Source organism: Haemophilus sp. HMSC061E01 (assembly GCF_001810345.1).
In the GTDB taxonomy this organism is placed as follows: Bacteria; Pseudomonadota; Gammaproteobacteria; order Enterobacterales; family Pasteurellaceae; genus Haemophilus_D.
The window spans coordinates 205134-257289 of the sequence record NZ_KV801005.1; the positions used below are offsets into that span (position 1 = coordinate 205134).

The 52156-nt window shown below is 39.6% G+C and carries 54 protein-coding genes, 2 tRNA genes and 1 other annotated feature; of the genes, 24 read left to right on the forward strand and 32 right to left on the reverse strand.

The genetic code is table 11. The features are described 5' to 3' along the window. Nucleotides 1-210 precede the first annotated feature (210 nt). The 10 genes from pal to HMPREF2732_RS04495 form a co-directional block, all read right to left on the reverse strand. Nucleotides 211-681: a peptidoglycan-associated lipoprotein Pal gene (gene pal / locus HMPREF2732_RS04455; protein ID WP_049384292.1), complete on the reverse strand. Its 471-nt coding sequence runs from the start codon at nt 679-681 to the stop codon at nt 211-213. 24 nt (nt 682-705) lie between these two features. Further along, nucleotides 706-1989: a Tol-Pal system beta propeller repeat protein TolB gene (gene tolB / locus HMPREF2732_RS04460; RefSeq protein WP_049366381.1), complete on the reverse strand. Its 1284-nt coding sequence runs from the start codon at nt 1987-1989 to the stop codon at nt 706-708. 41 nt (nt 1990-2030) lie between these two features. Next, nucleotides 2031-3284 carry a cell envelope integrity protein TolA gene (gene tolA / locus HMPREF2732_RS04465; protein WP_070591484.1) on the reverse strand — a complete coding sequence of 418 codons (1254 nt, stop codon included), beginning with the start codon at nt 3282-3284 and terminating at the stop codon, nt 2031-2033. Nucleotides 3285-3302: 18 nt separating this feature from the next. After that, nucleotides 3303-3722 carry a colicin uptake protein TolR gene (gene tolR / locus HMPREF2732_RS04470; protein ID WP_032803822.1) on the reverse strand — a complete coding sequence of 140 codons (420 nt, stop codon included), beginning with the start codon at nt 3720-3722 and terminating at the stop codon, nt 3303-3305. Between the two features lie 78 nt (nt 3723-3800). Continuing rightward, nucleotides 3801-4487: a protein TolQ gene (gene tolQ, locus HMPREF2732_RS04475; protein WP_005696675.1), complete on the reverse strand. Its 687-nt coding sequence runs from the start codon at nt 4485-4487 to the stop codon at nt 3801-3803. 20 nt (nt 4488-4507) lie between these two features. Next, nucleotides 4508-4936, reverse strand: coding sequence for a tol-pal system-associated acyl-CoA thioesterase (gene ybgC / locus HMPREF2732_RS04480; RefSeq protein ID WP_178162665.1), 429 nt, complete (start codon nt 4934-4936; stop codon nt 4508-4510). Nucleotides 4937-5007: 71 nt separating this feature from the next. Beyond that, complete coding sequence (gene ybgE, locus HMPREF2732_RS04485) at nt 5008-5295, reverse strand: cyd operon protein YbgE (protein WP_049369237.1); 288 nt, start codon at nt 5293-5295, stop codon at nt 5008-5010. Nucleotides 5296-5297: 2 nt separating this feature from the next. Then, nucleotides 5298-5396, reverse strand: coding sequence for a cytochrome bd oxidase small subunit, CydX/CbdX family (locus tag HMPREF2732_RS09770; RefSeq protein ID WP_101494276.1), 99 nt, complete (start codon nt 5394-5396; stop codon nt 5298-5300). An 11-nt stretch (nt 5397-5407) separates the two neighbouring features. Further along, the gene (gene cydB / locus HMPREF2732_RS04490; protein ID WP_070591486.1) at nt 5408-6547 is read right to left on the reverse strand and encodes a cytochrome d ubiquinol oxidase subunit II; all 1140 of its coding nucleotides are present in this window, start codon (nt 6545-6547) and stop codon (nt 5408-5410) included. A gap of 14 nt (nt 6548-6561) precedes the next feature. Then, nucleotides 6562-8127 (reverse strand): cytochrome ubiquinol oxidase subunit I, encoded by a 1566-nt coding sequence (locus HMPREF2732_RS04495; RefSeq protein WP_049370505.1) that lies wholly within the window; start codon nt 8125-8127, stop codon nt 6562-6564. A 458-nt stretch (nt 8128-8585) separates the two neighbouring features. On the opposite strand from HMPREF2732_RS04495, the gene HMPREF2732_RS04500 reads away from it, so the two are divergent. Next, a complete protein-coding gene (locus HMPREF2732_RS04500; RefSeq protein ID WP_049364495.1) occupies nt 8586-8906 on the forward strand; it encodes a DUF5339 domain-containing protein in 321 nt (106 codons plus the stop codon). Nucleotides 8907-8961: 55 nt separating this feature from the next. On the opposite strand, the gene ruvB is transcribed toward HMPREF2732_RS04500, so the two are convergent. From ruvB to aspS, 8 genes are all read right to left on the reverse strand, one after another. Continuing rightward, nucleotides 8962-9969, reverse strand: coding sequence for a Holliday junction branch migration DNA helicase RuvB (ruvB, locus tag HMPREF2732_RS04505; protein ID WP_041918230.1), 1008 nt, complete (start codon nt 9967-9969; stop codon nt 8962-8964). Between the two features lie 13 nt (nt 9970-9982). Continuing rightward, the gene (ruvA, locus tag HMPREF2732_RS04510; RefSeq protein ID WP_070591489.1) at nt 9983-10594 is read right to left on the reverse strand and encodes a Holliday junction branch migration protein RuvA; all 612 of its coding nucleotides are present in this window, start codon (nt 10592-10594) and stop codon (nt 9983-9985) included. Between the two features lie 58 nt (nt 10595-10652). After that, on the reverse strand, nt 10653-11225 hold the full coding sequence (ruvC, locus tag HMPREF2732_RS04515; protein ID WP_070591491.1) for a crossover junction endodeoxyribonuclease RuvC: 573 nt from the start codon (nt 11223-11225) through the stop codon (nt 10653-10655). A 50-nt stretch (nt 11226-11275) separates the two neighbouring features. Beyond that, complete coding sequence (locus tag HMPREF2732_RS04520; protein WP_049366389.1) at nt 11276-11710, reverse strand: hypothetical protein; 435 nt, start codon at nt 11708-11710, stop codon at nt 11276-11278. 17 nt (nt 11711-11727) lie between these two features. Beyond that, a complete protein-coding gene (locus HMPREF2732_RS04525; protein WP_005697071.1) occupies nt 11728-12468 on the reverse strand; it encodes a YebC/PmpR family DNA-binding transcriptional regulator in 741 nt (246 codons plus the stop codon). Nucleotides 12469-12515: 47 nt separating this feature from the next. After that, the gene (gene nudB / locus HMPREF2732_RS04530) at nt 12516-12974 is read right to left on the reverse strand and encodes a dihydroneopterin triphosphate diphosphatase (RefSeq protein WP_070591493.1); all 459 of its coding nucleotides are present in this window, start codon (nt 12972-12974) and stop codon (nt 12516-12518) included. Nucleotides 12975-13075: 101 nt separating this feature from the next. Further along, a complete protein-coding gene (locus HMPREF2732_RS04535) occupies nt 13076-14344 on the reverse strand; it encodes an NRAMP family divalent metal transporter (protein ID WP_070591496.1) in 1269 nt (422 codons plus the stop codon). Nucleotides 14345-14613: 269 nt separating this feature from the next. Then, on the reverse strand, nt 14614-16380 hold the full coding sequence (gene aspS, locus HMPREF2732_RS04540) for an aspartate--tRNA ligase (RefSeq protein ID WP_070591499.1): 1767 nt from the start codon (nt 16378-16380) through the stop codon (nt 14614-14616). A gap of 184 nt (nt 16381-16564) precedes the next feature. On the opposite strand from aspS, the gene cmoA reads away from it, so the two are divergent. After that, nucleotides 16565-17290, forward strand: coding sequence for a carboxy-S-adenosyl-L-methionine synthase CmoA (gene cmoA, locus HMPREF2732_RS04545; RefSeq protein ID WP_070591502.1), 726 nt, complete (start codon nt 16565-16567; stop codon nt 17288-17290). Nucleotides 17291-17363: 73 nt separating this feature from the next. Here cmoA and pgtP read toward each other — a convergent pair whose 3' ends face one another. Next, nucleotides 17364-18692, reverse strand: coding sequence for a phosphoglycerate transporter protein PgtP (pgtP, locus tag HMPREF2732_RS04550; RefSeq protein ID WP_005634143.1), 1329 nt, complete (start codon nt 18690-18692; stop codon nt 17364-17366). Between the two features lie 234 nt (nt 18693-18926). Between pgtP and gloA the strand changes: the two genes are divergently transcribed. The 4 genes from gloA to priC all read left to right on the forward strand — a co-directional run bounded on the left by gloA (nt 18927) and on the right by priC (nt 22355). Then, entirely contained in the window at nt 18927-19334 is a 408-nt protein-coding gene (gene gloA, locus HMPREF2732_RS04555) for a lactoylglutathione lyase (RefSeq protein WP_070591505.1), read from the forward strand. 10 nt (nt 19335-19344) lie between these two features. Then, the gene (rnt, locus tag HMPREF2732_RS04560) at nt 19345-20034 is read left to right on the forward strand and encodes a ribonuclease T (RefSeq protein ID WP_070591510.1); all 690 of its coding nucleotides are present in this window, start codon (nt 19345-19347) and stop codon (nt 20032-20034) included. Nucleotides 20035-20150: 116 nt separating this feature from the next. Then, nucleotides 20151-20278 (forward strand) — a sequence feature (His leader region). 103 nt (nt 20279-20381) lie between these two features. Further along, complete coding sequence (locus HMPREF2732_RS04565) at nt 20382-21734, forward strand: Na+/H+ antiporter family protein (protein ID WP_070591512.1); 1353 nt, start codon at nt 20382-20384, stop codon at nt 21732-21734. Nucleotides 21735-21773: 39 nt separating this feature from the next. Next, the gene (priC, locus tag HMPREF2732_RS04570; RefSeq protein ID WP_049369170.1) at nt 21774-22355 is read left to right on the forward strand and encodes a primosomal replication protein PriC; all 582 of its coding nucleotides are present in this window, start codon (nt 21774-21776) and stop codon (nt 22353-22355) included. Nucleotides 22356-22423: 68 nt separating this feature from the next. Here priC and HMPREF2732_RS04575 read toward each other — a convergent pair. Both HMPREF2732_RS04575 and rne read right to left on the reverse strand, forming a co-directional pair. After that, nucleotides 22424-22513, reverse strand: a tRNA-Ser gene (locus tag HMPREF2732_RS04575). Nucleotides 22514-22668: 155 nt separating this feature from the next. Next, the gene (gene rne, locus HMPREF2732_RS04580; RefSeq protein ID WP_070591514.1) at nt 22669-25482 is read right to left on the reverse strand and encodes a ribonuclease E; all 2814 of its coding nucleotides are present in this window, start codon (nt 25480-25482) and stop codon (nt 22669-22671) included. A 427-nt stretch (nt 25483-25909) separates the two neighbouring features. Between rne and rluC the strand changes: the two genes are divergently transcribed. From rluC to hflX, 3 genes are all read left to right on the forward strand, one after another. Continuing rightward, entirely contained in the window at nt 25910-26890 is a 981-nt protein-coding gene (gene rluC / locus HMPREF2732_RS04585) for a 23S rRNA pseudouridine(955/2504/2580) synthase RluC (protein ID WP_070591517.1), read from the forward strand. 86 nt (nt 26891-26976) lie between these two features. Beyond that, on the forward strand, nt 26977-27261 hold the full coding sequence (gene hfq, locus HMPREF2732_RS04590) for an RNA chaperone Hfq (protein WP_049364479.1): 285 nt from the start codon (nt 26977-26979) through the stop codon (nt 27259-27261). 9 nt (nt 27262-27270) lie between these two features. Beyond that, nucleotides 27271-28626: a ribosome rescue GTPase HflX gene (gene hflX, locus HMPREF2732_RS04595; protein ID WP_070591520.1), complete on the forward strand. Its 1356-nt coding sequence runs from the start codon at nt 27271-27273 to the stop codon at nt 28624-28626. On the opposite strand, the gene HMPREF2732_RS04600 is transcribed toward hflX, so the two are convergent. The 6 genes from HMPREF2732_RS04600 to mepM form a co-directional block, all read right to left on the reverse strand. Then, a complete protein-coding gene (locus HMPREF2732_RS04600) occupies nt 28616-29566 on the reverse strand; it encodes a sigma 54-interacting transcriptional regulator (RefSeq protein WP_070591524.1) in 951 nt (316 codons plus the stop codon). The genes hflX and HMPREF2732_RS04600 overlap by 11 nt on opposite strands. Before the next feature lie 120 nt (nt 29567-29686). Beyond that, nucleotides 29687-30595: a siderophore ABC transporter substrate-binding protein gene (locus tag HMPREF2732_RS04605; RefSeq protein WP_070583059.1), complete on the reverse strand. Its 909-nt coding sequence runs from the start codon at nt 30593-30595 to the stop codon at nt 29687-29689. Between the two features lie 14 nt (nt 30596-30609). Continuing rightward, nucleotides 30610-31371: an iron ABC transporter ATP-binding protein gene (locus HMPREF2732_RS04610; protein WP_070591526.1), complete on the reverse strand. Its 762-nt coding sequence runs from the start codon at nt 31369-31371 to the stop codon at nt 30610-30612. Beyond that, nucleotides 31362-32321 (reverse strand): iron chelate uptake ABC transporter family permease subunit, encoded by a 960-nt coding sequence (locus HMPREF2732_RS04615; RefSeq protein ID WP_070591528.1) that lies wholly within the window; start codon nt 32319-32321, stop codon nt 31362-31364. Before HMPREF2732_RS04615 ends, HMPREF2732_RS04610 begins: the two co-directional genes overlap by 10 nt. After that, a complete protein-coding gene (locus tag HMPREF2732_RS04620) occupies nt 32314-33267 on the reverse strand; it encodes an ABC transporter permease (RefSeq protein ID WP_070591532.1) in 954 nt (317 codons plus the stop codon). Before HMPREF2732_RS04620 ends, HMPREF2732_RS04615 begins: the two co-directional genes overlap by 8 nt. A gap of 133 nt (nt 33268-33400) precedes the next feature. Further along, on the reverse strand, nt 33401-34876 hold the full coding sequence (mepM, locus tag HMPREF2732_RS04625; RefSeq protein WP_070591538.1) for a murein DD-endopeptidase MepM: 1476 nt from the start codon (nt 34874-34876) through the stop codon (nt 33401-33403). A gap of 179 nt (nt 34877-35055) precedes the next feature. Here mepM and znuC point away from each other — a divergent pair, with 179 nt between their 5' ends. From znuC to tilS, 5 genes are all read left to right on the forward strand, one after another. After that, on the forward strand, nt 35056-35850 hold the full coding sequence (gene znuC / locus HMPREF2732_RS04630; protein WP_070591540.1) for a zinc ABC transporter ATP-binding protein ZnuC: 795 nt from the start codon (nt 35056-35058) through the stop codon (nt 35848-35850). Nucleotides 35851-35859: 9 nt separating this feature from the next. Continuing rightward, nucleotides 35860-36645 (forward strand): zinc ABC transporter permease subunit ZnuB, encoded by a 786-nt coding sequence (gene znuB / locus HMPREF2732_RS04635; RefSeq protein WP_054418308.1) that lies wholly within the window; start codon nt 35860-35862, stop codon nt 36643-36645. A gap of 87 nt (nt 36646-36732) precedes the next feature. Beyond that, nucleotides 36733-37680, forward strand: a complete 948-nt coding sequence (accA, locus tag HMPREF2732_RS04640) for an acetyl-CoA carboxylase carboxyl transferase subunit alpha (RefSeq protein ID WP_049368033.1) — start codon at nt 36733-36735, stop codon at nt 37678-37680. Nucleotides 37681-37795: 115 nt separating this feature from the next. Next, nucleotides 37796-38662: a pyridoxal kinase gene (gene pdxY / locus HMPREF2732_RS04645; protein ID WP_049369150.1), complete on the forward strand. Its 867-nt coding sequence runs from the start codon at nt 37796-37798 to the stop codon at nt 38660-38662. Further along, on the forward strand, nt 38662-39954 hold the full coding sequence (tilS, locus tag HMPREF2732_RS04650) for a tRNA lysidine(34) synthetase TilS (RefSeq protein WP_070591543.1): 1293 nt from the start codon (nt 38662-38664) through the stop codon (nt 39952-39954). Before pdxY ends, tilS begins: the two co-directional genes overlap by 1 nt. A gap of 16 nt (nt 39955-39970) precedes the next feature. On the opposite strand, the gene mutH is transcribed toward tilS, so the two are convergent. The 3 genes from mutH to HMPREF2732_RS04665 form a co-directional block, all read right to left on the reverse strand. Continuing rightward, nucleotides 39971-40642, reverse strand: coding sequence for a DNA mismatch repair endonuclease MutH (gene mutH / locus HMPREF2732_RS04655; protein ID WP_070591546.1), 672 nt, complete (start codon nt 40640-40642; stop codon nt 39971-39973). Continuing rightward, entirely contained in the window at nt 40639-41178 is a 540-nt protein-coding gene (locus HMPREF2732_RS04660; protein WP_070591550.1) for a methylated-DNA--[protein]-cysteine S-methyltransferase, read from the reverse strand. The genes mutH and HMPREF2732_RS04660 overlap by 4 nt, the downstream gene beginning before the upstream one ends. Before the next feature lie 90 nt (nt 41179-41268). Further along, nucleotides 41269-42639 (reverse strand): porin, encoded by a 1371-nt coding sequence (locus tag HMPREF2732_RS04665; RefSeq protein WP_070591553.1) that lies wholly within the window; start codon nt 42637-42639, stop codon nt 41269-41271. A 209-nt stretch (nt 42640-42848) separates the two neighbouring features. Here HMPREF2732_RS04665 and HMPREF2732_RS04670 point away from each other — a divergent pair, with 209 nt between their 5' ends. From HMPREF2732_RS04670 to mtgA, 10 genes are all read left to right on the forward strand, one after another. Next, complete coding sequence (locus HMPREF2732_RS04670) at nt 42849-43136, forward strand: YfcZ/YiiS family protein (protein ID WP_005697117.1); 288 nt, start codon at nt 42849-42851, stop codon at nt 43134-43136. A gap of 153 nt (nt 43137-43289) precedes the next feature. Beyond that, nucleotides 43290-44327: a phosphoribosylformylglycinamidine cyclo-ligase gene (gene purM, locus HMPREF2732_RS04675; RefSeq protein WP_049370533.1), complete on the forward strand. Its 1038-nt coding sequence runs from the start codon at nt 43290-43292 to the stop codon at nt 44325-44327. Nucleotides 44328-44395: 68 nt separating this feature from the next. Then, nucleotides 44396-45034 carry a phosphoribosylglycinamide formyltransferase gene (gene purN, locus HMPREF2732_RS04680; RefSeq protein WP_070591556.1) on the forward strand — a complete coding sequence of 213 codons (639 nt, stop codon included), beginning with the start codon at nt 44396-44398 and terminating at the stop codon, nt 45032-45034. Between the two features lie 111 nt (nt 45035-45145). Continuing rightward, a complete protein-coding gene (locus HMPREF2732_RS04685; RefSeq protein ID WP_070591558.1) occupies nt 45146-45901 on the forward strand; it encodes a beta-methylgalactoside transporter in 756 nt (251 codons plus the stop codon). Between the two features lies 1 nt (nt 45902). Continuing rightward, nucleotides 45903-46457, forward strand: coding sequence for a septation protein A (locus HMPREF2732_RS04690; protein WP_014064871.1), 555 nt, complete (start codon nt 45903-45905; stop codon nt 46455-46457). After that, on the forward strand, nt 46457-46921 hold the full coding sequence (gene yciA, locus HMPREF2732_RS04695) for an acyl-CoA thioester hydrolase YciA (protein ID WP_070591561.1): 465 nt from the start codon (nt 46457-46459) through the stop codon (nt 46919-46921). Before HMPREF2732_RS04690 ends, yciA begins: the two co-directional genes overlap by 1 nt. Nucleotides 46922-46932: 11 nt before the next feature. Then, nucleotides 46933-47229 (forward strand): YciI family protein, encoded by a 297-nt coding sequence (locus HMPREF2732_RS04700; RefSeq protein ID WP_070591563.1) that lies wholly within the window; start codon nt 46933-46935, stop codon nt 47227-47229. Between the two features lie 66 nt (nt 47230-47295). Beyond that, a complete protein-coding gene (locus HMPREF2732_RS04705) occupies nt 47296-49491 on the forward strand; it encodes a transglycosylase SLT domain-containing protein (protein WP_070591564.1) in 2196 nt (731 codons plus the stop codon). A gap of 32 nt (nt 49492-49523) precedes the next feature. Beyond that, the gene (gene trpR / locus HMPREF2732_RS04710) at nt 49524-49832 is read left to right on the forward strand and encodes a trp operon repressor (RefSeq protein WP_049366422.1); all 309 of its coding nucleotides are present in this window, start codon (nt 49524-49526) and stop codon (nt 49830-49832) included. Beyond that, the gene (gene mtgA, locus HMPREF2732_RS04715) at nt 49810-50556 is read left to right on the forward strand and encodes a monofunctional biosynthetic peptidoglycan transglycosylase (protein ID WP_070591567.1); all 747 of its coding nucleotides are present in this window, start codon (nt 49810-49812) and stop codon (nt 50554-50556) included. Before trpR ends, mtgA begins: the two co-directional genes overlap by 23 nt. A 55-nt stretch (nt 50557-50611) precedes the next feature. Here mtgA and HMPREF2732_RS04720 read toward each other — a convergent pair. After that, nucleotides 50612-50687 (reverse strand) — tRNA-Ala (locus tag HMPREF2732_RS04720). A gap of 80 nt (nt 50688-50767) precedes the next feature. Then, nucleotides 50768-52156, reverse strand: a 1389-nt coding sequence (gene gltX, locus HMPREF2732_RS04725) for a glutamate--tRNA ligase (RefSeq protein ID WP_070591569.1), incomplete at its 5' end; no start/stop codon positions are given.

Consider the following 52156-nt stretch of genomic DNA (forward strand, 5'->3'; position numbering starts at 1 on the left):
GTCCGCTGCTCTACCGACTGAGCTAACGACCCACATTGTTTCGTAACAGGTGCGTATATTACCGATTTTATTTTCTGACGCAAGAAAAATCTGAAGAAATTGTGCTAATTGCGTGAATACTCGTCAATTTGTGCCAATATCTTAGAACAAATAAAAAAAAGGAGAGTATTTCTACTCTCCCTTTTTCTAAGAATCAAAATTCTCTAAAAATTAGTATGCTAACACTGCACGACGGTTTTTAGAGTATGCTGCTTCATCGTGACCTAACACTGCAGGTTTTTCTTCACCGTAAGAAACAGTTGATACTTTACCAGCGTCAACACCTTTACCAGCTAAGAAACCTTTAACTGCATCAGCACGACGTTGACCTAAAGCGATGTTGTACTCTGGAGTACCACGTTCGTCAGTGTTACCTTCAACAACCACTTTAGAAGCTGCAGTTGCATTTAAGTATGCAGCGTGAGCATCTAAGATTTGAACGTATTCACCTTCGATGTTGAATTTGTCGAAACCGAAGTAAACGGTGTTGTAACGTTGTTGAAGATCTTCAACAGAGTAACCACCGAAAGTTTGGCCGTTGTTGTTAGCACCGTTGCCTGCTGCATCGTTGTTTGATGAGCTACATGCTGCTAATGCAGCTACTGAACCAGCAACTAATAATGATTTAACAAATTTGTTCATTAGATTTCTCCTCAATGAGTTTTTTTATTTAGTCAAGTATGGAGACCAAGCTGGAAATTTCACTTGGCCATTACTTCCTGGAAGACTCGCTTTAAAGCGACCATCTGCAGAAACTAATTGTAACACCTTTCCTAACCCTTGTGTAGAGCTGTAAATAATCATGATACCGTTAGGAGAAATACTTGGGCTTTCACCTAAGAAAGATGTACTTAATACTTCAGAGCTACCGCTGGTGAGATCTTGTTTTACCACGTTATTATTACCGTTGATCATCACAAGTGTTTTACCATCACTACTGATTTGCGCACTACCGCGACCGCCAACTGGTGATGCACCACCACCGCTTGCACTCATTCGATAAACTTGTGGTGAACCACCTCTATCTGAAGTAAAGAGAATTGAGCTACCATCTGGAGACCATGATGGTTCCGTATTATTACCCGCACCGCGAGTTAATTGAGTAGGGGTACCTCCATTTGAGCTCATTACATAGATGTTTAATAAACCATCTTGTGAAGAAGCAAACGCAAGTTTAGAGCCGTCTGGAGAGAACGCTGGCGCACCGTTATGGCCAGGGAAAGAAGCAACCACTTTACGAGAACCTGAACCTAAATCTTGTACAACAAGTTGAGATTTTTTATTCTCAAAAGATACGTAAGCTAAACGTTTACCATCTGGAGACCATGCTGGAGACATAATTGGTTGTGAGCTACGATTTACGATGAATTGATTGTAACCATCATAATCTGCTACACGAACTTCATAAGGTTGCGAACCACCATTTTTTTGCACTACATAAGCAATACGAGTTCTGAATGCACCACGAATACCAGTTAATTTTTCAAATACTTCATCACTCACAGTGTGCGCACCGTAACGTAACCATTTATTAGTCACGGTATAGCTATTTTGTGCAAGCACTGCACCTGGCGTACCTGATGCGCCCACAGTATCAACTAACTGATAAGAAATGTTATAACCACTACCAGTTGAAGTCACTTGACCTACAACAACAGCATCAATACCTAAAGCAGTCCAAGCCTCTGGTTTCACTTCTGCTGCGGTTGTTGGTTGTTGTGGCATTTGGCTTACTGGAATTGGATTAAATTTACCACTATTACGTAAGTCATCCGCAACAATTTGACCAATATTTTCAGGTGCAGAACCTGCGAAAGGAACAACTGCGATAGGACGAGCCCCATCAACCCCTTCATCAATCACAATTCTAACTTCATCTTCTGCCATTGCTGTGCTTGCAAATGCAAACATCACCACAAATAGCCCCATAACACGTTTGATCAATTTCATTTAATCACCTTATTTTAACGTTGTTATTTTCCTAAAACCGATTATCGAGCATTGATATCAAAATCGATAGTCGGCGCTTTATATTTCTCATACACTGCATCAGATGGTGCCGCTGGAACTTTTTTCGTTCTTGCTACCGCACTCATTGCCGCAGTACAGATGTCATCAGGTCCAGAAACTCGTTGGTAAGCTAAAATAGTACCATCTCGACCGAGTTGAATTTTAATGCGGCAAACTTTACCGGCAAAACTTGGATCTTTTAAGAAGCGGCGTTGAATTTCACGCTTAATCACACCTGCATATTGGTCACCGACTTTGCCACCGTCTCCGGCCCCTAGTCCAGCACCACTACCTTGTGTACCGCCTTTATTCGCATTGCCACCTTTAGATGCGCTACCACCACCGATGTCACCACCATTCATGAAATCATCTAAAGCTGCTTGATCCGCTTTACGTTTTGCTGCATCAGCTTTCGCTTTTGCATCAGCCTTCGCTTTAGCTTCTGCATCCGCTTTAGCTTTTGCTTCTGCCTTCGCTTTTGCTTCAGCCTCTGCTTTCGCTTTTGCATCGGCCTCAGCTTTCGCTTTCGCCTTAGCATCTGCTTCTGCTTTAGCCTTGGCGTCTGCCTCAGCTTTTGCCTTCGCTTTTGCTTCAACCTCTGCTTTCGCTTTCGCCTCAGCCTTGGCTTTAGCATCTGCTTCTGCTTTTTCTTTCGCTTTTTGAGCTTCAGCTTGTGCCTTCGCTTTCGCCTCTTCTTCAGCCTGTTTAGCGGCTGCCGCTAAACGTTTTGCCTCAGCTTCAGCTTTCAACTTCGCTGCCTCTGCAGCTTGTTTTGCTTTTGCTTCTTCAGCTTGTTTCTGTTTTTCTAACGCCTCTTGACGAGCAAGCTCTTGCTGCTGTTTTTGCTTTTGCTTTTCAATTTCTTGCTGCTTTTGTTTTTCAAGTTCTTTTTGACGTTGAATTTCCTGCTGACGCTTAATCTCTTCTTGTTTCGCAATTTCTTGCTGATTTGGTTCAGGTTCAGGCTCTGGTTTTTTCTCTTCAACTACAGGCTCAGGTTTCTTCTGTTTATCAGTTTGACCTTTTTTCTGTTGTTGAATACGTCCCCACTCCTGTGCTGCGCTGCCAGTATCGACCATCACAGCTCCCATGGCATCACCTTCACCTTCTCCACCACCCATTATTTCAACGGTTTGATAAAGAGAGCTCCAAATCAACAAACCAAACAATGCAAGGTGCATCGCAATAGAGATGACAAACTCATTTGCACGTTTTTTTCGTCGATTATTCTGCACGGTTTTACCTACTTATTCTTAAATTGGGTTAGTCATTAAACCCACAGACTTAATGCCGGCAAGATGTAGTAAATTCAGTGCTTTAATCACTTCTTCATAAGGTACATCTTTTGCTCCACCCACTAAGAACATTGTGTTATTGTCTTTATCAAATTCTTGTTTTGATAATTGGGTTACCATTTCTTCGTTAAGGCCTTCTTGGCGTTGACCACCAATCGAAATCGAATACTGCCCAACACCTGCTACTTCTAAAATAACCGGTGTTTTATCTTCATTTGATACATTTTGACTTTGCACCGAATCAGGGAGTTCCACTTGAACGCTCTGACTGATAATCGGCGCGGTTGCCATAAAAATTAACACTAAAACTAAAAGAACATCGAGAAATGGCACGATGTTAATTTCAGATTTAATGTCTTTACGCTGACGACGAGCCATAATTTCCTCTAAAACTTCGCTAAAATCCACCGCACTTTTCGTTTTATTTATTAAGTGCGGTCAATTTTTCATTTATTTTTAATGGGGCGCTTTACCAAAAGCTTGACGATGTAAAATTGTGGTGAATTCATCAATGAAGTTACCATAATTTTGTTCAATCGCATTTACACGTAAGCTTAAACGGTTATACGCCATTACAGCTGGAATCGCCGCAAACAAACCGATTGCTGTTGCGATCAAGGCTTCTGCAATACCTGGAGCAACCATTTGTAATGTTGCTTGTTTCGCACCACTTAATGCCATAAATGCGTGCATGATCCCCCAAACGGTACCAAATAAACCAATATATGGACTTACAGAAGCCACTGTCGCTAAGAAAGGTACACGACTTTCAAGCGCTTCTACTTCACGATTCATCGCAAGGTTCATCGCACGAGTGGTACCTTTAATGATTGCTTCTGGCGCATCTGCGTTCACTTGTTTTAAGCGAGAGAATTCTTTAAAACCAACAAAGAAAATTTGTTCGCTACCAGTTAATACTTCACGACGATTAGATAAACCATCATAAAGTTTATTTAAATCTTCACCAGACCAGAAACGATCTTCAAAAGTGTTCGCTTCTTTTAACGCACTCGTCAAAATACGGCTACGTTGAATGATGATTGCCCAAGAAATAATTGAGAACGAAATCAAGATCACAATTACAAGTTGAACAACGATACTCGCTTTTAGAAAAAGATCTAAAAAGTTCAATTCTGCAGTCATTGCATACTCCGAAAAGTTATTTACTTTAAAAATGCCGCTTTTAATTCTTCAGGAATTGCGACAGGTTTCATTTTGCCTAGATCAACACAGGCTACCTTAACAGTAGCCTTTGATAACACCACTGCCTCACGAACTAACCGCTGTTCAAAGAGAATTGTTGCTCCTTTCACTGCCGTTATTTCCGTTTCGACAATAAGATAATCATCCAATTTTGCCGGAATACAATAGTCAATAGACATGGTTTTGACCACAAAAGCTAATTGTTGTTCCTGCAATAATGATTGTTGGGAAAAATTAAGCGTTCTTAAATATTCAGTTCGCGCACGCTCAAAGAAATGTAAGTAACGTGCGTGATACACTACTCCGCCAGCATCCGTGTCCTCATAATAAACACGAACCGGAAAGGTAAAACATTGGTTATTCAAAATAATGCTCAAATTATCAGCCATAACAAGCCGCTTATTTTAGAACCTGTTCATTAGATGTGCAAGCTCCAAATAATAATATTTGTCTATCGTTCTTATAAAAACCAATGCTGAACAATGGCAATTATTGTGGTGAAATAACCAATAAATGGCAAGAAAACGAGCTGCCATATTGCTCGGCGAATATCGAATCCGATACCGTGGATCCACAAATTAATCAATCCCCAAAAAATCGCAAGAATCCAAGCTGGATGTGCAGTACGAAGTGCGGTCGAAAATTGATTTAAATTAAAAAAGAAAGCCGCGGTTAAAAATAACGCTAAAATAAACGAAAGGGTTCGCAAGGAACCCTTATTACTTAATTGATAGAGTGAATTAATCATCATTACTCGTCAAATTTGCCTGACTTTTCTTTACCAATGGTCAATTTAGCACTCACCATAACTGCAGCCAACACACCCACTACCCAAATTACATATAACATATTGTTTCTCCTTAGTATAATGAGTTTTTGTTGTCTTCAACAAAGCTTTCATCCAAGCGACCAAACATTTTGTAGTATGACCAAGTGGTGTAAAGCAATGAGATGGTAACGAATACTAATACCAAGTAGAACATTAAGTTTAATGTTAATTGACTTGATGTTGCATCCCACATTAACAAGCTTTGTTCTGGATGAGTACTTGAAGGCATTACAAATGGGAACATTGATACTGCCGCAGTGATAATCACACCAGCCATTGTTAATACTGAGAATAAGAACGCGAAACCGCAACGATTTGCTTTAGATGCAACCACATTCAATAATGCACCAACTACTACTAATGCTGGGAATGCCCATAAAGCTGGATTTTCATTGAAGTTTTTGAACCATGCACCTGCTTCAACTGCCACTTGTTTACCTGAAGCTGGCGCTGATGCTGCAAAGTGATCAATCACGCTAGTCACCACATAACCGTCTTTGAAAGAAAGCCATACACCTGCAAGTACAAAAGTAATTAATGTCACTAATGCACCAATTTGTGTAATTGCTCTTGCGCGATCACGCAATGCTGCAGTGGTTTTCATTTGTAACCAGTTCGCACCGTGAGTCACTAACATTGCAAGGCTTAACACACCGCAAAGTAATGCGAATGGGTTTAATAATGCAAAGAACGAACCTGTGTAAGTTGCTTGTGAAAGCTCATTTAATTCAAATGGTACACCTTGTAATAAATTACCAAATGCTACACCGAATACTAATGCAGGTACAAAACCACCCGCAAACAAGCCCCAATCCCACATAGCACGCCATGTTGGGTTATCAATTTTCGCACGATATTCAAAACCAATTGGACGGAAGAATAACGCAGCTAACACGAGGAATAAGGCAATATAGAAGCCTGAAAACGCTACAGAATAAACAATCGGCCATGCCGCGAAGATTGCACCACCAGCACTTAATAACCAAACTTGGTTACCATCCCAGTGTGGAGCAATAGAGTTAATCATAATACGTCTTTCTACTTCTTTCTTACCTGCTACGGGTAAAAGTGCGGTCACGCCCATATCGAATCCATCTGTTACAGAGAAACCGATAAGCAATACAACAACTAGCACCCACCAAATAATACGTAGAATTTCATAATCAAGCATAATCCATCTCCTGCTTATTTAGATGATTGCTCAAAATAGTATTTGCCGGTTTTCAATGCACTTGGACCTAAACGTGCATATTTAAACATCAAATACATTTCCGCAATGATGAAGAAGAAGTAAAGTACACAAATTAAACCGATAGAGAACCATAAGTCACCTACACTCAAGTTAGAGGCAGACACACCCACCGGTAATACTTCATAAATCGCCCATGGTTGACGACCAAATTCAGCTAAGAACCAACCAAATTCAATCGCTAAGAATGGCAATGGAATACCCCAAAGCAATGCTTTAAGTAATAAGCGAGAAGAAGTCACTTTGTTACGTAAATTTTGAACAAATGCACCAAAGGTCAGTAAAATAATTAAACCACCTGCGGCTAACATACCACGGAATGCCCAGAAGTTAGGACCGACATTTGGAATAGTATCACGTGCTGCTTGTTTAATTTGTTCATCCGTTGCATCAACAACTTTATCTGTGTAACGTTTTAATAATAAACCGAAACCTAAATCACCTTTGACTTCATCAAATTTTGCTTTAGTTTCAGGATTTACTTGGCCTGCTGATTTTTTCTCTGCTTTTAATTGCGTGAATAAATCATAAGCAACCATACCGTTACGAACACGACCTTCATTTTTCGCTTGAATATCTTTCAAACCAACAATTTCAGTGTCTAAAGAACGCGTTGCAATTAAACCACCTAAGTAAGGGATTTCAATCGCAAAATCATTTTTCATTTCAGCGGTATTTGGAATCGCAACTGGATGGAATGGCGCTGGCGCAGGATGGGTATCAAACTCAGCTTCCATTGCAGCCAATTTCACAGGTTGTGCTTTACCAATTTCATAACCTGATTCATCCCCCATAATTAATACAGCTGATGCAGCGATAAAACCAAAAGTTGCCGCTACAGAGAATGAACGTTTAGCAAAACCAATATCGCGGCCTTTTAATAAATAGAATGCACTGATACCTAATACAAACATTGCACCGGTTGTATAACCTGCTGTTAATGTGTGTAAGAATTTACCTTGCGCAACTGGATTTAACCAAAGATCTAAGAAGCTGGTCATTTCCATACGAATGGTTTCAAAGTTAAACTCTGCCGCTACCGGATGTTGCATCCAACCATTCGCGACTAAAATCCACATCGCAGAAAGGTTTGAACCAAAGGCTACGCAGTAAGTTGCGAGTAAGTGTTTACCTTTAGTTAAACGATCCCAACCGAAGAAGAATAGACCCACGAAAGTGGACTCTAAGAAGAACGCAAGTAATGCTTCGATTGCTAATGGCGCACCGAAAATATCACCTACATAGTGAGAATAATAAGACCAGTTTGTCCCGAATTGGAACTCCATGATAATACCGGTCGTCACCCCTAGAGCAAAGTTAATACCAAATAACTTACCCCAGAATTTTGTCATATCTTTATATACTTCTTTGCCCGTTTTAACATAAATGGTTTCCATGATCACAAGAACGAAAGATAAACCTAATGTTAATGGTACAAAAATGAAGTGATATAACGCAGTTAATGCAAACTGCAAGCGTGAGAGATCAACAACGTCTAACATCTCAACTCCTTGTATAAATCTACAAGATTTTCACTTTATGATTACCAAGGATAACCCCAAATAACCACCCCAAACTACTCAACAGAAATTGTTAAGAAATATTGAATTATTTACGTAATAATTGCCTTTTCTATTCTCAAAACAGAATACAGTAACCAATTACAGTATAAATATTCAAAAATTTGCCCTATTCTACTACTATTTATGAGGATAAAAAACAGAAAAAACCGTTATCTTGATCACATTTTTTGATATAAGTTACAAAATACCCTATTTTGCATAACAATGACAAAATTGATCCACATCAAATTCTGTATTTTTTGCTCAAAATGGAAAAATTTATCTATCACAAGGAAACTTTATTTAAAAAAAATGGACAAAATAATCACTAGACAGGGCTGCAAGATTTTGCTATTTTTTAGCCTAATAATATTTGGAAAGATTTGTAGGGATTTACAATGAAAAAAATTTGCGTAATTTTGACCGCACTTTTCGGTTCTATGGCATTATCTGCCACTGCAGCACCTCTTACAGAAAACAAAGCTGCTCTTCCACAACAATGCACACAGTTATTTAAAGAAACAGAAAATTTGATTGCCCAAGCAGAAAAACAGCCGGGTACTCATACTCAAGTAGGTAAAATCAAAAGCAAACTAAATCAAAGCAAACAGCAAATTCTTGAAATGGAATTAGCGACTCAACAAAAAAGCTGTGATGTGGGTTTAGCAAGATTAAATAGTATGAAGAGCTATACTGAAGGAACTGAAGGAACTAACTAAGCAGGTTTCAAAAAGAAAGGACAGATTGATATCAATATGTCCTTTTTTCTATCTCTTATTCTGACGGCTTCTGAAGTCCGAAGTGTCGATAAGTTAACGAAGTCGCAATTCGGCCTCGAGGGGTTCGCTGTAAAAATCCTTGTTGAATCAAGTAAGGTTCTAAAACATCCTCGATAGTGTCTCGTTCTTCACCTATTGCTGCTGCCAAGTTATCTAATCCAACTGGTCCACCATCAAAACGTTCAATCACTGCGGTAAGTAATTTTCTATCTAAGTAATCAAAGCCCGCATCATCTACATCTAACATTGAAAGCGCTTGTTTCGCAATGTCTGCCGAAATAATGCCATCATTACGCACATCAGCAAAATCTCGAACGCGACGCAATAAACGGTTTGCAATACGAGGGGTGCCACGTGAACGACGAGCCACTTCAAAAGCGGCTTTATCTTCTAATTCCAGATTTAAGCAAGAGGCACTTCTTGTCACAATAGACGTTAAATCTTCAACGGAATAAAATTCTAAACGCTGAACAATACCAAAACGATCACGTAGTGGCGAAGTTAAAGAACCCGCTCGAGTTGTTGCACCAATTAATGTGAAAGGTGGTAAATCCAATTTAATTGAACGTGCCGCTGGCCCTTCGCCGATCATAATATCTAGCTGATAATCTTCCATTGCTGGATAAAGCACTTCTTCAATCGCAGGGGAAAGACGGTGAATTTCATCAATAAACAACACATCATGCGGTTCAAGATTTGTCAGCATTGCCGCTAAATCGCCAGCTTTTTCAAGAACAGGCCCTGATGTAGTGCGAATATTCACACCCATTTCATTTGCCACAATATTAGCTAGCGTCGTTTTCCCTAAGCCTGGAGGGCCGAAGATCAAGAGATGATCTAGGGCATCTTGACGCAATTTCGCCGCTTTAATGAAAATATCCATCTGTTCTCGCACTTGTGGCTGTCCCACATAGTCCGCTAAAAGCTTTGGACGAATCGCACGATCGATGACATCTTCATCCATCTTTGCCTGACTGCTAATAATTCTATCTGCTTCGATCATATCTGTTTAATCTTTATAATGCGGCTTTTAAAGCTTCGCGAATTAATTGCTCACTGCTCAAGTCAGCTTTAGCGACTTTTTTCACCATTTTTTCAGCATCGGTTGGTTTATAACCTAACGCAACCAATGCAGCAACCGCTTCATCTGTAGAGCTTTCAGCTTGGCGTAATTCTGAAGTTGACGGAATATGCTTGCTCTCCACAAAGAAATCACTTTGGCGAACATCTTTAAACTTCCCTTTTAACTCTACTAATAAACGTTCAGCCGTCTTCTTGCCCACACCAGGAATTTTAACTAATTTTGACAGTTCTTCTCGTTCAATAGCATAAGCAAACTGCTCTACTGACATAGCTGATAAAATCGCGAGTGCCAATTTAGGACCAACACCATTGGTTTTAATTAATTCACGGAATAAAGTACGGTCAGTTTTTTGGGCGAATCCAAAAAGAAGATGCGCATCTTCACGCACAACAAGATGGGTAAATAAAGTGGTTTCTTGCCCGATTTCTGGTAAGTCATAAAAACTGGTCATCGGTAACAATAATTCGTAACCGACGCCTTGTACATCAAGCAAAATTTCAGGAGGTTGTTTTTCTAATAAGATGCCTTTTAAACGACCAATCATAAGATTTCCATGTAAAAAAATTTTGCATAGAATAAAATAAAACTGGATATTAATCCAGTTAAATTTTTAATCTAAATCGACCTCGGCTGTATCTTGTTTTTAAAAGTGCGGTCATTTTTTCGTGTGTTTCTGTCGTTTTGATCGAGCTAGCAATATGCAAAGAATGTTGAATGGTATGGGCATGGGTAATCGCAATAGCTAAAGCATCTGCCGCATCAGCTTGTGGTTTATCTGAGAGCTTCAAAATTCGTGTCACCATGTCTTGAACCTGGACTTTATCTGCAGAACCAATCCCAACGACAGTCTGTTTCACCAAACGAGCCGCATATTCAAATACCGGTAAATCATGGTTCACTGCCGCCACAATCGCCGTACCACGTGCTTGCCCCAGTTTTAAAGCTGAGTCAGCATTTTTAGCCATAAACACTTGTTCAATAGCAAACATATCGGGCTGAAATTGCGTGATGATTTCTGTCACGCCAGCATAAATTCGTTTTAAGCGTGTAGGTAAATCCTCTACCTGCGTGCGGATTGCTCCACTACCAAGATATTCTAAATGCCGACCATTTTGTCTAATCACTCCATAGCCTGTTACACGAGAACCTGGGTCAATGCCTAAAATAATACTCATAAATTCTCAAAAATAAACGGCCGGTCAATGCCGGCCGTTTTTAGCGTTAATTATTGGTTTGCTTTTGCAGTTGCTTTTGCATCTACATCACAGTTTTTCACAACAATTTTATCTGCTTTTTTGCCTTTGATTAAAAGATTTACTGGCGCAACAGAATCAAATTTATCTAAAGTTAAACCACTATCTACGTTCCAAACATATTTGCCTGAAGTAAATGAAGTGAAGTCTTTTTGAGCTGCATCACGAGCAAAATCTTTCGCGATAACTTTGTTACCCACCATCACCATTGCTGCTGTTGGCTCTTGGTTTTCGAATTGATAAACTGCAGTTACAGTTTTCTTGTTACAGGTATAAACTACTGTTTTATCCGTTACAGTAGGGGTGGCCATTTGTTCCGCTTTGTTTTCCATTTTTGGTGCATCGCTTGCACACGCAGATAAAACAACAAGAGCGGCCATTGCTGGTAATACTTTAGCAAATTTCATTATAAATCTCCTTAAAATTACAGCTGAGCTGCAACTTCATCACTAATTTCACCGTTATGATATACGTTTTGTACATCGTCACAGTCTTCTAACATGTCAATTAAACGCAACAATTTAGGCGCAGTTTCAAGATCAAGATCAACCGTTGTTGATGGAATCATTGTCACTTCTGCATTATCAATTTTAAATCCTGCTGCTTCGATTGCATCGCGCACAGAACCTAAATCTTCCCACGCAGTATAGATTTCGAATGAACCATCATCTTGTGGTTGAACATCATCTGCACCGGCTTCAATTGCCGCCTCCATTAACGCATCTTCTTCACCTTGGCTAATTAAAATCAAGCCTTTTTTGCTGAATAAGTAGCCTACAGAACCTTCAGTCCCTAAGTTACCACCACATTTAGTGAAACTTGGGCGAACCTGTGAGATGGTTCGGTTTGCGTTGTCACTTAGACACTCAACCATCACAGCAGTTCCACCTGGACCATAACCTTCGTAAATTCTTGTTTCCATATTGGTGTCATCGCCACCACCCACACCGCGTTCAATCGCGCGGTTAATGGTATCACGAGTCATGTTACTCGATAAGGCTTTATCTACTGCCGCACGTAAACGCGGGTTTGCACTGACATCACCGCCACCAATTTTTGCTGCAGTGACTAATTCACGAATTAATTTTGTAAAAATTTTACCGCGTTGCGCATCTTGTGCTGCTTTACGGTGTTTAATATTTGCCCACTTACTATGGCCTGCCATGTTGTTTTCCTTCTTATCTTAAAAACGTTTTTAAATGAAATCCTCTTCTATAGAGGAAAGCCGTTCATCAAATATTTTTTGATGGCCTCGGCATTATTCGGTGATTTCGTCATTTGGATCGCATCTTCTGGTAAAACCCATTGATACGCCAAATGCTCACTTAATATCGGTTTAAATTCCTGCTCAACTGCCAATAAAAACCAATTTTCATGACAGTGAGTCACATTCGGTGCGTATTTATAGCGGAAATGTGGGAAAATTTCAAATTCTATACTCTCTTTACAATCAAAAAGTGCGGTCGAATTTTCTTCTATTTTTAATCCTACTTCTTCCCAAACTTCTCGAATTGCTGTTTCTCTTGGTGTTTCATTGGTTTCCAATGTCCCCGTAACGGATTGCCAAAAGCTGGGATCATCTTGGCGCTGAAGCATCAGAATGCGATGCGTACTTTCCGCATAAATTACCACGAGAACCGATTGATTATTTTTATATTTCAAGCTCGTCATCTACATAATTGAGAATGGGTAGCATCATACCTTTTCTACTAAAAACTTTCAAAAAAATTACCGCACTTTAAAACTAAAGTGCGGTAATTATCTCAATTATTTTAGTTTAACCAGCCAGCTTGTTGGGCGATAAACAAGCCTGCAAAGGCTGTTAAGTAGAATAAACCGATAAGGGATAACCACAATAATCCGCCTTTTACACTGTGTTTCGCGTGCTTAGTCAGAGATAAATTCAACCAAGCAAAGATTGGTGCAGAAACAAATGAAGCAATCATCGCGAATTTCAGCATTGGGCCTACTGCATTATTAAAGTAGAAAATAATCGCTAAACCAGATAACGCCGCAAAAATCATACCGATATTAAGAATTCTCACAGAGCTTTCTTGTTTACCGAATAAGATACGCAAAGATTCAACGTTGGTACGAGAGTAACCATCAATGACTGTAATTGTTGTACCAAACATACACATGAACGCAATGACTGCAATTAATAAGCGAGACCATTCACCGATAGTACTTGCATACATATTGATAAGTTGTGCGATATATTTTCCGCCAACCATCTCTACGGTTTCAGGAGAACCATATTGTACCAATGCACCAAGCGCTAAAAATACGACAGCTAAAATTGCTGTACCGATATAACCCACGTTGAAGTCAAATAAACCATCTTCATAAGATACTTTCGTTAAACGACGTTTTGCTACCACCCACATAGAGTTAACAGCAGAAATTTCAATCGGTGCAGGCATCCAGCCCATTAAGGCCACTAAAAACGCTAATTTACTTAATTCCCATGGAGAAGGCGCTACAAAATCAGGTGCGGCTACGCCATTGATACCATTACGCATAAAAGCAATCACGACAGCGCTCACGGTTGTTACCGTTAAAGCAATCATGATGATTTTCGATAAACTATCTAATAAACGGTATTTACCCAACAATAAAATGCCGGTTGTCACAAGAATCACTAATGAGCTTAATACTGGCATTGGAAGTGGAATTGGTGTAATAAAGGTTAAAATTGCTGCCGTTAATAATCCCACTGCAGCAGTATTAATTACTGTGGCAAAAACGTTTAAAGCAAGGAATAACCAAAGGTAGAACTTCCCTTTTTGACGGTAACCTTCTAACAACGTATTACCGGTATCTAGGGTATATTGAACACCGAAACGGAAGAAAGGATATTTGAATAAATTAGCAAGAATAACAATGCTCACTAATTCCCAACCATAGATCGCACCCGCTTGGGTGGATGCAATAATATGTGAACCACCAACAGCTGCTGATGCCATCACGATTCCAGGGCCTAAGGCTGAGAATTTACTCGCCCATGTTGATTTTTCTACTGGAGTTAAAACTTCACTCATAAAATTTTCTCTTATAAATTGACCATAAACCGAAAAAGGTCTTATTTATAATAGAATTTTATCCTTGAGTAAAGTAAATAAAATCCACTTAAAAGCAGTAGTGAAAAATAAAAATCTGATTATTTTATTTTTTCAGAATATAACTTCAAAACAAATAAATTTCACAAGTATTCATACCGAAAAACTGATATCTTTAAGTGAATAAAATTTTTTCAATAAAAAGAAAGTGCGGTCAAAATTGACCGCACCCTATATTATAAATTTTAAACTTATTCAGCTTTCACAACCTGAATACTTAACTCACCTAACGCCTGTGGATTCGCAAAACTTGGCGCTTCAGTCATTAAACAAGCTGCGGCTGTTGTTTTCGGGAATGCAATCACATCACGGATATTTTCAGTGCCTGTTAAAAGCATGGTTAAACGGTCTAAACCAAATGCTAAACCAGCATGTGGCGGTGTACCGAATTTTAATGCATCTAACAAGAAACCGAATTTTTCGCGTTGTTCTTGTTCGTTGATACCAAGAATGCGGAATACCGTTTGTTGCATTTTTGGATCGAAAATACGCACAGAACCACCACCTACTTCATAGCCGTTGATCACCATATCGTAAGCATTTGCTACCGCACTTGTTGGATCGGCTTCTAATTGCTCTGGGCTGAAATCTTTTGGTGAAGTGAATGGGTGGTGCATTGCAGCAAGATTACCCTCTTCATCACGTTCAAACATTGGGAAATCAATCACCCAAAGCGGTTGCCATTCGTCTAAACGAGTTAAGCCAAGATCACGACCTAATTTCAAACGTAACGCGCCCATTGCATCAGTGGTGGTTTGCCATTTGTCTGCACCGAAGAATAAGATATCGCCAGTTTGAGCTTTTACACGTTCAGCTAACGCTTTCCACACATCTTCATTTAAGAATTTCGCAATCGGGCTTTGTACGCCTTCAAGGCCAGCATTAACGTCATTTACTTTCGCCCAAGCCAAACCTTTTGCACCGTAAATACCAACAAATTGTGTATATTCATCAATTTGTTTACGAGTGATTTCAGTACCATTTGGTACACGAATGACTGCCACACGGCCGTTTGGATTGTTTGCAGGCTCATTAAATACTTTAAATTCAACATCTTTAACGATATCTGCCACATCGACTAATTCAAGCGGGTTACGCAAATCTGGTTTATCTGAACCAAAACGAGTCATTGCTTCTTGCCAGGTCATTTGTGGGAATTTACCTAAATCCACACCAATGATGTTTTGCCATAAACCGTGTACCATGCGTTCCATGATCTCACGTACTTCTGGCGCAGTTAAGAAAGAAGTTTCCACATCGATTTGAGTAAATTCAGGCTGACGATCTGCACGTAAGTCTTCATCTCGGAAACATTTCACAATTTGATAATAACGATCAAAACCAGACATCATGAGAAGCTGTTTGAAAAGCTGTGGTGATTGTGGCAATGCATAGAATTTGCCTTTATGTACACGACTTGGCACTAAATAGTCACGCGCACCTTCTGGCGTTGCTTTGGTAAGCATTGGGGTTTCAATATCAAGGAAACCATTATCATCCATAAAGCGACGCACAAAGCTGGTGATTTTTGCACGGGTTTTCAAACGTTGTGCCATTTCTGGACGACGTAAATCTAAATAGCGATATTTTAAACGTTGTTCTTCTGTGTTGTTTTGGTTGAAGTCTAATGGTAAAACGTCAGAGGCATTGTAGATGCGTAATTCTTTCGCCAATACTTCTACTTCGCCTGTCGCCATATTTTTATTAATTTGATTGTCCGGACGCGCGATTACTTCACCTTTAATTTGAATACAAAATTCATTACGTAAGCCTGAAGCTGCAGTTAACGCTTCTTGATATTTCGGGTCAAAACAAACTTGTACGACACCATCACGATCACGAATATCAATAAAAATTAAACCACCTAAATCGCGACGACGGTGAACCCAACCGCTTAATGTTACTTCTTGTCCAATATGGTTGCGGTTTAATGCACCGCAATAATGTGTACGCATCATTTCTATATTCCTTTCATTTTTCTAAAAATGGATAATTAACGCGTTGATTATACGGAAAAAGACATGCCTTTTAAATTGAAAAGCGAAATTTATTTGATCCTTTAAAAACTTTCACTAAAATGACCGCAGTTTTTTGCATTTTATCTAAATAAATGCCCTCTCAATACAACAACAGAATTCAATCATGATGAAAGATACAATTTTTGCCGCCCCGATCGAAAAACTGGGCGATTTTACTTTTGATGAAAGCGTGGCGGAAGTTTTCCCCGATATGATTCAACGCTCGATTCCTGGCTACTCCAACATTATCACGGCGATTGGTATGTTGGCTGAGCGTTTTGTGACTGCTGACAGCCAAGTCTATGACTTAGGCTGTTCACGCGGTGCGGCTGCCCTTTCTATGCGCCGTAATATTAAACAACCGAATGTGAAAATTATCGGTGTCGATAATTCTTTGCCGATGGTGGAACGCTGCCGTCAGCACGTTGCGGCTTATCATAGTGATGTACCCGTAGAAATTCTTTGCGATGATATTCGTCAAATTGAAATTAAGAACGCCTCAATGGTTGTACTCAACTTCACGTTGCAATTTTTACCACCAGAAGATCGTGTAGCCTTGCTCACCAAAATCTACCAAGGTTTAAACCCAAATGGTGTATTGGTGCTCTCTGAAAAATTCCGTTTTGAAGATGAAAAAGTGAATGAGTTGCTTATTGATCTCCACCACCAATTCAAACGTGCTAACGGTTACAGTGAGCTTGAAGTGAGCCAAAAACGCACCGCACTTGAAAATGTCATGCGTACTGACTCGATTAACATCCACAAAGAGCGGTTAAAAAACATCGGATTTTCACACATCGAATTATGGTTCCAATGCTTTAATTTTGGGTCAATGATTGCAGTGAAATAAACGGAGAAAAAATAAAGTGCGGTCAAAAACATCATGTTTTTTGACCGCACTTTTTATATGTAATTAACCTTAATTACGCCGCATTTGGCTTATGAAGTAAGGTAAAGGCAATAAAACCAAATCCTAAGAAGCAAGAAACGATCAAGGCATAAAAACCGCCGTCCCAGCCAAATAAGTCTACCAGTTTACCCATCACATAGCCTGCGCTCGCAGAACCTAATAAGTAACCGAATAACCCCGTTAAACCTGTCGCTGTACCTGTTGCAACACGTGGCACAAGGTCTGCTGCTTGAAGCCCGATCATCATTACAGGACCGTAAATTAAGAAACCAATAGCAACAAGACAAATATTATCTACGAGTGGATTTCCTTCCGGGTTTTTCCAATAAACGATAATCGCGATTAATACACCGGTTAGGAATAATAACATCGGTGGTGCACGATGGCCTTTAAAGACTTTATCACTTAAATAACCACTGGCAAGCATACCAAAGATACCAGCATATTCGTAAAGGAAATACGCCCAACTTTGTTTATCTACTGAGAAATGTTTCACTTCTTTTAGATACGTTGGTGCCCAGTCAATAATGCCGTAACGAATGAAATACACAAATACGTTCGCAAGTGCAATTGCCCATAAAAACTTATTATTAATGATGTATTTCATAAAAATATCTTTAGAAGAAAGCGTGTGAGCTGATTCAACTTTCTCTACGATTTTTTCACCTTTCCATTCATCTACCGGCGGTAATCCTTGAGACTCAGGTGTATCGCGCATTAAATAGAACATAATGAATGCTAATACAATGGCGATTAAGGCGGGTAAATAGAATAAAGATTGCCATACGCCGAAAATCGATAAACCGAGGAGCGCTAATGGGCCGATTAAACCACCACCTAAGTTATGTGATACGTTCCACCAGCTCCACCACACACCACGTTCAGAAACTGAGAACCAGTTGGTCATTGTTTTTGCACCTGGTGGGTATCCCATTCCTTGGAACCAGCCATTTAATGCGGCTAACACAATCATCAATGGAATAGAAGAAAGCACACCTGGTACTAAACCAAAAATTAAGCTGACTAATGCAGAACCTAATAAACCAATGGTAATAAAATATTTAGGATTACTACGATCAGAGATGTTTCCCATAATGAACTTACTAAAACCGTAAGCCAGTGACAAGGCTACCCCTACTGTACCTAAATCAGCTTTAGTAAAGCCATATTCATCAATAAGATAAGGAATGGCTAAAGAAAAGTTTTTGCGGATAAGATAATAAGCCGCATACCCGATAAATACTCCAGCAAACACCTGCCAACGTAATTTTTTATACTCAGCATCTGTTCTAGAACTTTCAATTCTTGGTGCTGGAGGAGATGCTTTTAAAAATGAAAACATCTTAGTTCTCCTATAATAATTTACAACTTGTCATATCGTTGCAATAGCTAGGCTACCGCAACGAAAAACAGATTACCAAAGCCTAAATGAAACTGAGCTCTGACCACTCCAAATGACGAGTTTATTTACATCATTTAAACCGCTCCAATTTCTGGGATAAATTACGTTCTAAGTCTATTTAAAAATTTCTATGCTATAATCCCCCAACACCCAAATAGAAAAGAGGAAAACAAGATGCAAATTTTACACACAATGCTTCGAGTAGGTGATTTAGACCGCTCTATTAAATTTTATCAAGATGTTTTAGGTATGCGTTTATTACGCACAAGTGAAAACCCTGAGTATAAATATTCACTTGCCTTTTTAGGTTATGAGGATGGCGAGAGCGCAACTGAAATTGAATTAACATACAACTGGGGCGTGACTGAATATGATCTTGGTAATGCTTATGGCCATATTGCTATTGGCGTAGATGATATTTACGCGACTTGTGAAGCAGTACGTGCAAGTGGTGGTAAAGTGACTCGCGAAGCTGGTCCTGTTAAAGGTGGCACAACTGTGATTGCATTTGTTGAAGATCCAGATGGTTATAAGATCGAATTTATCGAAAACAAAAGTGCAAAATCAGCTTTAGGGAATTAAGGAATACATTGTGTCAGATACACCTAAAATTCCTTATCACTACCAATTAAAAAATCGCTTCCGCGGCTACTTCCCTGTCATCATTGATGTGGAAACAGCAGGGTTTGATGCAAAAAAAGATGCACTTTTAGAACTTGCAGCTATCACCTTAAAAATGGATGAGGATGGCAATTTACAACCTGATCAAAAATGCCATTTTCATATTGAACCATTTGAGGGGGCGAATATTAATCCTGAATCGCTCAAATTTAATGGGATTGATATTCATAATCCATTGCGTGGTGCCGTATCTGAATTAGATGCGATCACGGGATTGTTCCAAATGGTGCGTCGTGGACAAAAAGACGCAGAATGTCAGCGTTCTATCATCGTGGCACATAATGCGGCTTTTGACCAAAGCTTTGTGATGGCGGCGGCTGAACGCACAGGTGTAAAACGCAATCCATTCCACCCTTTTGGGATGTTTGATACGGCAACGCTTGCCGGTTTTATGTTTGGGCAAACAGTACTCGTCAAAGCGTGCCAAGCGGCAAAAATTCCTTTTGATGGCAAACAAGCACACTCTGCGCTATATGATACTGAACGTACCGCAGAATTATTTTGCTATATGGTGAATCATTTAAAAGATCTCGGTGGATTCCCGCATATTGCTCAAACAGATGAAGCGGAAAAAACAGATGAAAATCAGACCGCACTTTAATTTTTAAAATTTTTTAGAAAAAAACTTGCAATCATTTCCGGTTTACCGTATTTTGTAAAGTAATTCAATTTAGTTATCTAAATAAGAGAGTTTCCAATGAACTTTATCCTTCGTCACCATCATCGCCATTCAACTGAATAATCTTTCAGGCTGTTGGCGTGCTTGGAAGATTTCTTCCGAGCTGACAAGATAAAGATCAAAAAAATCTTACCCCTCGGAAGGCAACTTTCGAGGGGTTTTGTTTTATTATCAATTTACAGGAGTTTATTACTATGCGACATTTAACCTTAAATCAATTTTCTTTTATGCGACCTTTTTATTTTAATTAATCAATAAGGAACAACAATATGCTATCTAATCCCGTTGTTATTTCAATTGTCGTGCTACTGGCGTTAAGCCTACTGCGCGTGAACGTGGTTATCGCACTTGTGATTTCGGCCCTTACAGCTGGTTTATGCGGAGACTTAGGTTTAAGCAAAACCATTGAAGCCTTTACAGGTGGTTTAGGTGGTGGTGCTGAAGTTGCCATGAACTATGCGATGCTCGGTGCATTTGCCATTGCGATTTCAAAATCTGGCATCACTGATTTGCTTGCTTATAAAATTATTACTCGAATGAACAAAACACCAACCGGCAAAAATTTAGCTTGGTTTAAATATATGCTACTTGGTATTTTGCTTTTATTCTCAATTTCATCCCAAAACTTGCTCCCAGTACACATTGCGTTTATTCCGATTGTGGTACCGCCTTTACTTTCTATTTTTAACCGTTTAAAAATCGATCGTCGTGCAGTGGCTTGTATTATTACCTTTGGTTTAACCGCAACCTATATGATCTTGCCGGTTGGCTTCGGGAAAATCTTTATCGAAAGCGTTTTAGTAAAAAATATCAATCTGGCTGGTGCTCCACTCGGTTTACAAACCAGTGTTGGTGAAGTTTCTTTTGCTATGCTTATCCCTGTTATTGGTATGATTCTTGGTTTACTCACTGCCGTATTTGTTACCTATCGCAAACCGCGCGAGTATGTTGTGACAACGGCAGAACCCACTACAGCTGAAATTGAACAACACATTGCGAATATTAAACCTATTCAAATTACCGCAAGTGCGGTCGCCATTGTCGCCACTTTTGCCACCCAGCTTTTCACAAGCTCTACAATTATTGGTGGTTTAGTCGGTTTAATCATTTTCGGGGCATTCGGTATCTTCAAACTCAAAGAAAGTAACGACATTTTCCAACAAGGTTTACGCTTAATGGCAATGATTGGCTTCGTTATGATTGCTGCCTCTGGTTTCGCGAATGTGATTAATACCACAAGTGGCGTGAAAGAATTAGTTGATGCACTTTCAACCGGTGCGATTCAAAGTAAAGGCGTTGCCGCATTCTTAATGTTACTCGTTGGGTTATTGATTACCATGGGTATTGGTTCTTCTTTCTCAACTGTACCAATTATTACCTCAATTTATGTACCACTCTGTCTCTCTTTTGGTTTCTCACCACTTGCGACAGTAGCTATCGTAGGTGTAGCAGCAGCATTAGGGGATGCGGGTTCACCGGCTTCTGACTCAACACTTGGGCCGACATCCGGTTTAAATATAGATGGTAAACACGACCACATTTGGGATTCTGTTGTGCCAACCTTTATTCACTACAATATCCCACTATTAGCGTTCGGTTGGATTGCAGCCATGACCCTTTAATCGTTATAATCCCTGCATACATTATGCGGGGATTTTTTTATGTCTATTCAATCATTACTCAATGCGCTCGAGCAAAAAGTACAGCAACTGACTCAAGCCTATCAAACTGACTCTGATAAAAAAATCAACGCGAAATTTAACCGCACTTTATTTACCGAAGATTTTGAAACCGTCGGTTTTTATCTCAAAGAAATCCAACAAAGCTTAACTAAGCTATGTAAAATTACTCATCAAAATGAAGAACAAATTGTATTTATGGCAGAACATCTTTTAGGGCAATGTACCGCCTTGACCGAAGCCATGAATCGCAAGCATAAAAAGCCCATTCAGCCGAAAATAGCAGAGCCACAAGTTGCAAGTAGTAAATCACAACATAGCATTCATCGTCTCCCTCCTAGAGAGCGTCTAGAAAAGTATTATGAAGCCTTGCAGCAACTCACGGAAAAATACGAAGAAGCTAAAGCACAAGCGGATACGGCACAAACAGATATTCAACGAGATATGCATAAGCAAACTGCGGCAATTTATTTAACGCGCCGTCAAAAATGTTTAGAGGCGATTGAGACCTTAGAAGAATACCTTGCCTTTAAAGAAGCCCAAGAAAGTGCGGTCAAAAAATAAGATATTTTTTAATAGACTGAAAAGCAAAAATCCCTAAATCTTTCGACTTAGGGATTTTTTGAATTTGATGGCGGAGGAAGTGAGATTCGAACTCACGGAGGGCGTAAACCCTCGCCGGTTTTCAAGACCGGTGCCTTCAACCACTCGACCATTCCTCCGTGATTTAAGCGAGGTGAATAATACGTTTTTTCCCCCATCCCGTCAAGCAAGAAAATAAAAAAATTATCTGACTGACTACTTTTAAATCACTATGTTTTAAAAATACACAAAATAAAAAACGGAACCTACTGGCTCCGTCTTTATGATTAAGATATTACTCTGATTTCGCTTGTGTCGCTTCAGAATAAATATGACTAATTGCACTATGATGGCCTGCGGCGCCTTTACCGTTAAAGTAATAGCGAGACTCCGTCCATTCTACAATTGGGAATGGTTTAGACTCTTCATCTGGTGCTTTAGCTAATGTCATCGCTGCTTTAGTGTGTTGTACCGCTGAAATGGTACCTGCACGACCAGTGAACACATAAGAGCGAACAAACTCTGTTTTCTCTTGTGGTTCAACTTCTGTCGTTGCAACTTTAGCAACAGGTTCTGATTTATGATGCAAGCGTTCTAATGATTCTTGCACTTTCTGTTGAACAGCTTCATTTGCCGGTTGAGTAATGAAATCTAACGCTGGTTGTGCTTCAACTGATTTCTCTTCCACGACAATACCTGTTGCTGGCGTAATCACACCTTTTTTCGTTTTTTCTTGCTCAAGCAATTCATCCACCGATAAGAAATTATTTTCTTTCGGTGCATTCACAGCAGAATAATCGATGCATACTTTACCGCTTGCTAATTCAGGCGAAGCAACTGCCGCAAATAATGGCATTGGTGACTTCACTTCATTACGACGACGGCGTTGATTATTCGATGTACGTAAATGACGTGGAGTACGACGCTGACGTTCTTGACGTGGTTTATCTTCAGCATTATCAGCAACATTGTTTTCAACTACTTCATTTTGAACAGTCTCAACAACGGGTACTTCAACCGCTTCAATAACATTCTCGTTTACATCAGTTGAATTGTCATCAATACGAACACGTTTACGTAAATCACGACGTTGACGACGCTCTGCTACCGGTTTCTCTGCTTTTTCTTCTTGACGATTATCATCAGAAACATTAGCAAAATTAACCGCACTTTCAGATGTCACTTCTTCATTCGCGTTACGACGATTGCGACGATTATTTACACGCTCGCGAGTTGGACGCACATTTTCTTCATCTGTATTTTTCGCATTATCGTTGTTTTCATTATTGCGAGAACGGCGATTATTACGACGATCTTGATTGCGGCGATTATTACGGTTGTTGTTACGATTGTTGCGGTTATTTTGATTTTTCTCTTCTTCTTTTGGTTCAGAAGCAAATAAACCTTTAATTGCGGCAACAATTTTCGCAAACAATGATGGTTCTTCCGATTTACGCTCAACCGGTGCTGGTGCAGCCGTTGGAATCGATAAAGATACTGCCGCACTTTCCATCACTTGCTCAGATGTCACTGCTGCCGTTTCGATATTGCGAGAAACTAGAGACTCTTCTGGTACGAATGCATCGTCTTGTGCTTCATGGAATTTTGCTAAGTTGTAGCTTAATTCGTTCAGCTCTTCACCTTCACGTACGCGGAACACGCTGAAGTGCGGGGTTTCCATCGCTTCATTTGGCACCACGATAATCTCTACATCATGGCGTTTTTCGATGCTGCTTACTGCTTTACGTTTTTCGTTAAGTAAGTAAGACGCAATTTGTACCGGCACGATAGTGTGTACTTGTTTGGTATTTTCTTTTAACGCTTCTTCTTCGATTAAACGTAAGATTGAAAGTGATAAGCTTTCGTTATCACGTACTTTACCCGTACCTTGACAGCGTGGGCAAACATGGTGAGAAGACTCACCTAATGATGGGCTTAAACGCTGACGTGACATTTCCAACAAGCCGAAGCGAGAAATACGGCTGATTTGAATACGCGCACGGTCTTGACGCACGGCATCACGGATACGGTTTTCTACCTCACGTTGGTGACGAACTGGTGTCATATCGATAAAATCGATAACCACTAACCCACCTAAGTCACGTAAACGTAATTGACGAGCAATCTCATCTGCCGCTTCAAGGTTCGTATTTAATGCCGTTTCTTCAATATCACCACCACGAGTTGAACGCGCTGAGTTGATATCGATAGCTGTTAACGCTTCTGTCACATCGATCACAATCGAACCACCAGAAGGTAAACGTACTTCACGTTGGAAGGCGGATTCGATTTGAGATTCAATTTGATAGTGGCTAAATAGCGGCACTTCGCCTTGATACAGTTTCACACGATTGATGAAATCAGGACGGACAAGTTTGATGTGTGCTTTCGCTTTTTCAAATACTTTCGGGCTATCAATTAAGATCTCACCGATATCACGACGCAAGTAATCACGGATCGCACGAACGATCACATCACTTTCTTGATGAATTAAAAATGGTGCTGGACGGCTTTGTGAAGCTTGTTTAATTGCTTCCCAATGATGTAAAAGTACTTTTAAGTCCCATTGTAATTCTTCTGGTGATTTACCCACACCCGCTGTACGTACGATAAGACCAACGCCTTCCGGTACATCTAAAGAACTCAATGCTTCTTTTAATTCGATACGTTCATCGCCTTCAATACGGCGAGAAATACCACCTGCACGCGGATTGTTTGGCATAATCACCAAATAACTACCGGCAAGGGAAACAAAAGTGGTTAAGGCCGCGCCTTTATTGCCGCGTTCTTCCTTGTTCACCTGAACGATCACTTCTTGACCTTCGGTCAAAATATCACGGATATTTGGACGACCTTGGAACACATAATCAGCAGGGAAATACTCGCGGGCAATTTCTTTTAAAGGAAGGAAGCCATGGCGCTCCGCACCATAATCCACAAAGGCTGCTTCTAAACTCGGCTCTACGCGAGTGATTTTCCCTTTGTAAATATTGGCTTTTTTCTGTTCATGACCCGGACTTTCAATATCCAAGTCGAATAAACGCTGGCCATCGACCAACGCAACGCGCAACTCTTCTTTTTGAGTCGCATTGATTAACATTCTTTTCATTGTCAATTTCTCGTTTTGAATTATCTAAAATACCTTGAAAATTAACCGCACTTTACAGATTTACTGACCTTAGCCATCGACCTCGTGTTTCTCGCGAACAGTCAATCTCACGACTGTGTGTTGCTGGGTGCATTGATAGCATACTCAATTGTTATCTAAGACAATTTTCGTAAAACAATGCGGTGTGTTAATTACGCATTGCAAGGAAGCGTTAACCTTCATGAAAAATATGTTGATTATCAATGTCTTATGCCATTCGCCGCATTGAGTTTTGACCAACATACAAAATCGCTTTCTAAATGCCAAATTTTAGGCGCAGAAAGACGCTCTATTATCCACATTCAGGGCTAAATTAGCAAGGCATTCTTGCTATTATCACCAGGGATATTGTGATATGATTCAGCCCAATTTTTAAAGGACAGATTCAATGACTGAAAAACAAGAAAAAATCATCAATCAATCCGTCAAAATGCTCACGATTTCTGAGGATGAAGCAGGACAACGCATTGATAATTATTTATTGGCAAAATTAAAAGGTGTGCCAAAAAGCTTGATTTATCGCATTCTGCGTAAAGGTGAAGTACGTGTGAACAAAGGGCGAACCAAACCTGAATATAAATTACAAAATGGTGATGTGGTGCGTGTACCACCAGTTCGTGTTTCTGAAAAAAATACTGCACCAATTTCTAAAAACTTAAATAAAGTCGCCTCCCTTGAAAGCCATATTCTTTTTGAAGATGATTGTTTATTAGTATTGAACAAACCTTCTGGCATTGCGGTTCATGGCGGGAGTGGTCTGAATTTTGGTGTGATTGAAGCCTTACGCGCATTACGTCCTGAAGCCCGTTTTTTAGAATTGGTTCATCGCTTAGACAGAGATACATCGGGTATCTTATTAGTGGCAAAAAAACGCTCTGCCTTACGCAACTTACATGAACAACTTCGTGTTAAAACCGTACAAAAAGATTATCTCGCACTCGTACGTGGACAATGGCAATCTCATGTGAAAGTTGTGCAAGCGCCTTTATTAAAAAATGAACTGGCCAGTGGTGAACGCATCGTTAAAGTCAGTGAACAAGGCAAACCTTCTGAAACGCGATTTGCCATTGAAGAACGCTATCAAAATGCGACCTTAGTAAAAGCGTCGCCTGTAACGGGAAGAACCCATCAGATCCGAGTTCATACTCAATATGCAGGTCACCCAATCGCGCTGGATGATAAATACGGTGATAAAGAATTTGATAAATATATGCAAGATCTCGGACTCAATCGTTTGTTTTTACATGCATTTTCTATTCGCTTTGAACACCCTAAAACGGGCGAAACATTACGTTTCAATGCACAACTAGATGAAAAAATGAAAACAATTCTGAAAAAACTGCGTGAAAGCAAAGAGATAAACCCATAGACAAGAAAAATGTTTATTGCTATATTTGGTGACGGAGACAACTCGTTTCTATCATTAATTAACATATAACAACAAAGGATAGCAAAATGGCAAAAGGACAATCATTACAAGATCCTTATTTGAATGCGTTACGCCGTGAACGTATTCCTGTTTCGATTTATCTCGTTAATGGGATTAAATTACAGGGTCAAATCGAATCATTCGACCAATTCGTGATTTTATTAAAAAACACTGTTAATCAAATGGTGTACAAACACGCTATTTCAACTGTGGTTCCAGCACGTTCTGTTTCTCACCACAATAATAACGGCGGTCATCATGCAGCACAAACTTCTGACGCTGCAGCGGAAGTAGAAACACAAGCAGAATAATTCTGTTCAATGAATGATTTCATCAATTTAAGTGCGGTTGAAAATTCACCAGAAATTTCAACCGCACTTTCGTCATCTAAAACAGGCGACAATAGCCAATCGGCGAAAGATAAAGCTGTCGTCGTGCATGTTTTCTTTTCTCAAAATAAAAACATTGAAGATCTACAAGAATTCCAACTTTTAGCGGAATCTGCCAATGTTGAGATTTTACAAATCATCACCACAAGCCGTGCCACGCCACAAGCAAAATACTTTATCGGTGAGGGAAAAGCACAAGAAATTGCAGATGCCGTGAAAGACTTAGATGCCGATGTTGTTTTGGTGAATCACCAATTAACGCCCGCTCAAACTCGTAATTTAGAAAGTATCTGCCAATGTCGTGTAGTGGATCGCACTGGAGTGATTTTAGATATCTTTGCCCAACGAGCCCGCTCGCACGAAGGGAAATTGCAAGTTGAATTAGCTCAACTTAAGCATTTATCGACTCGATTAGTCCGCCGAAAAACAGGCTTAGATCAGCAAAAAGGTGCGGTTGGATTGCGTGGTCCAGGCGAAACGCAATTAGAAACGGATCGCCGTTTAATCAAGGTGCGTATTGCGCAGTTGCAAAATCGTTTGGCGAAAGTCGAAAAACAACGCAATCAAAATCGCCAAACACGACAAAAAGCGGATATTCCGACCATTTCCTTAGTAGGCTACACCAATGCGGGGAAATCAACACTCTTCAATTTCATCACGCAAGCCAATGTCTATGCGGCAGATCAGCTTTTTGCCACCCTCGATCCCACATTAAGACGTTTGCAAATTCAAGATGTTGGCACAGCGATTCTCGCCGATACCGTTGGTTTCGTTCGCCAACTTCCCCATGATTTAGTTTCCGCTTTTAAATCTACCTTGCAAGAAACGGTAGAAGCCAGTTTGTTATTGCATGTCATTGATGCAGCAGACGCTCGAAAGATCGAAAATATTGAAGCCGTGAATTTAGTGTTGGAAGAAATTAAGGCTGACAAAGTACCAGTATTGCTGGTATATAACAAAATCGATTTATTGGAAAATGTGGCACCCCATATTGAATATGATGATGAGAATAAGCCCGTTGCCGTTTATCTTTCAGCACATTCAGGTGAAGGATTAGAGCTGCTACTTGAAGCCATTAAAGTGCGGTTGAAAAATGAGATACTTTCTTTCACCCTTACACTGCTCCCACAAGAGGGAAAAATTCGCCACGCGCTCTATCAATTAAATAGCATTCGTCACGAACAAATTTCAGATGAGGGTGAATTTATCCTCAATGTACAAATTGATAAAGTCAAATGGCTCAAACTTTGTAAACAATTCCCTAAACTGTCAGAAATTATTTACTAATACCGTATTGTTTTAATTTATTGGCAATCGCCGTGTGTGATACACCTAATCGTTGTGCCAATTTACGCGTACTTGGATACTGGGCATAAAATGCACGCAATACACTCGCCTCATATTGTCCCATGATCTCATCCAGCGTTTGCTCACCAAAATCCTCCGCAGAAATGACCGCACTTTGTACGGGTTTTAAATTTAAACTTTCAATATCAAGCTGGTTATTTTTCGCTAAGGAACAGGCGCGATACAAGACATTGTAAAGCTCTCGCACATTACCTTGCCAAGTCTGCCCTTTTAAATAATTCAGAAAATCAGCATTATATTGCGGCATTGAAATCTTAAGCTGAGCACTTATTTCTTGTAAAAAACCGTCCGTTAAAGGTTGAATATCCTCCACTCGCTCACGCAAAGGCGGCACATTTAGCGCTAAAACATTTAAGCGATGGAATAAATCACTGCGTAATTTCCCTTGCTCTAACAGTTTTTCCATAGGTTCTTGTGAAGTACAAATCACTCGAACATTCGCATGATGTTCTTTTTCTTCACCCACTCGACGGAAAGAACCATCCGTTAAAAAACGCAATAATTTTGCCTGTAAACTTAATGAAAGCTCAGCAATGCCATCCAGCAACACCGTGCCTTCGTTAGCATATTCAAAAAAACCAGTGGTTTCACTATCACCTACTTTACGCCCAAACATTTCACTTTCCGCATCTTCATCCGGCAAGCCGGCACAATTTACCGCAATGAATTTTTTCTCACGACGCAAGCTCGCAAAATGGCAAGCTTTTGCTAATAAGTCTTTACCCGTACCCGTTTCACCTTGAATTAAAAGCGGCACATCAAACATCGCAAAACGTTGTGCATTTTCGACCGTACTTTTCATGGAAAGGCTTTGAGTGACAAAGCAAGAGAAAGGATCTTGTGGATTAAATGTCAGCATAAAATAAGCTCAATTTTATTGAATGATGCCAATATGATAGGGAGTTTATTGATATGTGTAAAGATTAATTTACATATAAAAAGGGCAATCCTTGACTGCCCTTTTAGATGGTTTTTTGTATTATTTTTTCACTGCACGATCAAGTTCTTGTGCGATGATTTCCATGCTTTCTAAACCACCAAACGCAAGATACCAATTCGCTGCATCAAGATACACAATGTGTCCATCTTTATACGCTTTGGTTTGTTTGATGATATCGTTATCCAACACTTTTTGTGCATTGTTGGCTTTTTCTGTAATCGCCGCGGTACGATCCACGACAAGTAAAAAGTCTGGATTTTTTTCTAAGATATATTCAAAACCAACGCTTTGTCCATGCGTAGACGATTTGATGCTGTCATCAATCGGTTTAAAACCAAATTTTTGATACACCATACCATAACGAGAACCATCACCAAAGGCACTGATTTTACTTTCATTAACCAATACCAATAAGGCTGTTTTGCCTTTCGCATCTTTGGCGACTTGGTCAACCTTACTTTCTAATGCTGAAAGTTTTTCTTTCGCAACATTTTCTTTACCAAAGATCTGACCAAGTGCGGTCACATTTTGTTGAAAACTCGGGTAGTAATTGTTGTAATCATTTTCAACATTAAATACTGGTGCAATTTCTTTAAATTTGTCGATCATTTTTTCTTGACGTTTAGACGCGATGATCAAATCAGGATTGAGTTCATTAATTTGCTCCAATGATTGTTCTTTCAAATCACCGACATTCTTATATTTTTTGTCTGCAAATTCTGAAAGATAGCTTGGAATTTTTCCGCTTTGTGGGAAACCCACGATTTTATCTTGCACACCTAATGCACGAAGTGTGTCTGCTGCACCAAAATCAAGCACAATGACTCGCTGTGGATTTTGTGGCACAACCTGCTTTCCAGCGGCATTTTCAACGGTAATATCTGCTGCTTGAGCAACACCGACCAAAGCAAAAAGTGAAAGTGCTAATGTTGATAATGTTTTTTTCATGAAAATTTCCTTATTTATCTAAAATAAACGGCAATTTTATGGTCGTCGATATCCTGAATAGGTATCGCCATATCATAAATATCTTGTAGCACGGGCGATTGCATAATGTGGTTAACTTCCCCTTGATGCACTAATTTTCCATTTTTCATGGCGACAATGTAGTCTGAATAACAAGAGGCAAAATTAATATCGTGAATCACAATCACCACGGTTTTGTTGAGTTCTGTCGCTAATTTTCGCAAAACTTGCATGATCTGCACTGAATGTTTCATATCCAGATTATTTAATGGCTCATCCAACAAAATATAATCCGTATCTTGTGCAAGCGTCATCGCAATATAAGCGCGTTGTCGCTGCCCACCACTTAAGTTATCGATATATTGATGACGGATATCATCTAAATTCATATAGGCAATAGCATTATCAATAAAAGTGCGGTCAGTTTGGGTTAAGTTTCCTTTGCAATAAGGAAAACGCCCAAAAGCGACTAAATCTTCAATGGTTAGACGCAAATTAATGTTGTTAGTTTGCTTTAAAATCGCAAGTTGTTTCGCAATATCGCTACTTTTCTTACGATTGAGCAATTCACCGTTGAGATAGATCTCACCACTATCCGCATTCAACAAACGGCTCATAATAGACAGCACCGTACTCTTCCCCGCGCCATTCGGCCCGATAAAAGACGTAATTTTCCCCGTAGGAATGGTGACGGACACATTATCCACCACCTTTTTGCTTCCGTAACTTTTAGTAATATTGCGAATTTCTATTGCCATTTTTTGTTTGCTCTTAATAACAAATAAATAAAGTACACGCCACCGACAAAATTAACGATGATGCTTAATGTCGTGCGGAACGTAAAAATATGCGTCACCAATAATTGCCCTAAAACCAAGGTAATGATGGAAATTAACATCGCAGCAGGAATGAGTATCTTGTGACGATAATCACGAACAAATTCAAAGGTCACGTTCATCACTAATAACCCGAGGAACGTAAGTGGGCCAACAAGTGCGGTCGACACTGACGTTAAAATTGCCACCAGAATTAATAAGATTTTTAAGGTCTTTTGGTAATCGATACCTAGGTTAACGGCATTTTCTCGCCCTAACGCCAACACATCAAAGCAATGCCAATATCTCAGACTGAAAACAATGGTCGCGACTAAAATGGCTAATGCGACCCACAAGATTTGTGTATTAATTCGGTTGAAACTTGCAAAGCCAATATCTTGAGCGATTTGGAATTCATTTGGATCAATCAACACTTCCATAAATGTCGTTAAGCTACCAAAGAAGGTGCCGAAAATAATCCCGACAAGCAACAAAAAGAAAATATTTTGGTTCTCTTTCTTAAACAGGAAGTGATAAAGCACTAATGAAAATGCCATCATTAATCCCGTACACAAGACAAACAATGCAATCGAATTCATTGAAAGCAATGTGCTTGAACCGAAAAGAAAGATAATCGTCGTTTGAATCAGTAAATACAGCGAGTCCAAACCCAAAATACTCGGCGTGAGAATTCGGTTATTCACAACCGTTTGGAAAATCATCGTAGCGAGTGCAATTGCCGCGCCTGTAATCACAATCGCAATTAAGGATAAAGCACGATTTTCCAAGGCATATTGCCAACGGTTTGGTAAGTTGTAGCCTAAATAGAGTGCAAGAGAAACAATGGCTAACAACGACAATACAATCAGTTGAGAAGAAGATTTCTTAGCCATTTCTATACCGCTTTAATAATAAAAATAAGAAGATACCACTGCCAAATACGCCAACCACGGCATTAATGGAAATCTCATAAGGATAAATCACACTTCGACCTAAAATATCGCAGAATAAAACAAATACCGCACCTAACAAAGCGGTATGAGATAACACTTTCTTCAAGTTATCCCCTAAATAAAGCGTGACGATATTTGGAATAATTAGCCCCAAGAAAGGGATCACGCCAACAGACACGATAATAATCGAAGACACCACCGCCACAATGAGCAATCCGAGATAAAGTACTTGGTTGTAATTTAGACCCAGATTAACCGCAAAGTCTTTCCCCATCCCGACAATAGAAAAACGATGCGCAAATAAATAAGCCACGATGAGTGTAGGAATACTGAAATACAACAATTCATAACGACCAGACATCACAAGCGAAAAATCCCCTTGTAACCATCCCGATAAGTTTTGTAACAAGTCTTCTTTGTAAGCAATAAAGGCGGTAATCGAGCTAATAATATTACCAAACATAATCCCTACTAAAGGTACAAAAATGGTGTCCTTGAATTTCAAACGGGACAGAATCGTCATAAATAACAATGTACCAAGGAAAGAGACGATCACTGCAATTGCGGTTTTTAACAACATTGAGGCCGTTGGGAAAAACAGCATCGCCATTAAAATCCCTAATCGTGCGCTGTCCATTGTGCCCGCCGTGGTAGGAGAAACAAATCGGTTTCGACTGAGTTGCTGCATCACTAAGCCACAAATACTTAAGGATGCACCTGCAATCAAGATACTGATTAAGCGAGGCACGCGACTAATTAAAAAAATCTGCCATTGATTACCTTCAAAATTCAGTAACCCTTGCAAATTAACGGTACTTACCCCGAGAAAAAGTGAAACAAAGGAAAGCACGATCAAAAGAAAAATCAGATAACGTCTCTTAACCATAAAAATGAGAATAATTCTAAAATGCAAAGAGAATAGCATATTGAGGAAAAAGAGAAAAGATAAGTGCGGTTAGTTTTAAGTTAATTTTTTAGGCCTATAAAAAATGCGGTCAAATTTGACCGCATTTTATTCACTATAATTTTAATGTTCTTTCAACTTCTTTCGCTCGGACTAAGAATTGCTTACGCTCTGCTGTTGCCATTCCACTGCTGGTACCTGGTAATTTCACCGTAAGCGGGTTCACCGCTCGCTCATTGATATGAAACTCGTAGTGCAAGTGTGGACCGGTTGAAATACCCGTATTACCAGTTAATGCAATGCGCTCCCCTTTCTTCACTGTTTGGCCCGCACGCACTAAAGCACGACTTAAATGCATATACACCGTTTGATATTCACGACCATGGCGTATCACCACATAACGTCCTGCACCACCGGCTTGATAAGCCACTTTTTCCACCACACCTTCTGCTGGCGCAATAACTGGCGTACCTGGTGAAACAGCAAAGTCTACCCCTTTATGCGGACGAACACGTCCCGTTACCGGATGGCGGCGATTTGGGTTAAATGGTGACGAAATACGTGCTTGGCGTTGTAATGGATAACGCGCAAAACCTTTGCCAAGGGTTTCCCCTTGCTTATCGTAGTAGCGACCATTCGCCGCTTGAATACCATAATAGCTCTTACCATCTGCCATAATATGAATGGCTTCAACGTTACCTTGACCGGTTAATTTATCGCCTAAATATTCACGTGATACCAAAATCGCAAACTTAGTACCTTTACTGAGTTTTTGAAGACTTACTTGCCATTGTAATGCTGAGCTTAATTGGCTGATTTGACGACCATCTAGACCTAAATCACGCAAACTTGATGCAAAAGATCCGTTAATTGTTCCTTTTAACACCTCTTTCTTCCAGATACTTTTCTTCTCTAGAATTTGGCGTTTAAACTTACCGTCTTCCGTACGTTCATAAATACGTTCTTCTTTTTCAGACACCAACCAGTTTAAATACTCCAGCTGATCTTCTTTATCTAAAATCCAATAGAACTGCTGACCTGCGCGCAGCGTTTTTAATTCAGGATACGCAGCAATCAAATCTTTCGCCGTATCATCTTCTAAACCGGAAAGCTCTAGTACATCTTTTAATGAATCGCCACGTACTACGGTATGGCTAAATTGATCGGTGATACGTAATGCTTGATCGGCCACATCTAAAATACCGCTGAGTGCATCTTGAGCATCTTTTGGTAAATCATTGAGATCGTCAAATTGTGGTTTGATTTCATCGACTTCATCATCTTTGGCTTGAAGTTCATCATCATAAGAGGTTGCATCTTCTGTATTAGCATGTTGTTTTGCTTCAGGATGTTCGCCTTCTTGAGATTGAGGATTGCCCGATTCCGTTTTTTCAGGTGTAAGAGATTGATATTGAACGTTATCTACCATCTCTGGTTCAAGATTACTTTGCAGAGAAGGATCATAATCAGCGGTATCTTTAAAGGCGAGGAAAATGCCCGTTAAAATAAGCAAAAGTGCGGCAAAAAAAATCGCCGCTTTTATGCGGGATTTTCTTTTCCGTCGATCTCTGGCTAATTTAACGTGTTGCAAAATAGATACCTTTAAAATGAGTAAAAAAGATTTTCGTTTTTCAGACTACAAACTCTAGGAAAAATTCATTTTACCCTAAAAATGTGAAATCTTATGCCTAAATATTAGGCATAGTCGGAATTTCTTGAGAAAAAGGCGGAAATGAGCTATTTTAGTGAGCCATTTTTAAAGGGGGAATTATGCAGATTCGCGCCATTCAACCAGCCCAACCCACACCATTAATTACACTGAAAAATATCAATGTGGTCTTTGAACAAAAAACCGCATTGCGGGACATTAATCTCAGCATTTATCCCAATTCCATTATCACCATTGTAGGGCCAAATGGTGGGGGAAAATCAACCCTCTTAAAAACCTTATTAAAATTGCAAACGCCAACATCTGGTGAGGTGATTTATAGCGCTAATGTCAGAATTGGCTATGTCCCACAAAAAATTCACCTCGATCACAGCTTACCAATGACGGTTGAGCGTTTTCTGGCGCTCAAAAAAGGTGTTAAAACGCAAGAAATATCAACCGCACTTGAGCAACTCTCTATCACTCATTTGAGAAAAAATAATATGCAAAAACTCTCTGGTGGCGAGATGCAACGTGTATTATTGGCCCGTGCGATTTTAAATAAACCCAATTTACTGGTGCTAGATGAACCAACTCAAGGCGTGGATATTAATGGTCAAGCTGAACTTTATCAGCTGATTCATCGTACTCAACAAACCTTAAACTGTGCGGTTTTAATGGTTTCCCATGATTTGCATATCGTGATGGCGGACAGTAAAGAAGTGTTGTGCATCAATCAACACATTTGCTGTGCCGGCACACCAGAAAGCCTATCCAATGATCCCAAATTTATGCGTCTTTGGGGCAATCAAATCTCACAAAATATGGGCTTTTATACGCACCACCATAACCATCACCATAATATGCACGGTGATGTTTGTAGTTGCAGTGCCAATCCATCAGAATGCCAACAATAAGGAAAAATCATGTTTGAGATTTTATTTCCCGCCTTGCTTACGGGCTTACTGCTTTCCTTAATTACCGCACCACTCGGTGCTTTTGTGGTGTGGCGTAAAATGGCTTATTTTGGTGATACCCTTTCCCACTCAGCCTTACTCGGTGTGGCGTTAGGCATTTTCCTACAAATTAACCCTTATGTTGCCATTGTAATTTTGACGATTATTCTCGCCGTATTAATGGTATGGCTCGAAAGTAACACGCAATTTTCAGTGGATACCCTTTTAGGCATTATCGCGCACAGTTGTCTTTCACTTGGCGTGGTTACGGTTGGCTTACTTAAAAATGTCCGAGTCGATTTAATGAGTTATCTTTTTGGGGATTTACTCGCCATTAATTTTAACGATTTACCTTATATTGCTGCTGGCGTAATCATTGTATTAGGCACTCTACTTTACTTCTGGCAAGCCTTACTCTCCACCACAGTTTCGCCTGAATTAGCCCAAGTAGAAGGCATTAACATTAAAAAAATGCGATTTATTTTAATGATTTTGACCGCACTGACGATCGCATTAAGTATGAAGTTTGTAGGGGCCCTGATTATTACATCGCTCTTAATTATTCCAGCCGCAACAGCAAGACGTTTTGCCAAAACACCTGAACAAGTGGTGTTTATTGCGATTTTAATCAGTATGCTTTCCGTCGTTGGCGGGTTATTCCTTTCCGCCTTTTATGATACAGCTGCGGGGCCTTCTGTCGTGATTTGTTCCGCATTTTTGTTTTTGTTATCATTACTAAAAAAGGAATATTTATAATCCGCTCCAACCAGTGAAAACCATTTGCACCGCACCTTAAATCTTGATAAAGTGCGGGCAACTTTTGACGATATTTTAGGATAAGAAATGAGCCAAGAATATTTAGATTTTGAATTACCTATTGCTGAACTTGAAGCCAAAATTGAAGCACTACGTTCAGCATCTGATGACAAAATTGATTTACACGATGAAATTAAACGCTTACAAAAGAAAAGCGATGAATTAACCAAAAAAACCTTTGCAAATCTTGATGCATGGCAGGTTTCTCGTATGGCACGTCACCCAAATCGTCCATACACGCTTGATTATATCGAACATATTTTTACTGATTTCCAAGAACTTGCGGGCGATCGTGCCTTTGCCGATGATAAAGCAATCGTAGGTGGTCTTGCTCGTTTAGATGGTCGCGCGGTAATGATTATCGGTCACCAAAAAGGTCGTACAGTAAAAGATAAAGTAACACGTAACTTTGGTATGCCGGCACCTGAAGGCTATCGTAAAGCATTACGTTTAATGCAAATGGCTGAGCGTTTTAACTTACCTATTATTACCTTTATCGACACGCCAGGGGCTTACCCAGGTATCGGTGCAGAAGAGCGCGGTCAATCTGAGGCGATTGCTCGTAACTTACGTGAAATGTCTACCTTAAAAGTACCTGTTATCTGTACGGTAATCGGTGAAGGCGGTTCTGGTGGTGCATTAGCCATTGGTGTCGGCGACAAAGTAAATATGTTGCAATATTCAACTTATTCCGTTATTTCACCGGAAGGCTGTGCTTCTATCTTATGGAAAAGCGCAGAAAAAGCGTCAACCGCAGCCGAAGTCATGGGCTTAACCGCAACTCGTTTAAAAGAGTTAGGTTTAATTGATAATATCGTTCAAGAGCCATTAGGTGGTGCGCATCGTAATTATCATGAAATGGCACGTAATTTAAAACAATGCCTTGTTGAAGAACTAAACGAACTCGATACCTTCGACAAAGATGGCTTATTAGAAAGACGTTATGAACGTTTAATGTCTTACGGTTATTGTTAATAAAATAGAAAAAGAGCGGTTAGTTTAACCGCTCTTTTTTGTGTTTTGAAAAAAATGTTGCATGGATGCAAGAAACAGCATCAATGCCTAAAATAATATAAAAGGAGAACTCAAAATGAAAAACGTATTAGCAATCCAATCTCACGTAGTTTATGGTTTTGCCGGTAATAAATCCGCCACTTTTCCAATGCAGCTATTAGGCGTGGATGTATGGGCACTCAATACCGTGCAATTCTCTAACCATACTCAATATGGCAAATGGACGGGCATGGTGATTCCACAAGAGCAAATTGGTGAAATTGCTAACGGTTTAGATGCTATTGGAAAACTGCAAGAATGTGATGCGTTGCTTTCTGGCTATTTAGGTTCAGCTGAGCAAGTTGACCAAATTATCTATGCTTTAGAAAAAATCAAAGCACGTAACCCAAATGCACTTTACTTGTGCGATCCTGTTATGCCAAATGCCGAAAAAGTCTGCGTGGTGGCCGATGGTGTACGTGAACGCTTAATTGAAAAAGCGATTCCACGTGCGGACATCATGACACCAAATCTTTCAGAGCTTCGTACGCTTTCTGACTTCCCTATCAATACGTTTGACGATGTGCTGAAAGCCGCTAATGCATTAGTGGCTAAAGGTGTGAAGAAAGTGTTAGTTAAACACTTAGGTAAAGCTGGTAAATTAAATGATCCTGATACCTTTGAAATTATTATGGCGACACCTGAAGGTGTATGGCATTTAAGTCGTCCGCTTTATAAATTTAACTTTGAACCTGTTGGTGTGGGTGATTTAATTGCGGGAACTTTCTTGGCGCATTACTTAAACTGTGGCAATGATGTTGAAGCTTTTGAAAAAATGAATAATGCTGTTGCTGGCGTAATGAAAACTACCTTTGATTTAAAATCTTACGAACTCCAACCTATTGCTGCACGTTTTGAAATCTTAAATCCAAGCACAAACTACAAAGCTGTTAAAGTGGCCTAATGGATCTTTTTTCATTATTCCAAGCACAAATCCCAACCACCGCCAATAAGCTTCTCATTGCTTTTAGCGGTGGTTTGGATTCAACTGCACTGCTTTCTTTAGTTAAAAAACTCAGCGAAAAACGACTGCACTTAAGCCTGAGAGCTATTCATATCCATCACGGATTAAGCCCGAATGCGGATACTTGGACTACTCATTGCCAACAACTCTGTGAGCAATTTGCCATTCCACTTATTATTGAAAAAGTCAAAGTGGAAATGCACAATGGCATTGAAGCGGGCGCAAGAGAAGCCCGTTATCGGGCGATTTCAACACATATCCAGCCTGATGAATATCTGATTACTGCACATCATTTAAATGATCAAACTGAGACTTTTTTCCTGGCGCTAAAACGCGGAGCAGGATTACAAGGTTTAGGTGCTATGCAAAAAGAAAGCCAATTATTTGGGATGACTATTCTACGCCCACTCCTTTCTTTTAGCCGTAATGAATTAGAAGATTACGTTCAGCAAGAAAATCTGTCTTGGGTCGAAGACGAAAGCAATCAAGATAATCATTACGATCGCAATTTCTTACGTAACCAAATTTTGCCTGAAATACGCCAACGCTGGGGACATTTTGATCATGCAGTTCAGCGTGCCGCACAACATTGTTTTGAGCAACAACAACTCATTAATGAATTATTACAGACCTGCTTTGAGCAGCACATTCTTGAGGATCAAAAACAGTTTTCACTCGTAAATTTTCTAGAATATTCATTGCAAAAACAAACCGCACTTTTACGCATGTGGTTGGCTAAAAATCAGATTGCTATGCCTACGCAGGTTCAATTAATGCATATTATTGATGATGTTATTCAGGCTAAAGCAGATGCATCCCCACAATTTCAACTCGGGGAGCATATTATTCGCCGTTATCAGCAATGTCTCTATTTAACGAGAAAATTCGCTGATTTGTCGCAAACTTGTCTTGATATGCCGTTAAATCAACAGATTCTTTTGCCTGATAATCTTGGAAGAATTTATGCAATCAACAATGAGCAAGGCATTTTAGTGCATTGGAATGACAAACAAGTTCAACTTGCCAATACACAAGAGCCGATTCAAATACGATTTGCTTATACTGGCAAAGTGAAACGACAACATAATCGCCCTGCCGAAACCATGAAAAAAATTTGGCAAGAGCTCGGCGTTCCGCCTTGGCAACGAAATCGTATCCCACTCATTTTTTATGGTGAGACTTTACAAAGTGCGGTGGGTTTTTTCCGTGTTTTTCAAAACTTAGAGAAATAAAAAAATGGGTGATGATTCACCCATTTTTATGATTAAGAAAAGCGTTTAAAATGCCTGCCGTAAATTCTTTCCGTAAATAAAACCCCAGCGGTAAGGTATCAATCACTTCTCCATTTTTACCAATGCCTTTCGTAATGGCTTTGCTGTTTGCGCCTTTAGGGCGCAGTTGCATGACTTCACCAATACGCGCCGTAATCTGATCTAACTTCCCAAGCACAATATAATCCATCAACTCTTCCCAATCTTGGCGTAATTGATGTTCTTGTTCAGCCGAAGGTTGCCATAAGATAGGCTGACCAATATGTCGCTCACGCAAAGGGATATCTCGACTGCCTTCAATAGGAATCCACAAAACTTTCGATAATTTATGGCGAACGTGCGAATTTTCCCAATTCACGCCCGAGTTTTGAACCAAAGGCGCAAGGCTAACGAACGTGGTTTCCAACGGAAAACCTTCTGCATTAATGGGCAACGTTTTTAATTCAATGCCTAAATGGGAAAAGTCCTGCTCTGCTTTACTGCCGGCAGTCGTCCCCAATGCGGTTTCAAGCAACATTCCAACCCAACCTTTATCGCGTTTTAAATCAGGCGGAACGGGAATATTTAATTCATCTGCAAGTTCGCCAAAGGTTAACCCCGCAATAGATTGCGCTTTTTCTAATAAGGCTTGTTCGGTTTGTGGGATCATGCGTGGTATTTCTTCAATAATTTTGGTTTAACGTATTCTACGCCTTTGTCAATGTAAGGAATATTCTCTAATTTCAATAAAAAACGTTTTGCCGGCAATCCACCACCAAAACCGGTGATTTCACATTTTTTCCCTAATACACGATGACATGGAATGATAATACTAATGGGATTACTCCCTACTGCACCACCAACGGCACGCACCGCCTTGGGATTATTAATGCTTTCTGCTAGCCTGCCATAACTCGCCGTTTTACCATAAGGAATTTGACATAATGCTTTCCAAATCGCTTGTTGAAATGGGGTACCTTTAGGCGATAAAGGAATATCGGAGAAACTTTCTGGCTCGCCATTAAAATAACGCCTTAAAGAACACTGCACTTTTTCAAAAAGCGGTAAATCTTCTCGTAAAATCCAATTTGGATTGGGCGTGGTTTGTTCTAACTCACAATCTAAATTTGTAAGATGTTCACCATCAGAAAGCATTAATAACCGACCAATTGGTGAGTCCATATAAGCATAAAAAAGTGCGGTCATTTTTCTCCCGTTTTTTATGGGACCATATAAGAAAAAAGCACACCGAACATTCATTCGGTGTGCTACGTATTATGCTAAATTTTTAACAAATTAGAAACTGTAGTTTAAGTTTAAACCATAAAGGTTAGCACTTGCTTTAGAGGTATAATTCGCTGTTACTGTTGCTAAACCACCAATTGGTTGGCTTTCGGTGAAGTGAATTTTTTTACCACGTAAGTGCGCAAAGCCCGCATCAATAGAAAGATTCGGGGTAAATTTATAAGTTGCCCCTACGCTATACCACATACGATCTGTATCTGGAATAGATGCACTCACATGTTCTGTTGGTGCTGCCGCTTCATCATAAGCTATACCGGCACGAAGCGTTAATTTATCATTTACATTATAGGTTGTACCTAATGCATAACGAGAATTGCTACGGTATTTTTCATCTTTATGGAAAGCAAGTTCACCGTCATTAAAGGTGGCGTGTAACTCTTTGAAACGGCTCCAATGTGTAAATTTGTAGCTATAGTGCAATGCCAAATTATCTGTCACTTGGTGGAAACCTGATAATTCTAAATAATCTGGTAAGTGTAATGTTAATCCACCTGCAGCAGGGCCTTGACCACGAATAGTACGACTCGCACTCACAGCATTATCATCTTCAAAGTCAATATCGACTTTTGAATGATAGGCTAAACCAACACGGTTATTTTCGTTAAACTCGTACACTAAACCTGCATTCCAACCGAAACCCCATGCATTTTTATCTTGTAAGTGGGTTAGTACAGTTTCTTTATTCACTCCTTGTAAGCGAGCTAAAGATGCGGCAGCACTTTGAGGAATTTTTCCTGCTTTAACTAGTCCAGGAACTAATGGTGCAACATTTTTTAATGCATCACTTAAAATACCAGCACGACGTTCAATTTCTGCTTTGGCATAAACTGCATTTAACCCCACACCAGCAGTTAAACCTTGAGAAACACGATATGAACCGCTTAAATTTAAGTTAATCGCGCTTAAATCGGTTTTACCGCCGAATACACCTGCATTGTAATCTGATTCATATTCACTTTTTAATCCAAAATTCACATTCATACCACCACCAATGGCAAATTTGTCATTAATTGGTGCCACAAAATACATATTTGGAATCAATGAACCAGGAACAACACTATTATGAGCTGCAGAACCAACAGCAACGGTACGACCTAGTGCATTAACTGTAACTGGACCACTCATGTGAATTTTAGAATCCACATAAACGCCACCCACAGAGAATTGATTAGTTTTGAATAAACTCATTAATGCAGGGTTAGTTGTAACTACTGCAGCATTATCAACAATTGCTGCTTCACCGGCATAAGCACGACCAAGACCGGATGTAGAAACTTCTGCTAATTGGAATGCGGCTGCATTTGCACCGCTTGCTGCTAACAATGTGGTCATTGCTAATAGCGTTTTATTAAATTTTGTCATTTGGAACCTTTTGTTATTAATAATAATGAAAAAAATCCGCGAGATTCTAAAACTCCAATAAATGGAGTGCAAATTATTTTAGATTAATTTAAAAGTGTTCCGACCAGTGATAAATAAATGATATTTAAATTAAAAAAATGCGGTACTTTGGCAGAGCGTTTTAAAAATGCTAGAATAGAACCAATCTTAATTTTAAATAAGGAAATCCTATGACAGTAACATGCAAAGCAGAAGAATCTCTCACTTGTAGTTGTGTTGATGTGGGTACGATTATTGACGGTTCAGATTGCTCTGTTGATATTCATCAAACCTATGCGAATAAAGCTGAAGCTGAAGCGGCACTTAATCGTTTCATTGAAAAAGCACGCAAAACAGAAAGCGATCCTTGCGACATTAAAAGTGAAATCACAGAAACTGAAAATGGCGCCAATTTAACGGCGCGTTTTACATTTAGCTGCCAAGCTGAAGCGATGATTTTCGAATTAGCAAATCGCTAAAAATATTTTAGAAATTGACCGCACTTTATCATGCAAAATAAAGTGCGGTTATTTTTTTGCTTAAATCCTAATTAAATCACTATCGCAAACGTTTGCTTAATCTGATACAATCACGCCGTTTTATCATTTAACCTAAAAATATAGGATAGCATTGTGAGCAAACCATCATTAAGTTATAAAGATGCAGGCGTGGATATTAATGCCGGTAATGAATTAGTTGAACGTATTAAACCACACGTGAAACGAACTACTCGTCCTGAAGTCATCGGGGGATTAGGTGGGTTTGGCGCATTATGTGCTATTCCGGGCAAATATAAAGAACCGATCCTCGTTTCAGGTACAGACGGTGTAGGAACAAAACTACGTTTAGCCATTGACTTAAAAAAACACGATACCATTGGTATTGATTTGGTTGCAATGTGTGTTAACGATTTAGTGGTTCAAGGCGCCGAACCATTATTCTTCTTAGACTACTATGCGACAGGAAAACTTGATGTGGATGTTGCCTCTGATGTGGTAAAAGGCATTGCAGAAGGCTGTGTACAATCGGGTTGTGCATTAGTGGGTGGCGAAACCGCTGAAATGCCGGGTATGTACCACGCTGGCGATTATGACCTAGCAGGCTTCTGTGTGGGTGTCGTCGAAAAATCAGAAATCATTGATGGTAGCCAAGTTAAAGTAGGAGATGCTTTAATTGCACTAGGTTCAAGTGGCCCGCATTCAAATGGTTATTCTTTAATTCGTAAAGTCATTGATGTTGCTGGCGTCAACCCAGCCACTGAGCAATTAGATGGTCGTCCATTAAGTGAACAAGTGCTTGCACCGACAAAAATCTATGTAAAATCTGTTCTCGCCTTAATCAAACAAACGGAAGTCCATGCTATCGCACACTTAACGGGTGGCGGTTTCTGGGAAAATATCCCTCGTGTATTACCGAAAAATACCAAAGCTGTTATTGATGAAAGCAGTTGGGAATGGCAACCCGTATTCAAATGGTTACAAGAAAAAGGCAACATTGAAACCTATGAAATGTACCGTACATTTAACTGTGGCGTTGGTATGGTGATTGCATTACCACAATCGCAAGTGGAAACTGCTTTAGCGATTTTAAAACAATCCGGTGAAAATGTCTGGTTAATCGGTCATATTGAAAATGCGACAGATAACGAACCACAAGTCATTATTAAATAATTTCTCTTTTCCATTTCAGGGCGAAAATTTCAGAATGAAAGGTTCGCCCTTCTTTTATGTAGAATAATATGAAAAAAATTGCCGTCCTGATTTCAGGGCAAGGATCAAATCTTCAAGCGATAATTGAGGCTTGTCAAACTGGGTTTATTCCAGGAAAGGTCGTGACTGTCATCAGTAATAAAATTGATTCATTTGGCTTAGAACGCGCTGAAAGTGCGGGCATTCCTAGCCGAGTTTTTTTGCGCCAAGATTTTAGTTCCAATCCCGCTATGGATAAGGCTATAGGGGATTATTTAGACGCTCTCAATATTGATCTCATTGTGTTAGCCGGTTACATGAAAATCTTAACCAAGCCATTCACACAACGTTTTACTGGGAAAATTTTAAATATTCATCCTTCCCTTCTGCCAAAATATCCTGGGTTACATACTTATCAAAGAGCACTTGAGAATGGCGACAGCGAACACGGTACAACTGTGCATTTTGTCAATGAAGAGATCGATGGTGGTGCCATTGTGTTACAAGCTAAAGTGCCTATTTTCCCTGGTGATACCGTCGAGGAAATTGAACTTCGTACACGTGAACAGGAATATAATATTTATCCTTTAGTGATTAAATGGTTTATTGAAGAGCGATTAAAACTGATTGAAAATCAAGCTTATTTAGATGGTAAGTTGCTACCGCCTAATGGCTATGCTTATGAATAAAACGATATTCTCTCTTGAAAATGGTAAATGAAATCACCATTAAATAACCTGATTTTATGAAAAAAACAATAAACCCTGTATAATCGGGGTTTTATTATTGTGGGATATAGTATGCAAATTAATTTTACTCAGATTTTTCAAGATAGCCTCAACTTTATGCGTAATCAGCGAAAAACCGTGCTGATTTTCATTGGTATTTTCGTCATCTCACAATTGATTAATGCACTAGTCAGTGTCCCAATGCCGAGTTTGGGTGATAATCCTAATCCATCACAACAGGATATTATTGATGCATTGAGCAAAGTGGAGCCAACTGCACTGATTGGATCTTTTTTATTCCAACAATTATTGATGTCTTTTATTGCGACCTTCGGTATTGCAACCATTCATCATATTAGTCTGCAAAATGAAAATCCGATTAATCAAGGTCTCATGCTTACATTGCGTCGTTTTTTAGGTGTGGTCGTTTTAGATATTTTTATGAGCTTGCCACTTCTCTTTGGCATAGCGGATGTCATGAGCTCATTTTTAAGCAAAAATGCCCTCTCCCCTCTAGCCTTTGTTTCAATGGTATTTGGTTTATTTTTCTTTGTTCGCCTATGCTTATCGCCTGTGCATTACATTGCCGCAAATCAATCTATCGGGCAAAGTGCTTTACAGGTGTGGCGTGCAGGTATTAAACGTAATGGCGTATTAATTATTTATGCCTTGCTCACTTATTTACTTCTTCCTTTAGTGGTGAATACCATTGGTGCAATCTTGGGTTCATCATTTTTAAGTGCTATCGTTGGTATCTTGGCTGCATTATTTCAACTATTTATTTTGGTATTTACTTACCGTTTTTACAGTTTATTTATGAAGGCATAATATGAAGCAACTTCTTGAATTTATTCCTCTTGTTCTCTTTTTCATCACCTACAAAATGTTTGGGGTGCGTGAGGCGGCGATTGTCTTAGTTATCGCGACCATCATTCAGATGGTTGTACTAAAACTGAAATATGGCATGATTGAGAAACAACAAAAAATCATGGCGATTGCTGTCGTCTTTTTTGGTTTGCTCACTGCCTATTTCAATGAAATCAAATACCTACAATGGAAAGTCACGATTATTAATGCTTTGTTTGCCATTGTTTTATTGGTTGCACAATTCCAATTCAATACACCACTGGTGAAAAAGTTATTAGGCAAAGAAATCCAATTACCGGATAATGTGTGGAACAAATTGAATTTAGGCTGGGCAGGATTTTTCATTCTGTGTATGCTTGTAAATATTTATATCAGCCAAAATATGTCTGAAGATGCTTGGGTTGATTTCAAATCTTTTGGTTTACTTGGTATGACCTTTGTTGCAACAATCGTCAGCGGTGCTTATATTTACCGTTACTTACCTAAAGATGATCAAAAAAATGATGGGGAAAAATAATGGTTTCAAATCTTACTGATAAAGACGGTCGTCAATCTAAAGGCGTATTATTATTACGTACCTTAGCAATGCCTTCGGATACCAACGCCAACGGCGATATTTTCGGTGGCTGGATTATGTCCCAAATGGATATGGGCGGAGCAATTCTTGCCAAAGAAATCGCTCATGGCCGTGTGGTCACTGTTGCCGTAGAAAGTATGAATTTCATCAAACCTATCGCTGTCGGTGACGTGGTATGTTGTTATGGTCAATGCCTCAGCGTGGGACGCTCTTCGATTAAAATCAAAGTAGAAGTATGGGTGAAAAAAGTTGCGAGTGAACCAATTGGGGAACGTTACTGCGTGACAGATGCCGTATTTACCTTTGTCGCAGTTGGGAAAGACGGTAAATCCCGCGCTATTCCACGTGAAGGTAATCTTGAACTAGAACGTGCATTAGCCTCTATCGAAGAATTAAATTGTTAAAAGGATAAATGATGTATTACGTAATTTTTGCCCAAGATATTCCTGGCAGTTTAGAAAAACGTCTTTCAGTACGTGAGCAGCATCTCGCTCGTTTAAAACAATTACAAGCAGAAGGTCGTTTATTAACAGCCGGTCCCAATCCAGCTATTGACGATGAAAACCCAGGCGAAGCTGGCTTTACTGGCTCGACAGTGATTGCTCAATTCGAAAGCCTGTCTGCAGCAAAAGACTGGGCGGCACAAGATCCTTATGTTGAAGCTGGCGTTTACGGTGATGTGATTGTGAAGCCTTTCAAAAAAGTTTTCTAAATAAAACGAACTCTACACTCAAAGACGGATCTAAATATCCGTCTTTCTCTTTATATGGAATCTCCTATGCGAGCACTTAAACACACGACAATTTCGTTATTAATTTTAACCGCACTTTCAGGCTCAGCTTTGGCTAATCAGCATGCCCATAAAAGCAAAAATGAAACAGCGCCACAAATTAACCTTGCAGAAGAACAAGCCAAATGGGCACAACAACAGCACGCTCATGAATTAAAGCTGATTGAACAACGTGCAACTTTTCTACAATTAGAGTCGCTCCTAAAAAGTGCGGTCAAAAATAATCATGTTTCTAATAATGCAAAATTATTCCTTGGGCTTATTGATTCTTTAAAAGGTTATCCATTGCAAACTGATGCTATAGCGGCTTATTTAGATGCACGTATAAAAACCGTTAATCGCGATACGCCTCGTGAAGAAGTGAATGCATTGCGAACAGACATTGAACAATTTATTCAACAGCACGCCTCTCATTTTCTACGCGGAAAATTAGAACAAAGCATTTTTACATTATTAACCAATGCTGAAGATACTCAAGCACTCGCCAAACTCACACCTAATAATTTGGAAACACAAATTGCCGTGCTTACAGCTAAATATCAAATAGAGGCAGCCAATACCAGTCAGACGACAGAAAATCAATCAAACGACAAGAATAAATCGGCTATTTTGTCTGAATATGAACAACTTTGGCTCAATAATGCTGAACTACCTAATGATGCTCAGCTATGGGCGGGTTGGTATTCACAAGGTGGACGCACTGAAGAGAAAATCTATCAAAAAGCGGAAATGCTCTTTGGTAAAAATGATGCTAAAGGCCTCGAAATACTCGCTAAAGAGTTAGAAAAAATTGAGAACGCTAAAAAAGAAGATGAGCAAGTAGCCGCTCATTTAGTGCTCTATCAGGATCTCTTAAAAAATCCAGCCAATTTGAAAATGCTCGCTGAGTCATTGCCATTAATTGATGGTAATACGAATAAAATCACCAATAAATTTGTCGTAGTGCTAGGTTTTGCTCGTTATTTGCGGACCATTCCAGAAAATATGAATGAGCCAACATTCACCCCTTACGAGCAGTGGGCGAAGACTTGGCAATTAAACGAAGCTGAATTACGTGATTGGAAAATCGCCTTTATTAACCGTTTCTTTGATAATGAAAGTCCTAATTTTGTGCAATGGCGCGATCAGGAAATTCTTAAACTCAATGCAGATAACCTCATTGAACGTCGTTTACGTACGGCTATTTGGCAACAAACAGATTTACTCGCCTGGTTAAATGCACTTTCAGATGAAGCAAAACAAAAACAAGAATGGCGTTATTGGATGGCTAAAATAGCTGCTCAAGCATCCGATAAAGATGCGAAACAACGATTAGAAGCTTTATCGAGAGAACGTGGGTTTTATCCAATGTTAGCAGCCGTCAAATTAGGTCATTCCTACAAACTGGAAATGCCTAAAATTCCTCAAGAGTCCAATATCCAAGAGAAGTATGCAACTGAATTAGCTGAGATTGCAGAACTACGTCAATTAGATCGATTAGGTGCAGCCAAACAACGCTGGCGTTCTCTATTAGAAAAACTACCGCAAGAGAAACAACTTGCATTAAGCCAATATGCAAATGAACAAAATTGGTTTGAATTGGGCGTAGATGGCTCGATTATTGCAAAAGCTTGGGATTATATCGACTTACGCTTACCAAATGCTTACAGTCAATATTTTGATATTGCCCTCAGTAACGTGAATCTCAGCGGAACAGAACCTCAAGCCATTGTGGATAATCGTGTCACCAAAACCTTCGCCATGGCAATTGCTCGCCAAGAAAGTGCTTGGAATCCAATGGCACAATCTTCCGCAAATGCTCGAGGATTAATGCAGTTATTACCGAGTACTGCGCAAAAAACGGCAGAAAATCAGCAACTTCCTTATAACGGAGAGTTAGATTTATTCAAACCGCTTAATAATATTTTACTTGGTACAGCTCACTTAAATGAGCTGAATGCTAAATATCCAAATAATCGCATTTTGATCGCCTCTGCCTATAATGCGGGAGCAAGCCGTGTAGAAAAATGGCTTGCGAGAGCCAATGGCAAATTGGCTATGGATGAATTTATTGCCTCTATTCCGTTCTTTGAAACACGAGGTTATGTTCAAAACGTATTAACTTACGATTTTTACTATCAAAACCTACAAAACAAAGAAAAATTACAAACCTTTAGCAAAGAGGAATACGATCGGCTATACTAGTCGCACTAGTTTAATAGTATAGGATTGTTGATATGTATATTAGTCGCAATTTAGAACAATGGAATGCTTTTCTCACAACCTTGCAAACCGCATTTGAACAAGGGAAAGCACAAGATTTCTTAACGCTTCTGCTCACGCCTGATGAGCGCGATGCAGTGGGTTTGCGTTTACAAATCGTGGCACAGTTATTAGATAAAAATCTCTCCCAACGAGAGATTCAACAGAATCTCAATACCAGTGCAGCAACCATTACGCGTGGTTCTAATATGCTCAAAACAATGGATCCGGATTTTATAAACTGGGTAAAAAGCCAACTCGATGAGCAAGCTACAAAAAACTAAGCGAATTCTAACCGCACTTTTACCTCTTTTTCGCCCCTCTTGGTGGAAAAAAAATTGGCAACGGGTTGCGTGGCGTTTCTCTCTCGCAATCCTGGCGTTTTTCATTTGTTTTCGCTTTATCCCTGTTCCCTTCTCTGCCTATATGGTACAGCAAAAAATCGGGCACTTATTACAATTAGATTTCAGCTATTCAATCAAATATGATTGGGTGAGTCTTGATGAAATCTCACCGAATATGCAGCTTGCGGTGATTGCCGCTGAAGATCAAAAATTCCCCCACCACTGGGGCTTTGATTTTGAGGCGATTCAAAAGGCCTTTAAATTTAATGAAAAATCTCACCGAACCCGAGGTGCTTCAACGATTTCTCAACAAACTGCGAAAAACCTCGTTCTCTGGCATGGACAAAGTTGGTTTCGCAAAGGATTGGAAGTTCCCACAACGGCATTAATGGAAATCTTTTGGTCCAAAGAACGCATTTTAGAAGTCTATTTAAACATCGCTGAGTTTGGTAATGGTATCTTTGGTGTAGAAGCAGCCAGTCGATATTATTTCAAAAAATCAGCAAAGAATTTAACGCAATCAGAAGCGGCATTACTCGCTGCAGTTTTGCCAAACCCTATCATTTATAAAGTGAATAAGCCTAGTGCATTAGTTCGTAAAAAACAAAGTTGGATTATGGGACAAATGAATGGATTAGGCTTGAATTATCTAAAAGAAATGTAGATTCCTCATAAAGAAAAAACCTTGAAACTCATTTTAAGTTTCAAGGTTTTAAATTTGGTGGAGATAATCGGGATCGAACCGACGACCTCTTGAATGCCATTCAAGCGCTCTCCCAACTGAGCTATATCCCCAAATAACGCAAGCTATGATAAATTTCGGCTGATAAACTGTCAATATTGAAATAATCAAATCCCGCTTATCAGCCTAAATATTAAGCGTTTTGAGATTTAATAAAATCAATGGCACGTTGGATACGTGCTAACACACGTTCACGGCCGATACCCACTAATGTCACGTCCATCGAAGGTGATTGACCAGAACCAGTTACAGCCACACGTAATGGCATCCCAACTTTACCCATCCCTACTTCTAATTCAGCAGCGGTTTGTTCAATCGCTTCATGAGTAGAATGTAAATCCCAGCTAGAAAGTGCGGTCAATTTTTCTTTCACTTTTTCAAGTGGTTCAATCGCCGCTGCTTTAAAGTGTTTCTTCACCGCAGCTTCATCAAAACTTTCAAACTCTTCGAAGAAATAACGACTTGCTGATGCCATTTCTTTTAAGGTTTTGCAACGTTCTGCAAGCATCGCCACGATTTCAGTTAATGCTGGACCATTTGATGTATCAATACCTTGATCTTTATAGTGCCATGCAAGGTGTTTTGCCACATATTCAGGAGGTAATTCACGGATGTAATGGTGATTTAACCACAATAATTTTTCTGTGTTAAATGCACTTGCTGATTTACTCACATGATCTAATTCGAAGTATTTAATCATTTCTTCACGCGTAAAGATCTCTTGGTCACCATGACCCCAACCTAAACGAACAAGATAGTTGATTAAGGCTTCTGGTAAATAACCGTCATCACGATATTGCATCACACTTACCGCACCATGACGTTTTGAGAGTTTTTGGCCATCATCACCATTAATCATAGAAACGTGTGCATATACCGGAATTGGTGCGCCTAACGCTTTTAAGATATTAATTTGACGAGGGGTGTTGTTAATGTGGTCTTCACCACGTACAACGTGAGTAATACCCATATCCCAGTCATCCACCACTACACAGAAGTTATAGGTTGGTGAACCGTCGGTACGACGAATAATTAAATCATCTAATTCGCTATTGCTGATTTCAATACGACCACGCACCGCATCATCAAACACGACTGAACCTTCTGTTGGGTTTTTAAAACGTACTACGTGTGGCTCATCGGCTGCATGATTGTGATCATGTAAACAATGACGGTCATAACGTGGTTTTTCTTTGTTTTGCTCTTGTGTATGGCGTAGTTCATCTAAACGCTCTTTAGAGCAATAGCAACGATAAGCCAAGCCTTGCTCAATCATTTCATCAATCACTTGATTGTAACGATCAAAGCGTTTGGTTTGATAATAAGGACCATGTTCCCAAGCCAGGTTTAACCACTCCATCCCTTCAATGATTGCCGCCGTTGCTTCCGGTGTAGAACGCTCTAAATCGGTATCTTCAATACGTAGTACAAACTCACCGTTGTTATGTTTTGCAAATAACCAAGAATAAAGGGCTGTACGTGCGCCGCCTACGTGCAAATAACCTGTCGGGCTTGGGGCAAA

Coding starts and splice junctions, on each gene's coding strand:
- pal (WP_049384292.1), bottom strand. CDS start 681: ATGAACAAATTTGTTAAATCATTATTAGTTGCTGGTTCAGTAGCTGCA.
- tolB (WP_049366381.1), bottom strand. CDS start 1,989: ATGAAATTGATCAAACGTGTTATGGGGCTATTTGTGGTGATGTTTGCA.
- tolR (WP_032803822.1), bottom strand. CDS start 3,722: ATGGCTCGTCGTCAGCGTAAAGACATTAAATCTGAAATTAACATCGTG.
- tolQ (WP_005696675.1), bottom strand. CDS start 4,487: ATGACTGCAGAATTGAACTTTTTAGATCTTTTTCTAAAAGCGAGTATC.
- ybgC (WP_178162665.1), bottom strand. CDS start 4,936: ATGGCTGATAATTTGAGCATTATTTTGAATAACCAATGTTTTACCTTT.
- ybgE (WP_049369237.1), bottom strand. CDS start 5,295: ATGATTAATTCACTCTATCAATTAAGTAATAAGGGTTCCTTGCGAACC.
- HMPREF2732_RS09770 (WP_101494276.1), bottom strand. CDS start 5,396: ATGTTATATGTAATTTGGGTAGTGGGTGTGTTGGCTGCAGTTATGGTG.
- cydB (WP_070591486.1), bottom strand. CDS start 6,547: ATGCTTGATTATGAAATTCTACGTATTATTTGGTGGGTGCTAGTTGTT.
- HMPREF2732_RS04495 (WP_049370505.1), bottom strand. CDS start 8,127: ATGTTAGACGTTGTTGATCTCTCACGCTTGCAGTTTGCATTAACTGCG.
- HMPREF2732_RS04500 (WP_049364495.1), top strand. CDS start 8,586: ATGAAAAAAATTTGCGTAATTTTGACCGCACTTTTCGGTTCTATGGCA.
- ruvB (WP_041918230.1), bottom strand. CDS start 9,969: ATGATCGAAGCAGATAGAATTATTAGCAGTCAGGCAAAGATGGATGAA.
- ruvA (WP_070591489.1), bottom strand. CDS start 10,594: ATGATTGGTCGTTTAAAAGGCATCTTATTAGAAAAACAACCTCCTGAA.
- ruvC (WP_070591491.1), bottom strand. CDS start 11,225: ATGAGTATTATTTTAGGCATTGACCCAGGTTCTCGTGTAACAGGCTAT.
- HMPREF2732_RS04520 (WP_049366389.1), bottom strand. CDS start 11,710: ATGAAATTTGCTAAAGTATTACCAGCAATGGCCGCTCTTGTTGTTTTA.
- HMPREF2732_RS04525 (WP_005697071.1), bottom strand. CDS start 12,468: ATGGCAGGCCATAGTAAGTGGGCAAATATTAAACACCGTAAAGCAGCA.
- nudB (WP_070591493.1), bottom strand. CDS start 12,974: ATGACGAGCTTGAAATATAAAAATAATCAATCGGTTCTCGTGGTAATT.
- HMPREF2732_RS04535 (WP_070591496.1), bottom strand. CDS start 14,344: ATGAGTGAAGTTTTAACTCCAGTAGAAAAATCAACATGGGCGAGTAAA.
- aspS (WP_070591499.1), bottom strand. CDS start 16,380: ATGATGCGTACACATTATTGCGGTGCATTAAACCGCAACCATATTGGA.
- cmoA (WP_070591502.1), top strand. CDS start 16,565: ATGATGAAAGATACAATTTTTGCCGCCCCGATCGAAAAACTGGGCGAT.
- pgtP (WP_005634143.1), bottom strand. CDS start 18,692: ATGTTTTCATTTTTAAAAGCATCTCCTCCAGCACCAAGAATTGAAAGT.
- gloA (WP_070591505.1), top strand. CDS start 18,927: ATGCAAATTTTACACACAATGCTTCGAGTAGGTGATTTAGACCGCTCT.
- HMPREF2732_RS04565 (WP_070591512.1), top strand. CDS start 20,382: ATGCTATCTAATCCCGTTGTTATTTCAATTGTCGTGCTACTGGCGTTA.
- priC (WP_049369170.1), top strand. CDS start 21,774: ATGTCTATTCAATCATTACTCAATGCGCTCGAGCAAAAAGTACAGCAA.
- rne (WP_070591514.1), bottom strand. CDS start 25,482: ATGAAAAGAATGTTAATCAATGCGACTCAAAAAGAAGAGTTGCGCGTT.
- rluC (WP_070591517.1), top strand. CDS start 25,910: ATGACTGAAAAACAAGAAAAAATCATCAATCAATCCGTCAAAATGCTC.
- hfq (WP_049364479.1), top strand. CDS start 26,977: ATGGCAAAAGGACAATCATTACAAGATCCTTATTTGAATGCGTTACGC.
- hflX (WP_070591520.1), top strand. CDS start 27,271: ATGAATGATTTCATCAATTTAAGTGCGGTTGAAAATTCACCAGAAATT.
- HMPREF2732_RS04600 (WP_070591524.1), bottom strand. CDS start 29,566: ATGCTGACATTTAATCCACAAGATCCTTTCTCTTGCTTTGTCACTCAA.
- HMPREF2732_RS04605 (WP_070583059.1), bottom strand. CDS start 30,595: ATGAAAAAAACATTATCAACATTAGCACTTTCACTTTTTGCTTTGGTC.
- HMPREF2732_RS04610 (WP_070591526.1), bottom strand. CDS start 31,371: ATGGCAATAGAAATTCGCAATATTACTAAAAGTTACGGAAGCAAAAAG.
- HMPREF2732_RS04615 (WP_070591528.1), bottom strand. CDS start 32,321: ATGGCTAAGAAATCTTCTTCTCAACTGATTGTATTGTCGTTGTTAGCC.
- HMPREF2732_RS04620 (WP_070591532.1), bottom strand. CDS start 33,267: ATGGTTAAGAGACGTTATCTGATTTTTCTTTTGATCGTGCTTTCCTTT.
- znuC (WP_070591540.1), top strand. CDS start 35,056: ATGCAGATTCGCGCCATTCAACCAGCCCAACCCACACCATTAATTACA.
- znuB (WP_054418308.1), top strand. CDS start 35,860: ATGTTTGAGATTTTATTTCCCGCCTTGCTTACGGGCTTACTGCTTTCC.
- accA (WP_049368033.1), top strand. CDS start 36,733: ATGAGCCAAGAATATTTAGATTTTGAATTACCTATTGCTGAACTTGAA.
- pdxY (WP_049369150.1), top strand. CDS start 37,796: ATGAAAAACGTATTAGCAATCCAATCTCACGTAGTTTATGGTTTTGCC.
- tilS (WP_070591543.1), top strand. CDS start 38,662: ATGGATCTTTTTTCATTATTCCAAGCACAAATCCCAACCACCGCCAAT.
- mutH (WP_070591546.1), bottom strand. CDS start 40,642: ATGATCCCACAAACCGAACAAGCCTTATTAGAAAAAGCGCAATCTATT.
- HMPREF2732_RS04660 (WP_070591550.1), bottom strand. CDS start 41,178: ATGACCGCACTTTTTTATGCTTATATGGACTCACCAATTGGTCGGTTA.
- HMPREF2732_RS04665 (WP_070591553.1), bottom strand. CDS start 42,639: ATGACAAAATTTAATAAAACGCTATTAGCAATGACCACATTGTTAGCA.
- HMPREF2732_RS04670 (WP_005697117.1), top strand. CDS start 42,849: ATGACAGTAACATGCAAAGCAGAAGAATCTCTCACTTGTAGTTGTGTT.
- purN (WP_070591556.1), top strand. CDS start 44,396: ATGAAAAAAATTGCCGTCCTGATTTCAGGGCAAGGATCAAATCTTCAA.
- HMPREF2732_RS04685 (WP_070591558.1), top strand. CDS start 45,146: ATGCAAATTAATTTTACTCAGATTTTTCAAGATAGCCTCAACTTTATG.
- HMPREF2732_RS04690 (WP_014064871.1), top strand. CDS start 45,903: ATGAAGCAACTTCTTGAATTTATTCCTCTTGTTCTCTTTTTCATCACC.
- yciA (WP_070591561.1), top strand. CDS start 46,457: ATGGTTTCAAATCTTACTGATAAAGACGGTCGTCAATCTAAAGGCGTA.
- HMPREF2732_RS04700 (WP_070591563.1), top strand. CDS start 46,933: ATGTATTACGTAATTTTTGCCCAAGATATTCCTGGCAGTTTAGAAAAA.
- HMPREF2732_RS04705 (WP_070591564.1), top strand. CDS start 47,296: ATGCGAGCACTTAAACACACGACAATTTCGTTATTAATTTTAACCGCA.
- trpR (WP_049366422.1), top strand. CDS start 49,524: ATGTATATTAGTCGCAATTTAGAACAATGGAATGCTTTTCTCACAACC.
- mtgA (WP_070591567.1), top strand. CDS start 49,810: ATGAGCAAGCTACAAAAAACTAAGCGAATTCTAACCGCACTTTTACCT.